At 28.6% G+C, this 57,671-nt stretch carries 56 protein-coding genes and 1 riboswitch (1 of these 57 running past the window's edge); of the genes, 9 read left to right on the forward strand and 47 right to left on the reverse strand.

Annotation, left to right across the window (positions count from 1 at the left end):
• The first annotated feature begins 301 nt into the window (after window positions 1-301).
• The gene (locus K5V21_RS06745; protein ID WP_204594619.1) at window positions 302-733 is read left to right on the forward strand and encodes a hypothetical protein; all 432 of its coding nucleotides are present in this window, start codon (window positions 302-304) and stop codon (window positions 731-733) included.
• 62 nt (window positions 734-795) lie between these two features.
• On the opposite strand, the gene K5V21_RS06750 is transcribed toward K5V21_RS06745, so the two are convergent.
• From K5V21_RS06750 to K5V21_RS06860, 23 genes are all read right to left on the reverse strand, one after another.
• Window positions 796-1,587 carry an ABC transporter permease gene (locus tag K5V21_RS06750; protein ID WP_221860225.1) on the reverse strand — a complete coding sequence of 264 codons (792 nt, stop codon included), beginning with the start codon at window positions 1,585-1,587 and terminating at the stop codon, window positions 796-798.
• Window positions 1,588-1,590: 3 nt separating this feature from the next.
• Window positions 1,591-2,409 (reverse strand): ABC transporter permease, encoded by an 819-nt coding sequence (locus K5V21_RS06755; RefSeq protein WP_221860227.1) that lies wholly within the window; start codon window positions 2,407-2,409, stop codon window positions 1,591-1,593.
• A 2-nt stretch (window positions 2,410-2,411) separates the two neighbouring features.
• Complete coding sequence (locus tag K5V21_RS06760) at window positions 2,412-3,404, reverse strand: ABC transporter ATP-binding protein (RefSeq protein WP_221860229.1); 993 nt, start codon at window positions 3,402-3,404, stop codon at window positions 2,412-2,414.
• A 191-nt stretch (window positions 3,405-3,595) separates the two neighbouring features.
• Window positions 3,596-4,429, reverse strand: a complete 834-nt coding sequence (locus K5V21_RS06765; RefSeq protein WP_221860231.1) for a peptidase MA family metallohydrolase — start codon at window positions 4,427-4,429, stop codon at window positions 3,596-3,598.
• A gap of 138 nt (window positions 4,430-4,567) precedes the next feature.
• Window positions 4,568-5,269, reverse strand: coding sequence for a TVP38/TMEM64 family protein (locus K5V21_RS06770; RefSeq protein WP_245000668.1), 702 nt, complete (start codon window positions 5,267-5,269; stop codon window positions 4,568-4,570).
• Window positions 5,270-5,431: 162 nt separating this feature from the next.
• Complete coding sequence (locus tag K5V21_RS06775) at window positions 5,432-7,843, reverse strand: homocysteine S-methyltransferase family protein (RefSeq protein WP_221860233.1); 2,412 nt, start codon at window positions 7,841-7,843, stop codon at window positions 5,432-5,434.
• Complete coding sequence (locus K5V21_RS06780) at window positions 7,821-8,432, reverse strand: vitamin B12 dependent-methionine synthase activation domain-containing protein (RefSeq protein WP_245000669.1); 612 nt, start codon at window positions 8,430-8,432, stop codon at window positions 7,821-7,823. Before K5V21_RS06780 ends, K5V21_RS06775 begins: the two co-directional genes overlap by 23 nt.
• 79 nt (window positions 8,433-8,511) lie before the next feature.
• Window positions 8,512-8,967 carry an S-ribosylhomocysteine lyase gene (locus tag K5V21_RS06785; RefSeq protein ID WP_204594628.1) on the reverse strand — a complete coding sequence of 152 codons (456 nt, stop codon included), beginning with the start codon at window positions 8,965-8,967 and terminating at the stop codon, window positions 8,512-8,514.
• Between the two features lie 11 nt (window positions 8,968-8,978).
• Entirely contained in the window at window positions 8,979-9,848 is an 870-nt protein-coding gene (gene metF / locus K5V21_RS06790) for a methylenetetrahydrofolate reductase [NAD(P)H] (protein ID WP_204594629.1), read from the reverse strand.
• 84 nt (window positions 9,849-9,932) lie between these two features.
• Window positions 9,933-10,060: riboswitch (SAM riboswitch) on the reverse strand.
• A gap of 53 nt (window positions 10,061-10,113) precedes the next feature.
• Window positions 10,114-10,662 (reverse strand): GNAT family N-acetyltransferase, encoded by a 549-nt coding sequence (locus tag K5V21_RS06795; protein ID WP_221860237.1) that lies wholly within the window; start codon window positions 10,660-10,662, stop codon window positions 10,114-10,116.
• 179 nt (window positions 10,663-10,841) lie between these two features.
• Window positions 10,842-11,795 (reverse strand): MraY family glycosyltransferase, encoded by a 954-nt coding sequence (locus tag K5V21_RS06800; protein WP_221860239.1) that lies wholly within the window; start codon window positions 11,793-11,795, stop codon window positions 10,842-10,844.
• 232 nt (window positions 11,796-12,027) lie between these two features.
• Entirely contained in the window at window positions 12,028-12,669 is a 642-nt protein-coding gene (locus K5V21_RS06805; RefSeq protein ID WP_204594635.1) for a V-type ATP synthase subunit D, read from the reverse strand.
• Window positions 12,670-12,672: 3 nt separating this feature from the next.
• Complete coding sequence (locus K5V21_RS06810; RefSeq protein ID WP_204594636.1) at window positions 12,673-14,052, reverse strand: V-type ATP synthase subunit B; 1,380 nt, start codon at window positions 14,050-14,052, stop codon at window positions 12,673-12,675.
• Window positions 14,045-15,823: a V-type ATP synthase subunit A gene (locus K5V21_RS06815; RefSeq protein WP_221860715.1), complete on the reverse strand. Its 1,779-nt coding sequence runs from the start codon at window positions 15,821-15,823 to the stop codon at window positions 14,045-14,047. The genes K5V21_RS06810 and K5V21_RS06815 overlap by 8 nt, the downstream gene beginning before the upstream one ends.
• A gap of 18 nt (window positions 15,824-15,841) precedes the next feature.
• Window positions 15,842-16,153 carry a V-type ATP synthase subunit F gene (locus K5V21_RS06820; RefSeq protein WP_204594638.1) on the reverse strand — a complete coding sequence of 104 codons (312 nt, stop codon included), beginning with the start codon at window positions 16,151-16,153 and terminating at the stop codon, window positions 15,842-15,844.
• Window positions 16,146-17,147, reverse strand: a complete 1,002-nt coding sequence (locus K5V21_RS06825; protein ID WP_221860241.1) for a V-type ATP synthase subunit C — start codon at window positions 17,145-17,147, stop codon at window positions 16,146-16,148. Before K5V21_RS06825 ends, K5V21_RS06820 begins: the two co-directional genes overlap by 8 nt.
• Before the next feature lie 12 nt (window positions 17,148-17,159).
• Window positions 17,160-17,759, reverse strand: coding sequence for a V-type ATP synthase subunit E (locus K5V21_RS06830; RefSeq protein WP_221860243.1), 600 nt, complete (start codon window positions 17,757-17,759; stop codon window positions 17,160-17,162).
• Window positions 17,760-17,777: 18 nt separating this feature from the next.
• Complete coding sequence (locus K5V21_RS06835; RefSeq protein ID WP_221860245.1) at window positions 17,778-18,254, reverse strand: V-type ATP synthase subunit K; 477 nt, start codon at window positions 18,252-18,254, stop codon at window positions 17,778-17,780.
• Between the two features lie 27 nt (window positions 18,255-18,281).
• Window positions 18,282-20,231, reverse strand: a complete 1,950-nt coding sequence (locus K5V21_RS06840) for a V-type ATP synthase subunit I (protein WP_221860247.1) — start codon at window positions 20,229-20,231, stop codon at window positions 18,282-18,284.
• On the reverse strand, window positions 20,218-20,544 hold the full coding sequence (locus K5V21_RS06845) for an ATPase (RefSeq protein ID WP_221860250.1): 327 nt from the start codon (window positions 20,542-20,544) through the stop codon (window positions 20,218-20,220). The genes K5V21_RS06840 and K5V21_RS06845 overlap by 14 nt, the downstream gene beginning before the upstream one ends.
• Before the next feature lie 211 nt (window positions 20,545-20,755).
• Complete coding sequence (locus K5V21_RS06850) at window positions 20,756-22,417, reverse strand: B12-binding domain-containing radical SAM protein (RefSeq protein ID WP_221860251.1); 1,662 nt, start codon at window positions 22,415-22,417, stop codon at window positions 20,756-20,758.
• Window positions 22,418-22,437: 20 nt separating this feature from the next.
• On the reverse strand, window positions 22,438-22,935 hold the full coding sequence (locus K5V21_RS06855; RefSeq protein ID WP_221860253.1) for a hypothetical protein: 498 nt from the start codon (window positions 22,933-22,935) through the stop codon (window positions 22,438-22,440).
• A 117-nt stretch (window positions 22,936-23,052) separates the two neighbouring features.
• Window positions 23,053-24,318, reverse strand: a complete 1,266-nt coding sequence (locus tag K5V21_RS06860) for a hypothetical protein (protein ID WP_221860255.1) — start codon at window positions 24,316-24,318, stop codon at window positions 23,053-23,055.
• 157 nt (window positions 24,319-24,475) lie between these two features.
• Here K5V21_RS06860 and spoVB point away from each other — a divergent pair, with 157 nt between their 5' ends.
• Entirely contained in the window at window positions 24,476-25,969 is a 1,494-nt protein-coding gene (gene spoVB, locus K5V21_RS06865; RefSeq protein ID WP_221860257.1) for a stage V sporulation protein B, read from the forward strand.
• Between the two features lie 27 nt (window positions 25,970-25,996).
• On the opposite strand, the gene K5V21_RS06870 is transcribed toward spoVB, so the two are convergent.
• The 4 genes from K5V21_RS06870 to K5V21_RS06885 form a co-directional block, all read right to left on the reverse strand.
• Window positions 25,997-27,619 carry a putative polysaccharide biosynthesis protein gene (locus K5V21_RS06870; protein ID WP_221860259.1) on the reverse strand — a complete coding sequence of 541 codons (1,623 nt, stop codon included), beginning with the start codon at window positions 27,617-27,619 and terminating at the stop codon, window positions 25,997-25,999.
• Window positions 27,620-27,633: 14 nt separating this feature from the next.
• Complete coding sequence (locus K5V21_RS06875; RefSeq protein ID WP_221860261.1) at window positions 27,634-28,605, reverse strand: RluA family pseudouridine synthase; 972 nt, start codon at window positions 28,603-28,605, stop codon at window positions 27,634-27,636.
• A gap of 71 nt (window positions 28,606-28,676) precedes the next feature.
• Window positions 28,677-29,861: a M20 metallopeptidase family protein gene (locus tag K5V21_RS06880; RefSeq protein ID WP_221860263.1), complete on the reverse strand. Its 1,185-nt coding sequence runs from the start codon at window positions 29,859-29,861 to the stop codon at window positions 28,677-28,679.
• 130 nt (window positions 29,862-29,991) lie between these two features.
• Entirely contained in the window at window positions 29,992-32,007 is a 2,016-nt protein-coding gene (locus K5V21_RS06885; protein ID WP_221860717.1) for an ATP-dependent helicase, read from the reverse strand.
• Window positions 32,008-32,117: 110 nt separating this feature from the next.
• Between K5V21_RS06885 and K5V21_RS06890 the strand changes: the two genes are divergently transcribed.
• Window positions 32,118-33,593, forward strand: a complete 1,476-nt coding sequence (locus tag K5V21_RS06890) for a nicotinate phosphoribosyltransferase (RefSeq protein WP_221860265.1) — start codon at window positions 32,118-32,120, stop codon at window positions 33,591-33,593.
• Between the two features lie 114 nt (window positions 33,594-33,707).
• Here K5V21_RS06890 and K5V21_RS06895 read toward each other — a convergent pair whose 3' ends face one another.
• Both K5V21_RS06895 and K5V21_RS06900 read right to left on the reverse strand, forming a co-directional pair.
• A complete protein-coding gene (locus tag K5V21_RS06895; RefSeq protein WP_204594664.1) occupies window positions 33,708-33,893 on the reverse strand; it encodes a hypothetical protein in 186 nt (61 codons plus the stop codon).
• 148 nt (window positions 33,894-34,041) lie between these two features.
• Window positions 34,042-34,371, reverse strand: a complete 330-nt coding sequence (locus tag K5V21_RS06900) for a hypothetical protein (protein WP_204594666.1) — start codon at window positions 34,369-34,371, stop codon at window positions 34,042-34,044.
• Between the two features lie 367 nt (window positions 34,372-34,738).
• On the opposite strand from K5V21_RS06900, the gene K5V21_RS06905 reads away from it, so the two are divergent.
• Window positions 34,739-35,146, forward strand: coding sequence for a transcriptional regulator PerR (locus K5V21_RS06905; protein WP_204594668.1), 408 nt, complete (start codon window positions 34,739-34,741; stop codon window positions 35,144-35,146).
• A gap of 43 nt (window positions 35,147-35,189) precedes the next feature.
• Here the strand turns inward: K5V21_RS06905 and K5V21_RS06910 are convergent, their stop codons facing one another.
• Window positions 35,190-36,398 (reverse strand): extracellular solute-binding protein, encoded by a 1,209-nt coding sequence (locus tag K5V21_RS06910; protein ID WP_221860267.1) that lies wholly within the window; start codon window positions 36,396-36,398, stop codon window positions 35,190-35,192.
• 84 nt (window positions 36,399-36,482) lie between these two features.
• On the opposite strand from K5V21_RS06910, the gene K5V21_RS06915 reads away from it, so the two are divergent.
• Complete coding sequence (locus K5V21_RS06915; protein ID WP_221860269.1) at window positions 36,483-37,397, forward strand: hypothetical protein; 915 nt, start codon at window positions 36,483-36,485, stop codon at window positions 37,395-37,397.
• A gap of 137 nt (window positions 37,398-37,534) precedes the next feature.
• Here the strand turns inward: K5V21_RS06915 and K5V21_RS06920 are convergent, their stop codons facing one another.
• The 13 genes from K5V21_RS06920 to K5V21_RS06980 form a co-directional block, all read right to left on the reverse strand.
• Window positions 37,535-38,215: a hypothetical protein gene (locus tag K5V21_RS06920; RefSeq protein WP_221860271.1), complete on the reverse strand. Its 681-nt coding sequence runs from the start codon at window positions 38,213-38,215 to the stop codon at window positions 37,535-37,537.
• Between the two features lie 140 nt (window positions 38,216-38,355).
• Window positions 38,356-38,655, reverse strand: a complete 300-nt coding sequence (locus K5V21_RS06925) for a hypothetical protein (protein ID WP_245000672.1) — start codon at window positions 38,653-38,655, stop codon at window positions 38,356-38,358.
• Window positions 38,656-38,691: 36 nt separating this feature from the next.
• Complete coding sequence (locus K5V21_RS06930; protein WP_221860273.1) at window positions 38,692-39,351, reverse strand: hypothetical protein; 660 nt, start codon at window positions 39,349-39,351, stop codon at window positions 38,692-38,694.
• 174 nt (window positions 39,352-39,525) lie between these two features.
• The gene (gene yihA, locus K5V21_RS06935; protein ID WP_204594674.1) at window positions 39,526-40,122 is read right to left on the reverse strand and encodes a ribosome biogenesis GTP-binding protein YihA/YsxC; all 597 of its coding nucleotides are present in this window, start codon (window positions 40,120-40,122) and stop codon (window positions 39,526-39,528) included.
• A 15-nt stretch (window positions 40,123-40,137) separates the two neighbouring features.
• Window positions 40,138-42,447 carry an endopeptidase La gene (lon, locus tag K5V21_RS06940; RefSeq protein ID WP_221860275.1) on the reverse strand — a complete coding sequence of 770 codons (2,310 nt, stop codon included), beginning with the start codon at window positions 42,445-42,447 and terminating at the stop codon, window positions 40,138-40,140.
• A gap of 127 nt (window positions 42,448-42,574) precedes the next feature.
• Entirely contained in the window at window positions 42,575-43,873 is a 1,299-nt protein-coding gene (clpX, locus tag K5V21_RS06945; protein WP_204594676.1) for an ATP-dependent Clp protease ATP-binding subunit ClpX, read from the reverse strand.
• A gap of 32 nt (window positions 43,874-43,905) precedes the next feature.
• Window positions 43,906-44,502 carry an ATP-dependent Clp endopeptidase proteolytic subunit ClpP gene (gene clpP / locus K5V21_RS06950; RefSeq protein ID WP_204594677.1) on the reverse strand — a complete coding sequence of 199 codons (597 nt, stop codon included), beginning with the start codon at window positions 44,500-44,502 and terminating at the stop codon, window positions 43,906-43,908.
• A gap of 147 nt (window positions 44,503-44,649) precedes the next feature.
• The gene (gene tig, locus K5V21_RS06955; RefSeq protein WP_221860277.1) at window positions 44,650-45,933 is read right to left on the reverse strand and encodes a trigger factor; all 1,284 of its coding nucleotides are present in this window, start codon (window positions 45,931-45,933) and stop codon (window positions 44,650-44,652) included.
• A gap of 114 nt (window positions 45,934-46,047) precedes the next feature.
• Window positions 46,048-46,842, reverse strand: a complete 795-nt coding sequence (locus K5V21_RS06960) for a hypothetical protein (RefSeq protein WP_221860279.1) — start codon at window positions 46,840-46,842, stop codon at window positions 46,048-46,050.
• A gap of 85 nt (window positions 46,843-46,927) precedes the next feature.
• Complete coding sequence (locus tag K5V21_RS06965) at window positions 46,928-47,083, reverse strand: hypothetical protein (protein ID WP_221860281.1); 156 nt, start codon at window positions 47,081-47,083, stop codon at window positions 46,928-46,930.
• Between the two features lie 430 nt (window positions 47,084-47,513).
• On the reverse strand, window positions 47,514-48,788 hold the full coding sequence (locus K5V21_RS06970; RefSeq protein WP_221860283.1) for a murein hydrolase activator EnvC family protein: 1,275 nt from the start codon (window positions 48,786-48,788) through the stop codon (window positions 47,514-47,516).
• Between the two features lie 18 nt (window positions 48,789-48,806).
• Complete coding sequence (locus K5V21_RS06975; protein ID WP_221860285.1) at window positions 48,807-50,066, reverse strand: TcaA 3rd/4th domain-containing protein; 1,260 nt, start codon at window positions 50,064-50,066, stop codon at window positions 48,807-48,809.
• Window positions 50,067-50,233: 167 nt separating this feature from the next.
• Window positions 50,234-50,575 (reverse strand): hypothetical protein, encoded by a 342-nt coding sequence (locus K5V21_RS06980; RefSeq protein ID WP_221860287.1) that lies wholly within the window; start codon window positions 50,573-50,575, stop codon window positions 50,234-50,236.
• Between the two features lie 94 nt (window positions 50,576-50,669).
• On the opposite strand from K5V21_RS06980, the gene K5V21_RS06985 reads away from it, so the two are divergent.
• Window positions 50,670-51,443, forward strand: a complete 774-nt coding sequence (locus K5V21_RS06985) for a histidinol phosphate phosphatase (RefSeq protein ID WP_221860289.1) — start codon at window positions 50,670-50,672, stop codon at window positions 51,441-51,443.
• Window positions 51,444-51,451: 8 nt separating this feature from the next.
• On the opposite strand, the gene K5V21_RS06990 is transcribed toward K5V21_RS06985, so the two are convergent.
• A complete protein-coding gene (locus K5V21_RS06990; protein ID WP_221860291.1) occupies window positions 51,452-52,429 on the reverse strand; it encodes an aromatic acid exporter family protein in 978 nt (325 codons plus the stop codon).
• A 371-nt stretch (window positions 52,430-52,800) separates the two neighbouring features.
• Here K5V21_RS06990 and K5V21_RS06995 point away from each other — a divergent pair, with 371 nt between their 5' ends.
• Entirely contained in the window at window positions 52,801-53,331 is a 531-nt protein-coding gene (locus tag K5V21_RS06995; RefSeq protein ID WP_221860292.1) for a glycoside hydrolase family 18 protein, read from the forward strand.
• A 42-nt stretch (window positions 53,332-53,373) separates the two neighbouring features.
• Here the strand turns inward: K5V21_RS06995 and K5V21_RS07000 are convergent, their stop codons facing one another.
• Together K5V21_RS07000 and K5V21_RS07005 are read right to left on the reverse strand one after the other, a co-directional pair.
• Window positions 53,374-54,576, reverse strand: a complete 1,203-nt coding sequence (locus K5V21_RS07000) for an alanyl-tRNA editing protein (RefSeq protein WP_221860294.1) — start codon at window positions 54,574-54,576, stop codon at window positions 53,374-53,376.
• Between the two features lie 143 nt (window positions 54,577-54,719).
• A complete protein-coding gene (locus K5V21_RS07005; protein ID WP_221860295.1) occupies window positions 54,720-55,235 on the reverse strand; it encodes a nitroreductase family protein in 516 nt (171 codons plus the stop codon).
• Between the two features lie 175 nt (window positions 55,236-55,410).
• Between K5V21_RS07005 and K5V21_RS07010 the strand changes: the two genes are divergently transcribed.
• Both K5V21_RS07010 and K5V21_RS07015 read left to right on the forward strand, forming a co-directional pair.
• Window positions 55,411-55,983, forward strand: a complete 573-nt coding sequence (locus tag K5V21_RS07010; protein ID WP_221860297.1) for a sigma-70 family RNA polymerase sigma factor — start codon at window positions 55,411-55,413, stop codon at window positions 55,981-55,983.
• Window positions 55,976-57,091 (forward strand): DUF4179 domain-containing protein, encoded by a 1,116-nt coding sequence (locus tag K5V21_RS07015; RefSeq protein WP_221860299.1) that lies wholly within the window; start codon window positions 55,976-55,978, stop codon window positions 57,089-57,091. Before K5V21_RS07010 ends, K5V21_RS07015 begins: the two co-directional genes overlap by 8 nt.
• A gap of 222 nt (window positions 57,092-57,313) precedes the next feature.
• Here K5V21_RS07015 and cax read toward each other — a convergent pair whose 3' ends face one another.
• Window positions 57,314-57,671 carry the end of a calcium/proton exchanger gene (gene cax, locus K5V21_RS07020; protein ID WP_204594691.1) on the reverse strand. The gene runs 689 nt beyond the window's last position, so the window shows 358 of its 1,047 coding nt (coding positions 690-1,047); its start codon lies beyond the right edge, outside the window — the gene reads right to left on this strand; the stop codon is at window positions 57,314-57,316.

The raw sequence follows: 57,671 nt of genomic DNA on the forward strand, positions 1-57,671 counted from the left end.
ATATATAACAAATAGAATATACGTGTCAATCTCTTTTAATTTATATAATTATTATATACTCATTTTGTTATTAATTTGGTTATAAATATTTATATAAAATTTAACATTTTAACTAAATAAATCTAAAAGGTTAATTTAGTTAATAAATATTTAAATTTTGATTAATATATATACAACTTTTTAAATTTATTGATTTATAAAGTTATAATTAAATAGGATGTAAATATTCTATTAACATTAAATAAATTACTAACTTTATTATTAATCAAAAATTTAATATATTTGTATGGGGTGGGATTCTATGGGTAAGTATAAAAAATTACTAATTTTATTTTTTTTATGCATCTTATTTATTATCTGTATTGTGTTTGGGTTCAATATAATAATTAAAGAAACTAAAAAAAATAAAATTAGTCAAATATCAGAATTTATAAACATTTCTGATGAAAATAAAAAATCTGACTTACAAGAAATTGCAGAATTTACTTATGAAGAGGTTGAGGAATTAGATAATATTCAATTCCTAGAGAGTACTGTTGATAATAAAAGTAATTTAAAAATAAGTATAACTTACAAAGATAAAGCTTTAAAGTTTGATAGAGTTTTTTCATTCAAACAAATAATTAATGAAGTACTAAAAGATGATTACTCTGATATAGTTATTGTTATGTCTCAAGAGCTTCCATCAAAATCAGAAATGAGATTTGTCTATAATCACGGAAAATGGCAATAATCTTTTATGATATCATTAATGTGATTTTTATTGTATACTTTGTTTAATTTTAAAAATAGATTTTAATTACCTGCACTTTCGTATATTGATATACCTTTAAGCCAAATAAAATATGCTACTGTTATAGTTATTACTCCTACAATTAATGTCATTATTACTCCAAAGAAGAAGCTCTCTTTTCCAAGTAAATATGCACCTGGATAAAATCCAGTGAAGGCAAATGGTATTATAAAAGTTAAAAGATTCTTTATTACATTTGGATATATAGTAACTGGATACTTTGCAAATCCACTTAACTCATAAGCCATCTGTACATGCCTAAAACTTGTCTTAGTCCAAAAAGCTATTGATGCTGCTGCAAGTTTTATTCCTGTATATATAAGTGTTCCTCCAATTGTAGCTATTATAAATCCTATTATTAATATAGGCGTTATTGTAACTCCTAATTTTATTCCACTAAGTATAACTAATATAAATCCAACAACTAATTCTCCAAATCCTTCTGGTTGAAATCTTTCTGCAATTACTTGAAATAACGGATTTAATGGTCTTAACAAGTATCTATCAAACTCTCCTCTAACAATTGAATTTCCGCTAAATATCCAAAGATAATCTGTAAATATATGATCTATTCCTCTTGGAATTTGTGAAAATCCATATATAAATATAATTTCATAAAAGCTCCATCCTTTTAATGATTGAATATTATCAAATATAAGGTTTATAAATATTATTGAAGTTCCTTGAATTAGAAAGAATCCAATCATTCCATATATAAAATCCTCTTTATATTCCATTAAAGTCTTTATATATTGTTTTAGAAACTTAAAATATATTTTTAAATATCTTTTCATATACTAACCTCCTTGAATGCTCAATTTATTAATAACTTTATTCCACATTAATCTTGATAATACTTTTAGTACAAAAATCCAAAATAATTGCAGCAATAAACACTTTATTATTTCATTAGAAGGTAGTTTATTTAGATATATCATAGCTGGAGTATATATTATAGAGCTAAAAGGTAAAAAATTAAAAAGCTTTTGTATTATATCTGGAAAAAAAGACAATGGTATCAATGCACCTGAAACTAGCATGACAATAGCTTGTGCTATTTGATTAATTCCCCAAAGGCTATAAAATTTAAAAACTAGTAGTCCAAATATATAACTGTAATAAATATTTATCATAGTTCCTAAAACTATACTTAACAGAAATAAAATTATAGATGTTGATGTAATACTTAGCCCAATATTAATTCTATAAATTGTTATACCAATAGCTGCTGGCATAAATAAGAATATAAAATTAAAAATAAATTGACCAATTCCTATGAAAATAAGTCTCTTTTCATAATTTATAGGTTTTATTAAATTCATTGCAATGGATCCATCTCTAACTTCACTTGAAATAATATATCTTATATCATTTGATGTTGCAATACCAATAACAAAAGAAATCATAATATAAATAACCATATCATTTAATGTAAAGCCATTCATTATTCCATCTTGAGAACTACTATAAATAGCTTTCCATAGATAATATGTAACTATAACCATTATTACTTGTCCTATAATTCCCATAAATATATTAGCTTTATATGCAAAGTATTTTTTTATTTCACTTTTTGAAAAAGAGCTATATATTTTAAACCCTTTAATAAGATTCATCCCTATACCCCCTTTTTATATATTTTTTTAATTATATCTTCTATACTAGTCTCCTTTAATGAAAAATCTAATATATCAATTTTTTGCATTACTTTATAAATTACTTCTGATGAAGTTACTTTGTTTTTATTAAATTTAATTATCAATCTTCCATCATCTATATATTCTTCTATATCATTAATATTAAATTCTTCCTTTAAATTAAGATTAGTCTTTATATCCCCCTTTATTTGAGCTTCCAATGTAATCATATAACCAAAGCTACTTTTTATATCATTTAAACTTCCATCATATATTTTATTTCCATTATCAATAATTATAATTCTTTCACATAGCTCTTCTATATCACTTAAATCATGAGTAGTTAATATAATTGTTGTATTAAATTCTTTATTTATTTTCTTAATAGCTTCTCTAACCTTATCTTTAACTACAACATCAAGCCCAATTGTTGGTTCATCTAAATAAAGAATTTTGGGACTATGAATAAGTGATGCTGCAAGGTCTGCTCTCATTCTTTGACCAAGTGATAATGTTCTTACAGGATTATTTATAAATTCTTCTAATCCTAAAACTTCATTTAAAAATTCCATGTTCTTGTTAAATAAATTATCCTCAACAGAATAAATATCTTTAAGTATAGTAAACGTTTCCGTTAGAGGCAAATCCCACCATAGCTGAGTTCTTTGTCCAAATACTACTCCTATATCCTTTGCATTCTTTTCTCTATCTTTATAAGGAACTCTTCCATTAACTTCTATATTACCTGATGATGGAGTAAGTATTCCTGTCATCATTTTTATTGTAGTAGATTTTCCTGCTCCATTGGATCCAATATATCCAACTACCTCCCCCTCTTCTATTTCAAATGAAATATTTGATACTGCTTTTTTGATATCATATTCATTAGAAAATAATGATTTTAATGCGCCTTTAAACCCTGGATCTTTTTTTCTAATCTTAAAATCTTTAGTTAAATCTTGAACTTTAATCAATTAAACTCCCCCTTTTAGAAACGTTTCCAAAATAAAATTCCTAATACCATTTGACCTTTATCTAAAATAATACCACTATCATTCACGTTTTACAATATTGTAAGTTATTAACTTACTATTAAGCATACCCTTATTAAATTTTATAAAAATACCCTATTACATATTCATCGTAATAGAGTTATTCTTATCTTCTATACCTCTTTCAAATTATCCGTTACCTCTTCTATACTTCTGCCAACATTTTTTTCAAATGCAGTATAAAACTCCATATATTTAGAGTCATTTAATATATTCATTATTACATCTATCCCCTTCTCTTTTACAATCTCCTTAATTACTAAGTAGCTTTGTCCATAAACATTGTATCCATCATTTATCATATTAGATATTTCTTCGTTGCTATTACCTAAATTTCTAAAGTCAACTTTTTTATCTATATCAACTACATATATAAGTTCTCCCTCATTGTGAATCATTGAGGTATATTCAGCTACTCCCTCTTCAAACCATGTTGGAATATTATATTTATTTATATCATTTTCCTTGCAATAGTAATTAACTATATGATGTGCATATTCATGAATTATATTACGTCCCTTGATACTACCTTTATACATATAAATAGTATCATTTAAATATATTGCTGCAACATCATTAATATTAATTTTCAAAGCTTCCATAAACTCATCTTCGCTATTAAATATTACAATATCTACTTTATATTCACCATTTATATCAAATACTATAGATGTATCTTTCCTTGCTTGCTTTAACCATTTTTCTATAATGTCTTTATTTTCATTATTTATATTTTTTTCATAGTACTCTGATCCATTTTCTAGTTCAAGGCTTTCCATGCCCCTCGTAACCTTAATATTCACAAATTTTTTAACTACATTCTCTTCTGCAAAAGCCTTAACACTATTAATTGTTGGCAAGTTTAAGGTTACTACTCCTAAAATAATCGCAAGAACTATAAGCACAAAATTTTTTAATATATTTCTAAACTTTTTTTCCCACCCCATATGCTTAATCCCCTCTGTATATATCTCATAACAATTATATCACATAAAAGGAATTATATTACATTTAATATTTTTAAAATTATTATTTTAATAATTAACAAAAATAGTCTAAGATTCATAAATCTTAGACTATGTTAATTAACTCTCTATATTAGTTTGTTTTCTTGAATTCATTATGCGCTTAGAAGAAATAACCCCTATAACCAATATAGCTATTGGTATTAAAAACTCAATTGAAAAAGGATTAGTGAAGCTCTTTCCAAGCATTGAATAACACATAGTTTCTGGAACAACTCCTAGAAGTGATGCTAAAATGAAATCTTTATATTTTATTTTAGTAAAACCACAAGCATAACTTAATGGATCATAAGGAAGTATAGGTGGTAATCTTAATAGAAATAAAATTTTAAATCCGTTTTTTTCTATATTATTATCTAATTTAATAAATTTATTTCCTATAATCCCTTCAACAAAATCTCTCCCCAATAATCTTGAAACATAAAAAGCAATAGTTCCTGATACTAAGAAACCAGTCATTGTAAGTAAAAAACCTTTTATCGGCCCAAATAATGTTCCACCTACTATAGCTATTATATTTGTTGGAATAATTATAAAAAATGGTTTTATAGTATAAAATAACACATATACTATTGCCGAAAAAGTTCCCTTCTCCTCAATAAATATTGATATCTTTTCCATATCAATATTTTTAATTGCATCCCAATTCTTAACTAACGTAAATATACATATTGATATTAGCGCTAAAAAAACAACAAACTTTACTCTACATAAATTCTTATTTTTCCCCATGTATTTCCCCTTGCTAAAATTATTTTTCATTTATATCCCCTTGTGTATTAAACGTAACATAAAAATATATGTGTGTAAAGTAATGCAAATACTTATTAATAATTTAATTATATAATATTCAGATAATTATAAGAATTAAAAAAATAGTAGTATATATCTATTGCTATATATACTACTATCTTTATATTATTTCTAATTATTAAATACTTTTTTAGCTATTTCTACAGATTCTTTAGCATCCTTTGCATAAAAATCTGCACCCATTTTTTCTGAATAATCCGCTGTTACAACTGCTCCACCAACAAAGATTTTGCCTTTAAAGCCTGCCTTTTTTAAGGCTACAATTGTCTCTTCCATAGATACTATAGTAGTTGTCATTAATGCACTAAGCCCTACAAGTTTTATATTATTTTCTGTAGCTTCTTTTACTACTTTCTCTATTGGAACATCTTTCCCAAGGTCTAATATGTCATATCCGTAGTTTTCCAATATAACTTTAACTATATTTTTTCCTATATCATGAATATCACCTTTTACAGTAGCCAGTATAATCTTTCCTTTACTTACATCTCCTTTATCTAATTTAACTAATCTATCTTTAATTAAATCAAAAGATACCTTAACTGTTTCTGCTGCTTGTATAAGTTGTGGCAAAAATATTTCTCCTTTTTCATACTTTTCACCTACTTTATCAAGGGCTGGTATTAAATCTTCATTTACTATTTGAAGTTCTGTCTTTTCTTCTAATAATCTTTCTGTTATTTTCCTTGTACTGTTTTTCAATCCTTGAAGTATTAATTTTTCTAAAGATTCTTCATTATCATCTAGTTGTTTAGAATGATTTATATTTAAATCTATTTTTTTAGATATTAATACTCTCTCTACTTTTTTATCTCCATAAGTTTCTATATACCTTTTGGCTCCACGGTCATTATTATTTAAGACTTTAAAGGAATCTATAACGTTCATCATTCCTTCTTTATTAGGATTTATAATTGGAAGATCTAATCCAGCTCCTAAAGCTAAAGCTAGAAATGTTTCATTTATAAGCTCTCTATTTGGTAATCCAAAGGATATATTTGAGACCCCAAGAAGAGTTTTAACTCCTAACCTCTTCTTAACCATTCTTAAGGCTTTTAATGTATCCATAACTTCCTCTTGTTGAGCCGAAACAGTTAAAGCTAAGCAATCTATATATACATCCTCTTTTTTTATTCCATATTCAATGGCTCTATTAACTATTTTTTCTGCTATTTTAAATCTTGATTCAGGGTCTTTAGGTATACCATTGTTATCAAGTGTTAATCCAACTACTGCGGCTCCATATTTCTTCACTAGAGGAAGAATATTATCTAATACCTTATCCTCTCCACTTACTGAATTTACTATTGGTTTACCATTATATACTCTTAGACCTTTTTCAATTACATTCTTTTTTCCTGAATCAATTTGAAGCGGAACATCAACAATACTTTGTAACTCCTTTATTGCACTTTCCATTAATGACTCTTCATCTATCTCTGGAAGACCAACATTAACATCTAGTATTTCTGCCCCTCCTTCTATTTGTTCTATTGCTTGTCTTAATATATAATCCATATCTTTATCTATAATAGCTTTTTTAAATCTCTTTTTACCTGTTGGGTTTATTCTTTCTCCAACTACTCTTACCTCATTAATCTCTACTACTTTATAAGGTGATGCTACTGCATATTTTATTACTTCTCTTCTATTTACCTTACGTTTATATTTTGCTATTTTACTAAGTTCTTCTATAAAGCTAGGAGTTGTACCACAGCATCCGCCTATAATTGAGACTCCCATATCTACTAATTCTCTAACTGAATTTGAAAACTCTTTCTCTGTTATATCATAAACAGCTTTTCTTTCTATAATATTTGGAAGTCCTGCATTAGGTTGTACAATTACAGGTAGATTAGTATTATTAATTATATTTTTTACAATATTATTAAGTTCGCTTGGTTCAAGAGAGCAATTAACTCCAACAGCATCTACCCCTAACCCTTCTAGTGTAATTGCCATACTCTCTGGGAGGCATCCTGTAAAGGTTCTTCCATCCTTTTCAAATGTCATGGTTGCAAATATAGGAATATCGCAACTTTCCTTCGCTGCAATTATTGCAGCTTTCATCTCATACAAATCAGTCATAGTCTCAATAAGAATTATGTCTACTCCACTATCTACTCCAACTTTAATTTGTCTTTTAAAAATATTAATAGCCTTATCAAAACTTAAAGTTCCCATAGGTTCTAATAATTCTCCAATTGGACCTATATCAAGAGCAATATAGCACTCTTTATTCTCTCTTGCTTTTTTAGCTAAATCAACTCCAGATTTTATTATTTCTTCTACAGAAAATTTTGTATTTTTTAATTTAAGCTCATTTGCCCCAAATGTGTTTGTTGTTATAATCTTTGCTCCAGAATTTATATAATCTTTATGTATCTTTATTATTTCTTCTCTATGGGTTATATTAAATATTTCTGGATTTTCTCCAAGTTTTAAGCCTAAGTTTTGAAGCATTGTTCCCATAGCTCCATCAAAAACTAAAATATTATCTTTAATATACTCTCTTACATTCAAAATCTATTCCCTCTTTTCTATATACACATCTATCATAATTATTACAATTTATACAACTCTTCTTTCCCTTTTTTCCACTATATTTTTTTATACCTAAAATAGCAGTTACTGATTTCCTTGGAAATAAAACCATATGTTCTGAAACCTTGACTCCTATTCTTCTTTCACAATTTAATACATTTATAAAATCCTTTTGTATACTTAAATCTAAATCTCCATATCCTGGGCTATATCTAAATGTTAGCTCCTCACCTTCATTTACATACTTAGATTTTATCTCTTCTTCTACTAAATCACAAACTTCTTCAACACCTGTAGTTGCACAAGCATCAAATATTAATCCCTTTGTTAAGTCTACTTTTTCATAAAATCTTATCCGTCTCTCTACATCATTTCCAAGGGTCACAGCCATCAGCACACACCTATCACAGTCTTTTAACAAATTATATATATCTATTCCTTCTAAAAGCAAGTTAGTACCTATAAGTTCAATTTTATTTTCTCTTTTCTTAAGATTATACTCTTCATAAATAAATTTAGGTGTAAAGAAATCTCTACACTCTTTCTTTACACCCGAAATTTTATTCATAATATTTTTGGGCTTCTCTTGCCCTCTATATCCTAAGTATCTTAAAATTTCTGATTCCTGAAGAGTAATCTCCCTCCCACTACTCTCCATATATATTAAGTGAGAATCCTTTGCTAATTACATCTTTTGCATATTCCTTTGCTCCAAAAAGAGAAATATCTTTATAATTTCCACATTGAACTTCATTACTTGCTGGTATATCCTCTGATTTTAATAAATTTCTAAGAACTGTCTCAACTGCTGCTTTTATTTCTATAGGATCTTTATCACCCCAAGTACTTAAATAAAATCCTGTTCTACATCCCATTGGGGATATATCAATAACTCCATCTAAATTTTCTCTAATATTATAAGCTAGGTGATGCTCTAGTGCATGCATAGCTGCTGTTCCAAAAGCCTCCTTATTAGGTTGCAGGAATCTTATATCAAACTTGCTTATCTTATCACCATGTCCTCCTTCGTATACACAACATTTTCTTATAAATGGTGCCTTTACCTTAGTGTGGTCTAGTTCAAAACTTTCTACTTTTTTCATACATTTGCCTCCTAATTATTAATTGTTTTAATGACTGTCTTAATATTTTCTTTAATCCTTTTTGCAACATAAGGATTATTCATTGTATAAAGATGAATGCCCTGAGCTCCACTAGAAGCTAAATCTATAATTTGTTCAACTGCATATGCAATACCTGCTTCTTTTAAAGCTTCTGGACTATATTCATACTTATTCATTATTTTTGAGAATTTATGCGGAATTTTTGCACCGCATAATTCTGTTATTCTCTCTATCTGCCTTTTATTTATTACTGGCATAATTCCAGCTTGAATTGGAGTTTTTATTCCATTTTTATTTATCTTATCTAAGAAATCATAATAAATATTGTTATCAAAAAACAGCTGAGAAATAAAGCTTGATGTACCTGAATCTATCTTTCTTTTCATATTATCTATTTCCATATCTATTGATTTATTTTCTATATGGCCTTCTGGATAACATGCTGAAATTATATTAAATCTTTTCTTTTTTTCTATATAACTTATGAGCTCACTTGCATAATTAAAGTCTTTTCTAGAGTCACCATTATCATCACCTCTTAATGCAAGTATGTTACTAACGTCTTCAAGTTCTAGTCTCTCTGTTATCTTATCTATATCATCTTTCTTAGAAGATATGCATGTTAAATGTGCTAAAGGTTCTATATTATACACATTTTTTATAAGTGATGATATCTCTGTAGTTTTGTTATTTATTAGACTACCACCTGCCCCATAGGTTACACTAATAAAATCCGGTTTTAAATCTGAAAGCTCATTTAAAGCTCTATATATACTTTTAACTGGTGAATTATTCTTTGGAGGAAATACCTCAAAAGAAAATACTAAATTTCTTTTATGAAAAATCTCCTTAATATTCATAATGCCCCCTTATTTATATCCTAAACTTCGAAATATAAAAAAGTCCTAGGATATTACACCTAAGACTTTAATCTTAAACTCATATCCTTATCTATCTGGAATTAGCACCACATACTATAACAAATTTATATATAAAAACCCCTAATAAATTATTGTTATACATAGGTTGCTGGGTTTCATAGGGCCAGTCCCTCCACCACTCTTGATAAGTATATATTCTATTTTGTATAATTATACATTAAAAATACTTTTTTGTAAATATATTCTAATTTTTATCTTTCATATTTTCAAAATATTCTTCTTTAAATAGAGCCATCAATATCTCATCATGATATTTTCCTTCTCTATATATTTCTCTTTTAAGACGACCTTCTTCTTTAAAGCCAAGCTTTTTATAACAAGCAATTGCTCTTGGATTTAATGAAAATACGCCAAGTTTTATTTTTTCCATATTACATTCTTCAAAGATAAATTTGATAAGTACAGATAGAGCATCATATCCGTAACCTTTTCCCCAATAATCTTTATCCCCAATCATGATTCCAATTATGCAATTTCTATTTTTAATACTAGTAGAGTTTATGCTACAACCACCTATTATACATCCACTTTCTAAATCTTCAATTGCAAAATCATATGTTTGATCATTATCTCTTCTTTTCTTAACCCACTCTTCTTCTTGCCAAAGTGCTAATGGAAATGAAGTTTCAATATTTAGAAGCCTTTTTACTTCATAATCATTTATAAAGTCATTAAGTTTTGCTATATCATCTTCCTTATGTGCTCTAAGAATTACCTTCTTCCCCTTATACATAAATCTAAGCCCCCTTTTTTATTTTCTAATCATAATAACAAAATATGGTTTATGTGTCAATATACTTAATATATTATCTATAATTATTAAATATTGTTTCTATAATTTATGAATCAGTAATACACTAATAATTAAATTTTTATAAAAAAATAAGCATCATTTTTAATATGATGCTTATTTTATGGATGATTGTAAAATAATAGTACTATAGATAAGAATGAACAAACTATGCTTATTCCAACTATAAACTGCACTATTTGTGGTTTTGTTAATCCTTTTTCTTCTAATCTAAAATGCATCTGACTTCTATCTGCCTGATACACTGGTTTTCCTTCATTAAACCTTTTAAATATAACAAATAAGTTATCAAATATAGGTACTGCTAGTGCTAATATTGGTAACAATAAGCTAAGTACAGTAGCTTGCTTAAAGGCACCATCTAATGCAATGATACTTAAAATAAATCCTAAAAAATTTGCACCTGAGTCTCCCATAAATACCTTTGCAGGATATCTATTGAATAATAAGAATCCTCCAATTGCCCCAGCAAGTATGATTGAAGTAGATGCTGAGTAACTTTGTCCTAAAATAATTGCTGCAATGAAGAATGTACCTGAAGAAACTAAAGAAATTCCTCCTGCAAGTCCATCCATTCCGTCTGACCAATTTATTACTGTCGTAACTCCAAATATCCAAGTAATACTCAAAACAAACTGTAAAAAAGTATTAAGAGCTACATAATCCCCTGTAAACGGATTAGTAAAGCCTTTAAATGCGACACCAGCATTAAATATTAATACTGCTGCTAATATTTGAATTATCAGTCTTGGAAGTATTGGAAATTCTTTTCCAACTGATTTATAGAAATCATCTATTAATCCTATACATACTATTAATAAAGATCCAATGAAGATCCATATACTTTCAGAATTACTTTCACTTCCAACGAAATAATATACTATAAAGAATCCTATAAACATTGCAAGTCCACCGCATAGTGGTGTTACTTTTTTGTGCTTCTTTCTTTGTGTAGGTTTATCAGTAAAACCAATTTTATGCGATAATTTCATTAATATCGGCATTAAAATTACAACCAATATGAAAGAAATCATAAACTCTATAAAATAATCCATATATTCCTTCTCCTAAATTAGGTTAGATTGTTAATTCTATGTAAAAAAAATTATAACCTATAAGAATTATACTATTAATGTAGGTTATTATCAATTATATTACGATAATTTTAATTTACTTTTAATTCTTTACCAAAATCTTGATTTTAAACACTTTTTACATAAACTAATTTATTTTTTAAACTCAAAAATAAATACACCTTAGAAAACCTAAGGTGTATTTTAGAATTAATTATCCTCTTTGCTCTATCATACTCTTGACTTTCATAAGTCTAGTTAAAGCACTTCTTTCATTTTCATCAAGTTTCATTCTTATGTACTTGATTGTCTCTTGAAGTTGAGGAATTGTCATATATTCTAGAGCATTAACTCTTCTTCTTGTTTTCTCTATTTCATCTGCCATAAGCTGACATGACTTTTCTACTTCTGCAAGTTCCAAAAGCTTAGGTAATATTCCATAAAGCTTTGTTATTGCATCATCAAGTTCTGATGATGTATTTGCAAATCCATATGGGAAGATACTACCTTCGTCACCTTCAAGCTGTCTTTTAAAGTTCATAACTGGAACATTAACACTCATTATGTTTTTGTTTCCAACATCTACAGAAATGCTTTCTTTTGGATAAGCAATTGCCTCTTCTAAGAACTCTGAACTCATTACGGCTCTAGCCATAACGAAATCCTTTAATGATCCTTCAAGTTGCCCTTCAACATCTTTTCTTAGATTATTGTTATACTTAACAAGATTAATGAATTGTCTCATTAACTCATCTTGCTTATCTTTTAAAAGCTTATGACCTCTAGTAGCTGTTGTTAATCTCTTTTTCAGCTTTGTGAGCTCCATTCTAGTAGGATTCACATTTAATCTAGCCATAGCCTATTCTTCCTCTCTTGGCATATATTTTTCAAGGTACTCATCTCTAATTCTCTTAAGCTCTGTTCTAGGAAGTAGTGCTAATAACTTCCAACCTAAATCTAGAGTTTCAGTGATTGTTCTATTTGCTTCAAATCCTTGTGAAACATATTCATTTTCAAAAGCTTCTGCAAATTTAGCAAATGCTTTATCAGTATCTGAAAGAGCTGATTCTCCTAAGATTGCTGATAATTCTTTTGCTTGCTTACCTTGAGCATATGCTGAGAATAATTGGTTCATTGTGTCAGCATGGTCTTCTCTTGTCTTTCCTTTACCTATACCTTTATCTTTAAGTCTTGAAAGTGATGGTAAAACATCTATTGGAGGCATAATACCCTTCTTATAAAGTTCTCTTGAAAGTATTATTTGTCCTTCTGTTATATATCCAGTTAAATCTGGAATTGGATGTGTCTTATCCTCTTCAGGCATTGTAAGTATTGGAATTTGAGTTATTGATCCCTCTTTACCTCTAAGTCTTCCTGCTCTTTCATATAATGTTGAAAGGTCAGTATATAGGTATCCTGGATATCCTCTTCTACCTGGAACTTCTTTTCTAGCAGCTGAAACTTCTCTTAGAGCTTCTGCATAGTTTGTGATATCTGTCATTATAACAAGAACGTGCATTCCCTTTTCGTATGCTAAATATTCAGCTGTAGTTAATGCCATTCTTGGAGTAGCTATTCTTTCGATAGCTGGGTCAGATGCAAGATTCATAAATAGAACTGATCTATCTATTGCACCTGTTGATTTAAATTCATCAACGAAGAATTGAGCTTCTTCGAAAGTGATACCAATAGCTGCAAATACAACAGCGAATTTTGAATCAGAATTTAAAACTTTCGCTTGTCTTGCGATTTGTGCTGCAAGTTCAGCATGTGGAAGTCCTGATGCTGAAAATACTGGAAGCTTTTGTCCTCTAACTAGAGTATTAAGTCCATCTATTGCTGATATTCCTGTTTGAATGAATTCTGATGGATAATCTCTAGCCACTGGATTTATAGCTTCTCCGTTTATATCAAGTCTTTTTTCTGGTATTATCTTTGGACCATTATCTATTGGTCTTCCCATACCATCAAAGACTCTTCCAAGCATATCTTCTGAAACCCCAAGTTCAAGAGGTCTTCCTAAGAATTTTGCTTTAGTTCCTTTTAAGTTAATTCCTGAAGAACCTTCGAAGATCTGTACCATAGCTTTTGAACCATTAACTTCTAGTACCTTACCTCTTCTTTTTTCTCCATTTTGTAATTCTATTTCTACTAGTTCATCGTACTTAACACCTTCAACACCTTCAACAGCCATTAAAGGTCCTACTACTTCTGTAACTGTTCTATATTCCTTAGGCATCTAGAACCCCTCCTTCGCTGATTAATTTGTTCATATCAGATGTTAAATCAACTCCGATTTGATCAATCTTAGCCATATCTTCTTCAGATATATACTTAGCCCTAGCTATTCTGTCTCTTATTACGCTCATACCTAAAATCTTATCTAAGTATACTCCAGCTTCTAAAGCTCTATCAGCTTCATGCTTGAATTGAAGTATAAGTTTTAACATTTTATGTTGCTTTTCTAATGAAGTATATGTATCAACTTCATGGAAAGCATTTTGTTGAAGATAATCTTCTCTTATTGATTTTGCAACTTCAAGTTTTAATCTATCGCCTTCTGAAAGTGCATCTATACCAACAAGTCTTACGATTTCTTGTAAGTTAGCTTCTTCTTGTAATAAAGCCATAGCTTCTACTCTAAGTTCTGACCAGTCACCTGCTACTTCTTCATCCATCCATTTACCGATTCTATCTGCATATAATGAATATGAGTTTAACCAGTTAATTGATGGGAAGTGTCTTTGATATGCAAGTTGTGCATCTAGTCCCCAGAAAACTTTAACTATTCTTAAAGTTGATTGAGTAACTGGTTCTGAGATATCTCCTCCTGGAGGTGATACTGCACCGATTGCTGTAACTGCGCCTTCTCTTCCTTCTTTTCCAAGACAAACAACTTTACCAGCTCTTTCATAGTAATCTGCAAGTCTTGAGCCTAAGTATGCTGGGTAACCTTCGTCACCAGGCATTTCTTCAAGTCTACCTGACATTTCTCTTAAAGCTTCTGCCCATCTTGATGTAGAGTCAGCCATGATAGCTACTGAATATCCCATATCTCTGAAGTACTCAGCTATTGTAATTCCTGTATATATAGATGCTTCTCTAGCTGCAACTGGCATGTTTGATGTATTAGCTATAAGAACTGTTCTCTTCATTAAGCTTTCACCAGTCTTTGGATCCTTAAGTTCTGGGAACTCATTAAGAACGTCTGTCATTTCATTTCCACGCTCTCCACATCCAACGTAAACAACTATTTCTGCATCTCCCCATTTAGCTACTTGGTGTTGTACTACTGTCTTACCAGCTCCGAATGGTCCTGGTACTGCAGCTGCTCCACCTTTAACAACTGGGAAGAATGTATCTATAACTCTTTGACCTGTTGTAAGAGGTGCTACTGGGTTTAACTTATTTGCATAAGGTCTTCCCTTTCTTACTGGCCATTTTTGCATCATTTTAACTTCTTTGTCTCCATCTTTAGTTTCAACTATGCAAACTATATCTTCTACAGTGAAATTTCCACTCTTTATATCTTTTATTTTACCTGATACCTTGAAAGGAACCATTATTTTATGAACTACTACTGGTGTTTCTTGAACTGTTCCAATAACATCTCCAGCTTCAACTTCATCTCCTACTTTAACTGTAGGAACGAATTCCCAAACCTTTTCTCTATCTAATGATTTAACAGAAACCCCTTTAGTTAAGAAATTTGATCCTGCTGCTTTCATGAAAGCATCAAGAGGTCTTTGTATTCCATCAAACATTGATTCAATAAGTCCTGGTCCAAGTTCAACACTTAGTGGTTCTCCAGTTGTAACAACTGGGTCTCCAGGTCCTATTCCTGAAGTTTCTTCATATACCTGTATAGATGCCTTATCGTCTCTCATTTCAATGATTTCTCCGATAAGACCTTTTTCTCCAACTTTACATACGTCAAATATGTTAGCTTCATCCATTCCTTCAGCAACTACTAAAGGTCCTGAAACTTTAATTATTCTTCCGGTCTTCACCATACAAAACCTGCCTTCCTATAAGATATTAACGCCAACAGCTTTTTCTACATTATCGCTGATTCTTTGCATTCCTATATTTAATGATCCTTGATTACTTGGAATTAATATTACAGCTGGAAGTGTAGCTCTATTGTATCTTTCAATAGTTTCTTCTATTTCCTTTGCAACTTGTTCTGTTACAAATATAACTGCGTAATCTTGCATTGCTAATCTATCTACAGTTTTTCTAGCTTCATCAGCTTCTACAACTGGAAATACATCAATTCCTAAAGCTTTAAAAGCTAAAACTGAATCTTTATCTCCAACTACACCGATCTTCTTATACATAAATATCACGCAGCCTTTCTCTGATTACTTCCCCTGAAATATTATTGAGTTTACCAACCATTATAATTCTAATTACTTTGATTTCTGTTTCTTTTGCATAAACGTAAGCTAATATAGGTTCAACTCCAAAAGGAATGAACTTAGCTTCCTTCATCATATCCATAATATAATTATCAACTAACTTTTCTAAAAGGCTTGCTGAATCAGTTTTTGTGTAATCTTCAATACCAATTTTTATAACCTCATTATAATTAGTAAAAGCTAATTTATTAGATATGTTTTCTGGAGCATCATTTATTAAAGCTACTAACGTATCCTCATCTATTGCTCCTCCATTTATGATAACTTCTTGCAGAAAATCTCTATTCTTATTTTGCTTCTTAACTCTTAATAAAGTCTTTAAGTTTGTTAAATCAATTAAAGCACTAACATACTTATCAACGAATCTATCATCTAGTTCTCTAGCAATTTCTCTCATCTCTTCAAACATTGCATTATCTAAAATAATATCAATTTGTTGCGGGTCTTTTGTACCTTCAAAAACTTCCTTAGTCTTTTCTATACCATTTCTCATGGCAGAAGGTAAATCAGCCATATTATTATTATCAATATTATGCTTTAATAGTGAAAGATTAATTTTTCCAACAGGAATTAACATATCACTTAGATCTTTATTTAGGAATATTCCTTTTAAAAGCACTTTAATGTTATGATAGTCATATTTTATACTCATTAAATCTATTAAAGATTTTGATGGTGACGCATCATACATAAGTTCATATACTCTTTTAAGCTCTTTTGAAAGTACTTCTTCATAATCTTCAGCTCTTTTAACACCTGTCATTACATTGGCATACTCAGATTCTTGAAGCACTTTTAGTGCTTCATTTGCAGAATCTCCATCAATCATTCTATCGATTTTAGCTTTATCAAGGAGTCTTGTTTCTAGTACTCTAAGTCTTGGTATAACTTGAGTAAATTCCATTGAATCCATTTACTCTCCTCCTTAATTAAATAAAACATTTGCTACTTCAAATTCTAATTCATCTCTTGATGAGTTAACTAGGTCTTCGAAAGTATTGTTTATTTCTATGCCATCCTTTTCTAAGATAAATCCACCTTTGAAGTTTCTTACTTCATTACTTACAGTAAGTTCTCCCTTTTTACCTTTTGACTTTAATTCACTATTTATTTGAACAAGTAGTGTTCCGTCTAGTACTGATTTACCTTTTTCATTTAAAATAATTTTTTCATCCCCAGCTATATCTGAGCTTAATATCATATCTTTAATGAACTTTTTCATGTCATTATCAGACATTTTACATAATTCTTCTATACTTTGCTCAAAAACTGAATCTATTACAGATTGTTTCGCTGCAAGTTTTTCATTTCTTGCCTTAAGTTCTGCACTTGAAACAATTCTTTCATGTCTTGTTTTAGCTTCCATCTTTGCTTTTTCTACCATTACTTCTTCTTCTGATTTAGCAATAGCTTCCTTTTTAGCAATTATCTTAGCCTTTTCTTCATTTGCAGCCTTAAGAATACTGTCCTTTCTCTCTTCCGCATCTTTTAAGATTTTAGAAGTAAGATTATTTACGTTTGACATAACTTCACTTCCTCAATATTAAAACTTAAATACTAATAAAATTGAAACAACGAATCCTAATAATGCATAAGTTTCAACCATCGCTGCAAAGATAATACCTTTTGTAGTTTGTTCTGGTTTTTTAGCTAATATTTGAACACCAGCTGCAGCTGTCTTACCTTGAGCTATACCTGACCATAATCCTGCTATAGCAACTGGTAAACATGCAAGTAATAAGTATAAACCATTTTGGAATGTCATATCAGGTGTAACTTTTAAGAAAACTAATAACCCAATAACGAAACCATATAAACCTTGTGTACCTGGTAATAATTGAAGTACTAACGCCTTACCAAACTTTTCTGGTTGTTCTGTCATTAATGAAGCTGCTGATTGACCAACTAGTCCAACCCCTTTAGCAGAACCTATTCCTGATAAACCTACTGCTAATGCAACACCTAAAGTCGCAAATACAAATCCTCCATTTTGTGTAAAAAACTCTATCCAAGTATTCATTTTAAAATCCTCCTATTTACTGTAAAATTAAATTTCTTTTTTAATATCAATATATTTGTCTAATGTTTTAAATGGCTTAAATGGCTTTCCGCCACCTTCATAGAATTTTGAGAAGTACTCAACATATTCTAATCTACATGTGTGAACATATGCACCTAATAATGATAATCCTAAATTAAATAATTGTCCTAGGATAAATATTACTGGTCCAAATATGAAGAACGCTACACCTGGGAACATACCTATAATAAGGTTAAGTGCACCAGCTATTGATCCTCCTGCAAGTCCTAAAGCCATAAGTCTTGTATAAGAAACTAGGTCTCCGATATATCCTGTTATTCCATATAAAGAATATAATCCTTCTCCTAGTTTACCACCAACTGATTTCATATGTCTTCCTTGTGTAACAACTATTAGTACCATACCAATAATCATACACCACATACCTATTGTTTTTACAATACCATTTCCAGCAAATGATCCAAATCCAAATACACCTATTGAAACTAATGTAATAACCCATGATCCTACATCACAGAAAGCATCAAATGGTCTACCATTTCTTATAAGTACATAAGCTTTTATTCCTAGTCCAAAGAAGATTTGGATTACCCCAAATGCAACTGACATAATAAGAATTGTTGTTACATCTTTATTTGTATCTATAAGAGCTGGTAATGGAAGTAAATCTCCAAAGAAAGCCCCATATATAAATCCAAATAAAATTGTTGGGAAGCTTAAATAGAAGAAGAACTTAGCAAATTGTCTTTGTCCTTTATCTAACTTAAGTACCTTTAATGCAACTATTGAACCAATAAGTACTAGTAATCCATAACCAACATCTGCAACCATCATTCCAAAGAATATTAAGAAGAATGGTGTTAGAAGTGGTGTTGGGTCAATTTCATCGTATTTTGGCATACTATACATTTCAGTTATGTTTTCAAATGACTTGTTTAAATCATTGTTTTGTAATCTTATAGGAACATCATCTATCTCTTCGCTCTTTACATCTTCAAATCCAAGATAGTAATCTTCTCCTAGCGTATCCTTAACGATTTTCTTAAAGTCCTCGTTATCTGATATCGCTATCCATCCTTGAATTAAGCTTACTTTATCTGTTTTTAAGAAATGAGTTTTAACAGTCTTTCTTTGATAAACATTTGAATAATATTCAAACGCTAACTCTAAAGTTTTAGCCTCTTCTTCAAGTATTGATAATTCTTCTTTGATGAAGAATTTTTCTGATTCTATTTTCTCAATTCTGTCCATGCTTTCATGGATGATTCTTATTGGAGTATCTTTTTGTTCAGTTTTAAATCCACTAAATCCAAAACCTCTTAAAATATCCTCAACTTGATCCTTATTATCCTTATAAGCTAAAACTAATAAGAAAATATCATCACTATTTACTGATATTGTTTCTACATAATAATCAGATAAACTAGACATTAGTTCATTCTCATATTGTTTAGAAACACTTCCTAAGAAATAAGGTGTCTTAATACTCTTTAACTCCTCAAAAGATACGTCTAATCCTTCTAAAGGTTTTAGAGATTCTATAACCCCTTCTAGCTTAGTCTTTTCATTTTCTAGATTTGCAAGATGAACTTCCTTCTCTTTAAGCTTTTCATATAAATCTTGCCAGTTACTTTTATTAACTGATTCTTTTAATTCATTTAAAGTTAAAGTTCTTTTACCTTCACGCATTGCTTTTAATCCTGATTTTTGAGGTACGTAAGTCCTTAAAAAGTCTAGGGCAAATCTAGCTTTTGATAATTCTTCTTCACATTTTGCAAACTCTGAATCAATATTATCTTTAAATAACTCTTTTAATTCTTTGTTATCTTCAAGGTAGTCTTCGTTTTGAAGATTTATGAATTCTACTTCAGAAAATCCTTGCAACTTTTCTAAAAGAGCATCTTTCTTTGATTCAAAGGCAAGCAAAGTGAATTTATTCATCTTAACTATTGCCATGAATCTTCACAATCCTCTCAATCACTAATTTTACAGCATTATTTCTCTTATCTTCTTTCATGTCATAGATATCTTGGGCATCTTGCTTTCCCTTTAATAAAATAGGTTCAGCTTCTTTATTACCAGCTTCAACAGCATCATTCATTATACTATTGCACTTGTCTTTAGCTCCTCCTATAACTTTATTATAGTTCTCACTAGCCTCTATGGTAGCCTTTTGAACGATATCCTTTGCCTCTGCATTTGCAGCTTTAACCATTTCTTCTGCTTCAGCTTCTGCTTTTTTGATTTCTTTTATTGCTTCTAATGCCAAAATCTCACCACCTTTTCGCTTAAATGTGTAATAATATATGAATTAATACTTAATATAGTATTAATTACTTTTTAATTTATAATTCTAATTATACACTTTTTAAGGATAATTTCAATAAATTTCTTCACTTTTATACATTAAAATATTAATCAAGTGTGAATAATATAAATTGCTATTAAACATGTATACTTTTTCACGACTTTTTATTTACTTATTTGTCTAAAAATATAAAGTTTTTACTATTATTTAATAGTGCGTATTTATTTTCGTATACTACGCCTCCACTTTCTATAAACTTAAGTATATCAACACTAAATTTCTCTACACTATACTCTCTAAAGGAATACTCATCTCTCAAGGAATCCTTTATTTCTTTTTCTTCCTCTTTTGAAAGATCAGCCTTTATATAATCTGGAATTCCCCTTCTCTTATTATGTAATAAATACTCATATCTTATTACCTCTTTAAGTAGACCATTATCTTCCTTTAATATTTCTTCATTAAAATCTAAAAATAATTTATAATATTCATTATTTCCTATACTCCTATCAAAGTATCCTTTTTTATCATAAAACACAGCTAATTCATGAAAAAACTTAAAAGGTTCTGTAAACTTAGGGTAAAAATAGTTTAGTATATTATTGAACTTTTGGCTATTATAATATTTATCTACCATATGTTCAACTTTCTTTAAATCTATTAATTCAAAATAACTTATTTTATCTGTACTTAATATTTCATATGGAGGATATGGTGAATATTTCATATCATAGTTCTTACTTTCTTCTCTCATAGATGAACCTTTAAGTAACTTTAAAAATCCTAATTGAATTTCTTCTGGCTTAATTGAGTGGACGTCATTAAAGGACTTCTTGAAAGAATCATAATCCTCTCCTGGAAGTCCTGCAATTAGATCAAGGTGCTGTTTTATATTTCTTATAGATAATAACTCTACTACTTTTTCTTTTATATCACTAAAGTTAACAAATCTATTTATATTAGAAAGCACTTCATCATTTGTTGTTTGCACTCCAACCTCAAATTGGAATCTTCCTTCTGGGGTATTTCTTAAAAGTTCTATCTCTTCTTTTTTTAGAATATCTGCTGAAATCTCAAAATGGAATTGTGTCTCTGTATCACTCTCTATTAAGAATTTCCATATTTCCATAGAGAATTTATGATTACAGTTAAATGTTCTATCTACGAATTTGACTAATTTAACTTTTTTATCAATAAAATATTTAAGCTCCTTAAGCACTCTTTCAGTTTTATGGAATCTAACTCCATGAACAGTTGATGATAAACAATATTTACAATTAAATGGACATCCTCTTGAAGCTTCATAATATACAATTTTATTATCTAAGTCTTCATCTTCTTCATAAGGAAATACTAATTCATCCATAGACATAAGAGGTCTACTACCATTAAATTTAACCTCTCCACTTTCCTTATATACTAAGCCTCTAATTGTATTTATTTCTCTTTTACCTAATTTGTACTCTATAAATTCCCTGAAGGTTTTTTCGCCTTCACCTTCTATTATATAGTCTCCAACACTTTCTCTTAAGAAAACCATACTATCATATGATACCTCAGGACCTCCATAAAGTATTTCAATATTTTTGTCTACTCTCTTTATTAATTCTGAAAGTCTTTGTATCATCTCTACATTCCAGATATAAGTTGAGAGTGCTACTACATCAGGCTCTTCTTTGATTATTTCTTCTAAGATCCTCTCTTCTCTATCATTAATTGAAAATTCTCTTATTTTGCACTCACAAGGCATATCCTTTGTAAATGCTTTTAAGTATCTAACAGCTAGATTACTATGAATAAATTTTGAGTTTATAGCTGTAAGTAATATTTTCATATACGTCTTCCTCTCTAAAGTTATATTTTTATTCCTCTAATGAAATAAATATCTTCCCAAACTTTAGTTTCTTCTATTTTGAAAGTTTTTTCAAGGATTTTTTTTGTTTCTTCAAAACTTGAAGACGAAAATAGATTATTGTTTTTTATTCTGTACTCTCTTATATCTCCTTTTGGTAATAGTACCTTAAGTTTACTATCTACTAACTCTCCTATATTTTTATTTATATCCCATATATATATACTTCCATCTTTCTCTAAATAATCTGATATTTCATTAATTAGTTTCTCTCTTTTATTTATATTCCATAAGGAGTTTAAATTAAAGAAAAAAGTGCATGCATCATATTTACTATTCTGTAACATACTTTCCTCTTCTTTTTCAACATAATCTACTGCAATCTCACTTTTAGCTTCTTCCGAAATACTATTAATAATTCCTAAGCTTTCACAGGCGACATCTAATATGTTTCCTTCAATCTTAATATCTTCAAAATTTAAAACTAATGTTTTTCTCAAGGTTATCCTCCCCCTAAATATATTATATTTATATATTACCATTTATTTACATAAGCATAAAGAAAAAAGTGATTAGTATTGTAACCTAACTAATCACTCATTAATTTTTTATTTAAATTACTTTTTTCTTTTAATTTTACTAATTATTATAACAAGAGCTACTATCATTATTGTTAAAGAAAATATAGCAACTCCATAAGGTATACTTCCCCCTATTATATTTTCATTCTTTATTAATCTATATACGCAGCCTTTACCGCTATCCAAAAGAATACAGTCATTCTCCCTAAATACTATATCCTCTATTTTGCTATCCTCTTCAAGTTCCAATATTTTAGATAAAATCTTTTTATCATCTAATGAATAAATACTTTTTTCCTTATAATCATAAAAAATTATAGAATCTTTGTCTAATAATTTACCTTCTTTATCTACAGCTAATTTTCCTAATGAATTAACTGAGCTATGCTGGTAGCTAGGTGTTTGTCCTATTTTTTCTGGTGGATTTTTTATTAAAGGTTCTATTATTTTATCATTTGTAAATCTTGGAGATGTAATAGGATCCCCTCCGCTAAAATCTGGCCATCCATACCAAAGGCCTTCAGTTATCTTATATATATAATCTGTATCTCTAATTGCTCCCCGCTCTCCACTTTCTTCTATACCACCAACTGTAGCTAAAATTTCACCTCTACTATTTATATCATATCCTTTTATACTCTTTATTCCCGATGCAAATAGACTATACTTGCCAGTATTTATGTCAAATTCAATTATAGATGCAGTTCCTATCTCTTCCCCTGATATCTTTTCTCCGCTACTACTCTTTACTCCATAATCTTTAAAAGCTCCTGTATTTTCTTTTCCGTAATTAACTCCATTTAGCTCTAAATTTATAGGAGATATGTCCTTTTCTTCTCCTTCTTTTGCAACTCCTGCATTTGTCCTAGATCCTATAGAAATTAAAATTGAATTATTTTTAACTAATAAGTTCCTATACATATTCTCTCCATATGGTAATCCACTTTTTAAAATTTCACTTTCACCATTAGAATCTATAAGTATAAAATTTTCATTAGATAATAGATATATATTTCCATCTTTATATACCATATCTTGTATGTTTAAATCAGAGTCTTTATATACTTTATCTATTTTATTTTTTTTATTAATTTTTACAATTTCATTTTTTAAAGATATATAAACATCTGAACTTTCTCCAATTACTAGAGCTGTAGCACCCTCACACCCCTTAATCAATAAATTACTATCTATACCTTCTTTAATAATGTTAAGTCCATATCTATTTGAATAAGCATATATACCAAGGGATATACCAACTATAAAAATTGAGCAAATAAAAAATTTAAAGAATCTCTTCATATATTCCTCCATCTACTAACCTTATACTTGATTTATATTTTACTAATGCTTAGTAATATTCCTATTATTTTAATTTATAGTTTTTATTAAATAGATTGTATAATTTATACTTTTCTTGAATATGCTTTACTGTAGTTTAAAGGGGTGAACATTTATTTTGGCTAATGATAATTTTTTTAGAAATTCTTTCATACTAACAGCTTCTAATATAACTACAGGTTTATTAGGGTTTGCATTCTCCATATACTTATCGAAGATTTTAGGAGCAGAGGGCATTGGTCTTTATAATCTTATCATGCCTATTTATAATCTCTTCATTTGTCTTATGACAGCTGGAGTTGTAGCTGCTCTATCTAAGGTATCAGCAGTTTATTATGAGCGCAGGGAAACAAATAATCTTACTAAAACAATAAATACAGTTGCTCTTTTCAATATTATATGGGCTCTTTTAATAGGAGTTTTTGTATTTTCCCTTGCACCTTTGATTGGAAAATATGGAGTAAATGATGTTAGAACTATAAACGCAATTAAGGTTACTTGTCCAGCAATGGTATTTATTTCACTTAGTAATATTTTAAAGGGATATTTTTTAGGTGTATCTAAAATTAAAGTACCAGCTCTTGTGGATATATTTGAGAAAGGTATGAGAATAATAACTATTACGCTTTTAGTATATGCTTTTAGTACAGAAAACTTAACTACACTTGTAACTTTAGCATATGTCTCTTTAGCAATTGGAGAACTTCAAAGCTTAATATTATTGTTCTTTTATTACAGAAGATGTGTTTCTAAATTACCTAGATCAAGTGCTCCAGCAGATGGTAGAGCTCAACTACTTTTCAATGTTTTAGTTATATCACTTCCATTATGTATTAATGGTTTTCTTAATAATATTTTTTCTACTTTATCAACTTTAATTGTGCCAAGAAGGCTTATAGCCGCAGGATTTACCTATTCTGAGGCATTATCACTAATAGGTAAATATACAGGTATGGCAATTACGTTAATTGGTATACCTCTTATAGTTGTTGGGTCTATAAACTCTCTTCTTATACCTGACTTATCCCAATCTTTAAGTAGAGGTGATAATTACTTTGCATCTATACGAATACGGAAAGTTATGAAAATAGCTTTTTTACTTGGACTATCAACAACAGTAATTTGCTCCTTGATTCCATATGAACTAGGTAATTTATTTTATGGTAGAGATGATCTTGGTGGTTATATATTTATGGCATCATTATCAGCACCTATATTCTTTACCTCTTCAACTATGTTTGGAATCTTAAATGGATTAAATAAGCAAGGTATTATCGTTAGAAATTCTCTTATAATAGCATTTATTGATTTAATATGCTTATTTATATTTACATCTATTCCAAGTATAAATATTTACGGATATAGTCTAACTTTATTTATAACATCTTCAATATGTTTACTTATTAACTTATATGAAGTGAAGAAGGAGATTAATGTGGATATCTCTTTGATTAATGTGATAATTTTTATATTATTATCTATATTAACCTTCTTAGTTTTAAACATATTTATAAAGAAGTTCTTATTCCCACTTGGTACAGCTGAAATACTATTAGTTGTATTAATAACATTTCTTATTTTTATTTATTATTCAAAATTTGGAGAAACATAAAAAAGTGTAGGGAATCCCCTACACTTTCTACATTAATTTCTTTCTTATAAATCTTGGAAGCATTGTATATATTCTTGGTGATAGTGCTTCTATATCTAATTTTCTTATTCCACCCAAAGAAACCATTATATATAGATATACTAATCCACCTATTCCAACTAATAATATTGTATAAATTACTGTGTATAAATACATAACAATTTTTGAAGTTCCAATAAATCCACCTATAATTAATATAGGTTGTTTTAAAATAAGTATAACAATAGCCATACATACTGATGCAATTATTGGTTTAACACAATTCCTTATAAGTGGCACTTTGTATCTGATACTTCTTGTAAGTATCCTATGATTTATAATTACCGGTACAAAGAAACTTAAGAAGTTACCAACTAAAACACCTAATATATTTATTGATGGAATTCCAACTAAGATATAGTTTGCAATTATCTTAATTACAATACCTATTGCAAATGACATAATCATTGGATAGAACTGACTTATTCCTTGAAGTATTACACTCTGCACCTGAGCAATTGCTGTAAATACCAATATAAATGATCCATACTCCATAATATAGGCCCCTTTATCACTTTGATAAAGTAATGTATATATATCAGTATTTAAAACTGCAAGTCCTATAGCTGCTGGAACAGTTATTGCAAATGTAACTCTAAATGCAAAGTTTGCACTTCTTCTTATTGATTTTCTATCCTTTAAAGCCGATGCTCTTGAAACTGCTGGTAGTACTATTGTAGTAAGTGCAGTAACTATAATAAGTGGAACTCCTATTAAAACTTTATAGTTATATAAAAGTCCATAAAGTGAGTCTGATTGTGTTTGCGTGAATCCAGCATGTATTAACCTACGACTGACATTCATCATATCAACCATACCACCAAAATTTTGTATACCTGCACTTAGCGTTATTGGAAATCCATATCTAATTAATTTTCTTAGTATAGTTTTTGAAGTAATTCTCTTTCCTGTCTTTGGCGAATTATATGCTACTTCTTCAAATTTTTTCTTATCATATATATACACAAGATAAAATATGGCAACTATAGCTCCAAGAGAAGTACCAACAGTTCCTCCAGCAGCTCCCATTTGTATAGTTATATGATAAAGAAGAAATGCAAATAATAAACTTGTAAATACGTTTAGCAATTGTTCTAGCACTTGTGATACTGCTATTCCAGTCATTTCATTTTTCCCTTGGAAATAACCTCTATACGCTGATAATATAGCAGTTAGAAAAATACTTGGTGCTAAAAACATTATTGCAAAAGTAGAGTTTTCTATTTCGCCTACCTTAGCAATTGGATAAGCTAAAAGTAATAATATTATTGTAAGCGCTCCACCAATTAATCCATAAACTTTTCTTGAAATTTTTAAAGCCTTAACCGCATCTCTCTCATTCCCTAATGCCCTGAGTTCAGCTACAACCTTCGCTACTGCTGGTTGGCATCCCATGCTTGTTATTGCATAAACAAACATGAAAATGTCATAACTTCTCGAATACATCCCTACGCCTTCTACACCAATAATTCTATTTAATAACGGAACATAAAAAGCTGATAGGACTTTTGCAAATATTCCAGCAAGAGATAGTATCATAAACCCTTTAGTAGATGATGATTCTTCCCTCATTTTTAATCCCCTATCTATAATCTGATTTTAAATGTATCATGCTTAATTTTTTTGAATATAGGTGGCAATGCTACTGTTATAACTTTATTCTTCAAGTAATCAAGCTTTCCATCTACATTTTTAAAGTTTAGCTTATATGCATATAAAAATTGATAATCTAATCCATACTTATTTAAGAAATATGAATTTAACTTTTTATCCCCATATTTACTATCACCTATTATAGGATTTCCTATATGTGCAAGGTGTGCTCTAATTTGATGGCTTCTTCCTGTTATTAAATCAATTTCTATAAATGAGAAAGCTCCATCACTTTGAATAGTTTTAACTTCCATAGAAATTTCTTTTGAATCTTTTACTTTTTTATCGTATATTCTTGATATATTAGCTTCTTCGTTCTTTAATATGTACCCTGTATAAAGACCATCCTTTATTCTTCCTTTAATTAGAGCGTTGTAGTATTTTTTAATTCTACCTTCTCTAATTATTTCATTAAGTTCTCTTAAACCTTCAAAATTCTTACCAAAGACAACTATACCTGACGTATTTCTATCAAGTCTATTACATGGAGCTGGAGTAAATGTTACTTCCTTCTCTGGAAGATAATCACCCTTTTCATTTAAATATGATAAAACATAATCAGTAAGTGTAGGTATCTTCTTATTGCTGTCAGGATGTACTAACACTCCTGGCCACTTTTCAACAACAACCATATTGTTATCTTCGTAGGCTACTTTTAATCCACTTGGATCAACCTTTACAAAGTTCTCCTTCTTTTCTGTCATCTTTTGACTTTGTATATATCTAACTTCAACTACATCATTTACTTCTAATGTATATTTTTCCTTTTGTTTCTTTCCATTTACTCTTATATCACCTTTTCTTAAGGCCTTAAAAATTGCACTTAATGGAACATCTTTAAGCAATTTTCTTAAGAATTTATCTAATCTTTGTCCCGCTTCATTAGCACCTATTTCTATTCTCACTATATAATCACTCCTAATTAATAAAACTCTTTCGTGAATCTTTTTCTACATTGTTATAGATTAATATTTATTTACTCTATTGTCAAATAATTAAATGCTGCTTCACATTGAATTGCAACACCTAAAGGTATAGCATCCTCGTCTATATCAAATAAACTGCTATGTGCAGATCTGAAAGTTCCTTTACTTTGGTTTGCAGTTCCTAAAAAATAAAAAGCTGCATCTCTTTCCATTGCAAAGTATGCAAAGCTTTCAACTCCCATACTTGGAGCCTTTTGTTCTACTACATTTTCACTTCCAAGAATCTTTATAGCTGCATCTTTAACTATATCCACACACTCATCATTATTTATAAGGCATGGATAGCTCTCTTCAATTATTACTTCTGCGCTTCCTCTTCCTGTCTTAGCAATGCCTTCTGATACCTCACAAAGTCTTTCACAAACGAACTTTCTATCCTCTGGGGTCATAGTTCTTATAATCCCTGTAATTTCTGCTTCTCCTGGAATTATATTTTGAGCTGTTCCTGCATGAAAACTCCCAACTGTTATAACTGATGGATTAACAGGAGAGATTTCTCTACTTACTATAGTTTGTAATGTTGATACTATATTAGCCCCTATTACAATTGGATCTACTGTAGTGTTAGGTGATGCTCCATGACCACCACTTCCTATTACCTTAATTTTATAAGGATTTGAAGCCGCATTTACAACGCCCTTTTTTATTTTAATTTTTCCACATTCTAAATCTTCAGTAACGTGAAGACCAAATACCTTATCTACTCTTGGGTTTTCAAGTACACCTTCCTCTATCATTACACTTGCACCACCAGTTGTTTCTTCTGCTGGTTCAAATAATAATTTAACATTTCCACTGAATAAGTGTTTATTTTCATTTAATAATTTAGCTACTCCTAAAAGTATTGTAGTATGTGCATCATGTCCACAAGCATGCATTTTTCCCGGAACCTTTGAGCTATATTCACATACCTTCTTATCTTGTATTGGTAGCGCATCCATATCCCCTCTTAATGCTACAGTCTTAACTGCTCCCTCTTTTGTTCCTTTTATAAGTCCACATACTCCAGTTCCAGCAACTTCTCTATATTCTATACCTTCATTTTTTAAGAAGTCCTTTATTAATGTAGAAGTTCTAACTTCTTCAAATCCTACTTCTGGGTGCATGTGTATATCTCTTCTAATGGCTATTAAATCTTCTTTTATTTTATTTGCTTCATCTCTAAAATTAATCATTCATATTCCTCCTATATCTTCATAACTTATCTATACATTTCTCTTATTTACATCTTATTTTAAAATTCAACATATTAAGTATACCATCTTCTTAGTAATTTAGATGAAATTTATTTTAAATATTCACTTATCATTCTATGATCATTATTAAGTTTCGTTCTAAAAGAACTTTTATAGAAAAAGTTCTGCTTATTCCATCTTGAAATAATATCTTTACTCTATCACCTGAGCACTCATCTATAATTCCTGGTTCTCTTCTTCCATTATGATAAACAGTGGTTCCTCTTTTAAATTCATGTGAAATTTCTTCTTCACTTTTAAATTCCGTTTCTTTTATAAATCTAGATGTCTCTTTAAATTTACCCCCTTTTGTTTTTGGTGATGATATATATAAATTATCTATAGCTCGTGTTATACCAACATAGAATAATCTTCTTTCCTCTTCTATATTTTCTTCCCCAGCAGATACATGTGGAATTGTATCCTCATTACAGTTTACAAGGAATACATTTTTAAATTCCATTCCCTTAACTCTATGTATAGTACTTAAAAGAACTCTATCTTCATCTGTTTTATTTCTAGAGTTTTCAATTTCTTCTTTTACAGTATCTATGTGAGAGAAAAATTCAGGTATTGTCTTAAACCCGCTTGCTGATATTTTAAACTCTTCAAGTATTTCTTCTAAATCATCGATACTTTGATTGAATTTCTCACAGTAAGCTTTTAAATGATCTAAATACCCTAAATCACTTACTATAAATTGTATTGCACTGCTTAATGATAATTTAGATAAATAATGTATATCTTTTTTAAGGTCATCTAATTTCTTTATTTGAAATGGCGGAATATCTTTTTTTTCCATTAATATATCAAAAGGAGTTTTATGTTCTCTAAAGCCCCTTACATATTCTAAATTATTTTTGCTTACATATCTAAATGGCTTATTTATAATTTTTATAAATGCTCCTCTATCATAAGGATCTATTGATAACTTTAAATAGGTTAAAATATCTTTACATATAAAATGCTCAAAAAAATTATATTCTTTATCTAATAATGTAAATGGTATTCTCTTTCTAGTAAATACATCTATAAAAGTCATAGCTTCCATATTAGTTCTATAAAGAATTATATTATCTCTATAAGAATATCCTTCATTTTTTATAAGTGACTTTATATCATCTACAATCCCCTCTCCTTGTATCTTCTCATCATAAGGAGTAGAAACCTTTATAATACCACTCTCTTCTTTATTCGCTATTATTTCTTTCTTATTTCTTTCTTTGTTATATTCTATAACATTTTTAGCTCCATCTATTATATTATTTGAACTTCTATAATTTTTTGAAAGAAAGTATTTCTTACCACCCTTAAATATATCATTAAATATAACCATATATTCAGGCTTAGAACCTCTAAATGAGTATATGCACTGGTCTTCATCTCCAACTGCAAAAAGTGAATTCTCTTCATCTTCATTCATCATCTTTAAAAATTCGATTTGAAGCTCATCACAATCTTGAAACTCATCTACTAATATATATCTAAATAAACCTCTATATCCCTTTCTAAGTCCTTTATTTTCTTTTAATATTTCTAATACTTTTAAAGCTAAGTCATCAAAATCCCAAAGATTATTATCTTCTTTATATTGATTATAGATATTTAAACAATCTTCAAATATCTCTTTAGTTATAGACGGTTTAAAGTCTTCTAAACTTATTCTTGAATTTTTAAATAATGATATGTTATTTATTACTTCTTTTATTTTATCTTCATTTATATCATCAAAATATTTTTTCAAAACTGCTTCAACTAATCTATGTGCCTTATAAGATTCTATTATATTTATTTCATGCCCTTCTCTAAGTAACATTTTATAAAATAGGCCATGGAATGTACCAAAGAATGGTGAATAATTTGTTTTAAAAGCTTTTATATATCTATCTTTCATATTAAGTGCTGCCGCTTTTGTAAAAGTTATAACAATTATATTTTTATTATACACTTTAAGGTCATTTACAAGATGATTTATTCTATTTATTATAACTGTAGTTTTTCCAGAACCAGGAGCTGCAACAACTAATATATTTCTTTCTTTTGCATTAACTGCTTCTTTTTGAAATGAATCTAATTGCAATAAAATTCCCTCCTTCTTTCTTGATTATTGCCACATCTTATAGGGAATAACTATATTGTAATAATTCTATTTAAGTTGTACAATAGTTTTAAGTATTTTTTTAGAGGAGTTGACTTATGGACAATATAACAACTTTTAACGTTAAAGATGATAGAAATCTAACTATGTTAGTTGATTTCTATGAATTAACTATGGGAAATGGTTATTTTGAAAAGGATATCCAAGATAAAATTGCTTATTTTGATATGTATTTCAGAAGAGTACCAGATGGCGGCGGATATTGTATTATGGCTGGAGTAGAACAAATAGTACAATACTTAAGCTCATTAAAATTTACAGATGATGACATAGCTTACCTAAAATCTAAGAATATATTTTCTGAAGGCTTTTTAGAATACCTTAAGAGTTTCAAATTTACCTGTGATGTTTGGGCAGTACCTGAAGGAAATCCAGTATTCCCAAATCAACCTCTAGTTACTGTTAGAGGACCTGTTGTTCAAGCTCAATTTATTGAAACAATGATTCTATTAACTGTAAATCATCAAACTCTTATAGCTACAAAAGCAAATAGAATTTGTAGAGCTGCTGATGGAAGAACTGTTATGGAATTTGGATCAAGACGTGCTCAAGGATATGATGGTGCAATCTATGGAGCAAGAGCTGCTATGATTGGAGGTTGCCATGCAACTGCATGTACAATTGCAGATCAACGTTTCGATATTCCTGCAATTGGAACTATGGCTCATAGTTGGATTCAATTATTTGATACAGAATATGAAGCCTTTAAAACATGGGCAGAGGTTTATCCTGATAATTGTCTACTTTTAATTGACACATATAATGTTTTAAAATCTGGTTTACCTAATGCTATAAAAGTATTTGATGAAGTACTAAAACCACAAGGTAAAAGACCAACAGGTATAAGAATAGATTCAGGTGATATAACATATTTAACTAAGCAATGCAGAAAACTTTTAGATGAAGCAGGGTATAGTGATTGTAAAATAGTAGTTTCTAACTCCCTTGATGAACACATTATTAGAGATGTACTAAATCAAGGTGCTTGCATAGATTCATTTGGTGTGGGTGAAAGACTTATAACTGCAAAATCAGAACCAGTTTTTGGAGGCGTTTATAAATTAGTTGCTGTTGAAAAGGAAGGAAAGATAATTCCTAAAATAAAGATAAGTGAAAACAATGAGAAAATCACTAATCCTGGATTTAAAAAGACAGTAAGAATTTTTGACAAAACTACTCACAAAGCAATAGCAGATTTAATAATGCTTCATGATGAAGTTATAGACGAAAATCGTCCATTAACAATTTTCCATCCAATACATACTTGGAAAAAGAAAATAATTAAGAATTATTATTTAAAAGATTTAATGGTTAAAATATTTGATAAGGGAACTTTAGTATATGATTCCCCATCAGTTATGGATATTAGAGAATATGCTATTTTAGAAAGTGAAAAACTTTGGCCTGAAGTTTTAAGATTTGAAAATCCCCATAACTACTATGTTGATTTATCTGATAAGCTTTGGTCACTAAAACAAACTTTATTACATTCAACAACAAATTATTATTCATAGATAAATAATTGAATATTATAATGAAAATTTTTAGTATTTTAAGTTATAAAATAAAGCAACATTGATATTTTAATGTCAATGTTGCTTTATTACTTTTAATTACGTTTCAATATCTTAAATAAATTCATCCTCACCTTGGAACTCATTAGCATCTATTAAATCACTAAATTTTAAATTCGTTCCATCTAGATATTCTTTGAATATGCATTCCTCTTCCTTACCCAGATCTTGATTCATAGGACATTCAGTATTACAACCTATATTTTCCTCTTCTGATGACCAAAACGGACACTTTCTCATACTTCTCCCCACCTTGTAAACGAATCCACATTTTATACCACTTCATTATATAATATCATCAAAGAAAAATAAAGTCTTTTCTTACATTTTTTTAAAATTTTGTAAATAAAATAATAGCCACACGATTTCTCGTGTGGCTATTATTTTCTTATCTTAAGCATCCAGTATTTTTTCCCACTGAAATATCAATTATTTCATTTTGGAATGCTTTTAATAAGGCTTTTTCAAGAACTTTTTGTTGATCAAAATTCTCTATATTTTTGCATATAGCAAATACCTTATTAGTCTCACCATTTATATTTCTATATGTAAGAGTAACATTCGGTTTATCATATTCTACATTTAATATTTTAATACCCCATGATATTTGTGCAAAATCATTATCGATATTTAACTTAGTTAACTCTTTTAATTTCTCTTTTTCTTCTGTAGGATCATTTACTATTAATAATTCATCTCCAACTTTATATTTAGCCATAACACTTCCTCCTTTTAATTCTCTTTTCAGTAATATCTTAGCACTTTAAAATATTACTTTCAACTAATTATTACCTTTAAACAATAAATTAACTTCTTATTAAATAATTTAAAAAATAAAAAAAAGATAGAACAGATTTAACTGTTCTATATAAAATGAAATGAACACGGAATTTGTTAATCAATTAACAACTTTGTTTATATTTTAACATTGTTTTCTTTATATAGCAAGGAAAATTTTTTAAAATTGTTAGAAAATTTAATTAATATCTATTATCTACAAATTATAGTAATTTATTAACAATCGTTGACTTTATATATTTAAAAAGATATAATATGATTATTATCAAGTTAAGGAGTGTATAGGTATGGATAATATTACTGCTATTTTCAAAGAAAAAAAGCTTAAATTAACACCTCAAAGACTTGCTGTTTATAAATATTTGATGAGTACAAAAGAGCATCCATCAGCCGAAGTTATATATAAAGCTATTCAAACTGACTTCCCTACAATGAGCTTAGCTACTGTTTATAAAGCATTAAAAACTTTAGTTGAAGTTGGTTTAATACAAGAATTAAACGTTGGTGAAGGAAACTTTAGATATGATGGAAATATAGACTCACATCCACATATACAATGTATAAATTGTGGAAGAGTTGATGATTTATTAAATCTTTCTTTTGATCACTTAAATTCAGAGGTAGAAAAAAACTCAGAATATAAGATTTTATCTAATCAAACTTATTTTTACGGTCTTTGTAAGGATTGTCAATAAAATTTTATTAAAAGCAAATCTATTATAGATTTGCTTTTATTTTTTATTTTCCTAATACTCTATCCCATTCCTTCCCATCATATTGCCCACTAAGAATTTTTTTACATTCTTTATCTATTTTCTTAATATTCTCATTTGATATTATATTAATATAAAACATATTTATTTCATTGGCTACCCTGATTCCATTACCCATCTTCCTTTGTACACCTTTTAAATTACTATCCGCTTCTCTATTTCCTGTAACACAATTTTTTTTACTTAATTCTCTAAAAGGATTTGATTCAATAAGGAATCTAAAAAAATCATCTACAGAATCCGTCTTTAAGCTACCAATAACCGAGCATAATGTAGCATCCATCCCAACAGTGGTGCTTATATTTTTATTTTCTATAGGCATCTTATCTATTAAACCTATTCCCTTTTTATTTGTTATATCTTCTGATGATAATGTTGTTGTTAAAAGGACTGGTATTTTCCCTTCATTAAATTCCTTAATAACAGCTTCATCACTTTCAATAAACATATCTTCCCTTATTACATTCTTATTATATAAATCATGCAATATATCAAAAATCTTTTGACCATTTTCTATATAATTAATCTTTTCTGAAAGATTACTTGCTTTATCTACCTTATACAAGTCATAAGATATTGTATCATTAGCAACTAAACAACTCAAGAGAACTTCTTTACTATATTGACTCTTTATATAAGTAGGTATTTTTATATTCTTCTCTCTTAACTTAGTTAATATTTCTATATAACTATTTTCTTGTATTTCTATTTCCTTACTTTTTAAGGCCTCTTCATTATATATAAGATCTATTGAATATGGAGTAATTCCAATACCATAATATTTTTCTTCATCCATTCCATATAAATTATTTATGGGGAAAAATTTTTCTTTTATTTTCTTTTCCTTAAATAAATAACTTAAATCTCTTAAATAATTTTTATTTTTATAATCAATAAAATTATATCTATCTAATAGTACTAAGGAAGAATCCTTTTTTTCATTTATATTTTTTTCTATTTCTTCAATATCATTTACAGGAATAATATTAATTTTAGTTCCCTTCTCCTCTTCATATTTCTTTATTAAATCAGTTATACAATTTATTGATTTTACATTTTGAGCATTATAGTACAGATTTACGCTATCCACCTCTTCATTTTTTTTATTACCACAAGCTGTTAATAATGAACTTAAACATAGTAAAATCAGCATTAAGCTTAATTTTTTTTTCAAATTTTACACCTCCTTTATTATAGTTTGCCTAGTTAATCATTAAATTATATATATTTCATATACTTTATTGAGGAGGTTTATACCATGAAAAATAAAATTACTAAAAACTCTATTATATTAATTTTTATTTCTTTAATTATTATAATCTTATCTATAATGTATATAATCTATATTATGGATAAGCCAGTAATACAAGTAAATTCTCCTATTATTATAGATAGTGATGCAAATATTGATTTAACTGGAGATGGAATATCTGAAAATATAAAAATATTAGAATCTAATAATCATAGTGACATTCAAATAACTACTCTTAAAGAGACTATTTTATTAAGCTCATTAATTTCGGACAAGCATTTATCAGATTATAGTAATTCTTATAATATGAATGTTTTTATATTAAACATATCAAGGGATAATAAACCTGAAATATTAATTCAAGGATATAAAAAAGATCTACCTATAGCATACTTATTCGCATATGAATCAGATAAGTTCGTATTAAAACTTTCTTCAAATGATTCAATTGTAGGTTTAATAGATTCAAATATGAATAGAACACCACAAATACAATTTTTTGATAAATCTAACCCAAAATCATCTTTTAAAAATTTCATGCTTATAAATAATAATTTTGTAGATATAAGTAAAAACTCAGAAATAGTAACTGACTATGATAAAATTTTAAAATTTATTAATTTAGTTACACTAGATTATGAGGTTACAGACTATCCTGATATATTCTATAAATATATTGATAACTCTATTCTGTCAAAGATATGGCAACTTAATAAAGATGAATTTACGTATTCTTTTAAGAATTCATTCTTCTATGATAATAAAGTTGATAATAATGGTTTAATTGAAAATATTAGATGGAATATAGTATTTGAAAGAATTAACAAAATATCATCTAAAAAAAATGAAATATTCTTTGAATTAGATTTCTCTAGAGAGAATGGCACAAGTTTCAATATATCTAATATTGAAATAAAATAAAAGGCCGCTAATTGCGGCCTAAAAGGGGGATGGGGGGGGGAGCTATATTAAATTTATAATTCAATATAGCCTGTAGGAGAATACTTTCTCCGGTACAATTATATTATTAACCCTATCCCATATTTTTATACAAATTTTTAATCTAAATCTCCTTTTTTATATAATCCTATTATTTTATCAACGAATTCCACTCTTTCACTAGATACAGAATTTCTTAGTGCAAGTAGCATATCCATATTAGGATCCCCCGTATTATACTTATTTTTATTTCTAGCTCTGTTATTGTTTCCATTGTTATTTCTATTGTTATTACCATTATTGTTATTGCCATTAAAATTATTCATTCTAGTAAGTTGATTTAATATAGCCATAGGATTCATATTACCTAGTGGTCCCATTTGTCCCATCCCATTATTCATATCATTACCATTGTTCATTCCATTTCCGTTATTCATATCATTACCATTGTTCATTCCATTTCCGTTATTCATGGTATTGCCATTGTTCATTCCATTTCCATTGTTCATATTCATTGCAATATTATTTAATATTTCCATAGGATTCATTCCATTTCCATTATTATTGCCATTATTATCTCCATTACTATTCATTGAATTTAAAGGTGGAAATGAACTCAAATCTATTCCTTCCTTTTCCATAGATGACATTATGTTCTTTAATTTATCCTGATCTATATTCCCCAGCATATTCATAAGTTGATTTGGATCTATTCCAAATGGATTATTCGCTAAATTATTAAATAGAGATTGCTGATTCTCATATGAATCATTTTTACTTTTATGTCTCTTTTTTGCCATTTCAACCCCTCCCAAAGGACTGTTCTAGTTATATTGTATGTAATAATGTGCATATTTGTTATTATTTTTGCGCATTTTTTTGGAGGGCTAAAAGCCCTCCAACAATCACCAATTATATACAATTGATTAATTTGTTTATATTAGAATCTTCCGCTGCCGCCGCAGCCACATAATAATACTATTATTATTATTATCCACCAGATTCCAAATCCGCCGAATCCGCCGCATCCATTATTACAGCCATCATCTCCGCATCCACATCTATTATTTCCAAATCCGCCGCAGAAGATTAATAAAATTATTATCCACCACCAGCCGCCAAATCCGCCATCACAGCCGCAGCCTCCATATCCACCACCATATCCACCATAAGGTGCAGGTGCTTGAGCATAAGGTGAAACTACAACAGTTCTATCGCAACAACATTTTTTGTGTGACATATTAAATTCCTCCTATATCTTTCTCTTTTAATTTAATTAACAATTTCCAAATCCACATCCGTTATTTCCACAGCCACATCCGTTATTTCCGAAGCCACCGCAGAATATTAGTAAAATTATTATTAACCACCAGATGCCTCCACCACCAAAGCCACATCCGCCATCAAAGCCACCGTAGCCATATCCTGGAGCTGAAGCTGGATAATTGCCATATCCACCTAGTCCATCCATACATTCTGGTACATAGACTGTTTGTTTACATTTCTTAAATTTAGGTTTTTCGCAACAACAACAACAACAGCAATCATTATATCCCATATCATATCCTCCGTATCCGCCGCTATTTCTGCCTCTTCCGCAGCAGCAGCATAATATTATAATTAATAAAAACCAAGAATTGTTTCCACATCCGCCGAAGCCACCGAATCCGCAGTTTCCACCACATCCACAGTCACAATTGTTATTATCGAATCCAAAATCACAATCATTGAAGTTGCAATCATCATTGAAATTGCAATCATCATTGAAGTCGCAATCATCGAAATTACAATCATCATTGAAGTTGCAATCATCGAAATCACAACTATTATTGCGATCGCATCTTTCATCGAAATCATGATCTTTTCTTTCGAAATCACAATCGTCGTCGCACTCGGAACAATCATTGAATCCATTTAGGATATCATTAATTTCCATATGCTTCTTCCTGACCTCCTTAAATTTGATTTTATTTAGTTTTTATACTATATACTATTCTTCCCTAAATAATTTGACACTAAATTTTGAAATTAGTCTAAAGTTCTACAAAAGAAAATAAGGTTCTAGTAAAAGTTTATATAACTTTTACTAGAACCTTATATTAATATGATTTTATTCAGTATCTTGTGCTAAATCTCCAAAAAGATTGTCAATTAGCTGTTCGCTACCTTTTTTATTTAATGATGAGAAGAAATAAAGTTTATCTTCTTTTGTAAGCTTTAATGTTTCTCTTATTATCTTTTCACTTTTTCTTAAGCTATTATTTGATAATTTATCACTCTTTGTTGCAACTACTGTTACATCATATCCATAGTGTTTTATCCATTCATGCATCATTACATCATCTGCAGTTGGTTTATGTCTTGAGTCAACTAGAAGAACAACTCTCTTTAACTCTTCTCTTCCATTTAAGTATCTTTCAATAGTTTGACCCCAGCTTGCTTTTTCAGTTTTTGATACTTTTGCATATCCGTATCCTGGTAAATCAACAAGATAGAAATCATTATTGATTAAAAAGAAATTTATAAGCCTTGTTTTTCCTGGTGTCTGACTCACTTTTGCTAATTTTTTTCTATTTGTAAGAGCATTTATTATTGAACTCTTACCAACATTTGATCTTCCAACAAATGCTATTTCCACTCTATCATCAGTTGGATACTGTTCTTTTTTAACTGCTGATATAATAAATTCTGATTGCTTTATCCTCATAGGTATCATCTCCAATTACTGCATTATTGCATTATTTAATACCGTATCAATTTGTTCTGCCACTATTATCTTTAAGCCTTTTTTAATTGAAGCTGGTATCTTATCTACATCTTTTTCATTATCCTTTGGAATAATTATAGTATCAATTCCAGCTCTAACAGCTGCAAGTGACTTTTCCTTAAGCCCTCCGATTGGTAATACTCTTCCTGTTAGAGTTACTTCTCCAGTCATAGCAACATTATGCTTAACCTTTTTATTTGATAAGGCTGATACTAATGCTGTAACCATAGTAACTCCTGCTGAAGGACCGTCTTTTGGAACAGCTCCTTCTGGAACATGTATATGGATATCCTTATTTTTATAAAAATCTAAATCAATTCCATACTTAGAAGCATTAGCTCTTACATAGGTAAATGCGGCCTTTGCAGATTCTTGCATTACATCTCCGAGCTGTCCTGTTAATTGGAGCTTACCGCTACCTTCCATAACCATTGCTTCTACAGGTAATGTATCTCCACCATAAGCAGTCCATGCCATTCCAGTAACCACTCCTATTTTATCTTCTTTATCTACTCTATCATAGCTAAATGCCTTTTTACCTAATAGACTTTCCACTTTTTTAGAATTTATACTCATACTATCTTTATTCTTTTTAAGCATTTCGGTTATAGATTTTCTAATTAATGAAGCTATAACTCTAGTTAAGCTTCTTACTCCTGATTCAAGAGTATAGCCTTCAATAACCTCTCTAATTGAAGAATCACTTATTTTTATCTTATCGTCTTCAATATTGTGTTCTTTTAAAGCCTTAGGTATTAAATATCTTTTAGCTATTTGGAACTTTTCTTCATAAGTATAACCTGATACCTCTATAACTTCCATTCTGTCAAGTAATGGTCTAGGTATTGTATCCAAACTATTTGCTGTAGCTATAAAGAACACATTAGATAAATCCATTGGAAGTTCTAGATAGTTATCTCTAAAATTAAAATTCTGCTCACTATCTAATACTTCAAGTAATGCATCTGATGGATCACCTTTGTAATTTGAACTGATTTTATCAATTTCATCAAATAATATAAGAGGATTATTTGTCTTAGTTTCTTTCAATGCGTAGGCTATTCTACCTGGTATTGCTCCAACGTAAGTCTTTCTATGTCCTCTTATTTCTGATTCATCTTTCATACCACCTAAAGCTATTCTAGAGTACTTTCTATTCATAGCTTCAGCTATTGACTTTGCAATAGATGTCTTACCAACTCCTGGTGGTCCAACTAAACAAAGTATTGGGCCCTTCATGCTCTTACTCATTTGCTTTACCGCTAAATATTCTATAATTCTTTCTTTAACATCATCTAAACCATAATGTTCTTTTTGAAGAACTTCTTCTGCACTTTTTATATTTATAGTATCTTCACTACTCTTATTCCAAGGCATGTCCACTATCCAGTCTAAATATGTCTTTATAACAGCTTCTTCAGAACTTGATGCTCCAGCTCCTCTTAATCTATTAAGCTCATATTCTGCTTTTTCCTTAACTTCTCCTTGAAGATTCGCTTCTTTAATTCTCTCTTCATACTTAGTTATTTCACGCTTTGATTCATCATCTTCCCCAAGCTCTTCTTGTATAACCTTTAGTTGCTCTCTTAAGAAATATTCCTTTTGACTTTTATCAGTCTTCTCTTTAACTCTATCTGCTATTTTCTTTTGAATCTTTATAATTTGAATCTCTTCTTCAATCATTTCTAGAAGTCTTTCAAGTCTCTTCTTTAAATCTATTGTTTCTAATAATTCTTGTCTATAATCTTCTCTTGTAACAGCCACAGAACTTACCATATCTATAAACTCGTGTATTTTATCATCAAGTTCTACAGCCTTAATAATATCTTTTGAACTCTCTCCTGTGAGCTTCATAAACTTTATAAATGTTTCCTTTAAAGATTTTATGTAAGCTTCTATTTCAATATTATCTATTTTTTCTTCTTTAATTCTCTCTAATTCAACTTCTAAATAAACCTTCTTTGCCTGATATTTTTTTATTTTAGCTCTTTCTTTACCTTCAACTAAAACTCTTATTACATCATCAGGTAATTTAATTATCTGTTTTATATCACATATCGTTCCAAATTTACTTATATCGCTTTTTTTTGGATCATCTATCTCTACACTTTTTTGTGGCGCTAAAAAAATCTTTTCTCCATTTTGCATTGCAGCCTCTATAGCTGCTTTTGATTTTTCTCTTCCAACATCAAAATGAGTAACCATATTCGGGAAAATAGTTATCCCTCTTAGAGGAATTAAAGGAAGAATATTTTCGTTTGTCATACCTGTCTTCCTCCAATCTTCATCATTATTTTTATTAGACCTAATAAGTATACCATAACCATAACTTTTTTCAATAATTGTAATCCTATAAATAAAAAAACACTCTTTATTAGAGAGTGTTTTCTATTTATGCTGTTTCCATATCTTCTTTATTCTTTGATGATTTATCAACAAGCATAGGTCTTACTTCACCTTCTGGTAACCTATGAACCTCAGGTTTTTCACCTTTTTTGATGGTATCTTCCGTTATAACTACTTTTGTAATTCTTTCATCTGAAGGAATTTCAAACATTATATCCATCATCATTTCTTCTATTATAGCTCTTAACCCTCTAGCACCTGTGCTTCTACTAATAGCTTCTTCAGCTATTGTATCTAATGCTTTATCTGTAAATTCAAGATTTACATTATCAAGTTCAAATAGCTTCTTATATTGCTTTACTAGAGCATTTTTAGGTTCACATAGTATTTTAACCAAAGCTTTCTTATCTAGAGATTCCAAAGTTACTAATATAGGTAATCTTCCAACAAATTCAGGTATTAAGCCAAACTTTAAAAGATCTCCTGGCATAATCTCTTTGAATACTACTCCTAAATCTTTTTCTTGCTTTGATTGAATTTCTGCTCCAAAACCAATTGAACTTTTTCTTGTTCTCTTTTCAATTATTTTATCTATTCCATCAAAAGCTCCACCACAAATAAATAATATATTTGAAGTATTTATTTGTAATAATTCTTGATGAGGATGTTTTCTTCCACCTTGTGGTGGTACTGAAGCAGTTGTTCCTTCTAATATTTTAAGAAGTGCTTGTTGAACACCTTCTCCTGAAACATCTCTTGTAATTGATGGATTTTCTGACTTTCTTGCAATCTTATCTATCTCATCTATATAAATAATACCTTTTTCTGCTTTTTCTATATCAAAATCAGCATTTTGTATTAATTTTAATAAGATGTTTTCTACATCTTCTCCAACATATCCAGCTTCTGTTAATGTCGTTGCATCTGCAATTGCAAATGGAACATTAAGAACTTTAGCTAATGTTTGAGCAAGTAATGTTTTACCTGAACCTGTTGGTCCAAGTAGTAATATATTACTCTTTTGTAATTCTATATCATCATTTGAGACTTTCTTAGTATTTATTCTCTTATAATGATTGTATACTGCAACAGCTAATGATTTTTTAGCTCCTTCTTGACCTATTACATATGAATCAAGATATTCTTTAATTTCTTGTGGTTTAGGTAAATCTTGAGAAACTACATCACTAGTTTCTTCAAATTCATCTTCTATAATTTCTGAGCATAATTCGATACATTCATCACATATATAGACTCCCGGACCAGCTATTAATCTTTTAACTTGATCTTGATTCTTGCCACAGAAAGAACATTTTAACTGTTTCTTTTCTTCGTATTTAGCCATATTTTCACCTCGCTAAGGACAAATCCTAATTATTATGCATTTTCGATTTCATTCTTAGTAATAACTTTATCAACTAATCCATATTCCATAGCTTCGTCTGCTTCTAAGAAGTAATCTCTTTCAACATCAACTTTTATTTTATCTAAAGGTTGATTTGTGTTTTCACTTAGTATTTGATTTAATTTATCTTTTATTCTTAAAATTCTCTTTGCATGTATATCAAAATCAGTTGCTTGACCTTGGAATCCACCTAAAGGTTGGTGTATCATAATCTCAGCATTTGGAAGAGCATATCTCTTTCCCTTTGCTCCTGATGAAAGTAAGAAAGATCCCATTGATGCAGCTAATCCAATACATATAGTACAAACGTCTGGTTTGATATATTGCATTGTATCATATATAGCCATACCAGCTGTAATTGATCCTCCTGGACTATTTATATAAATATATATATCCTTATCTGGATCTTCACTTTCTAAGAATAAAAGTTGAGCAACTACTAAATTTGAAGTCGCATCATTTATTTCACCATTAATCATTATTATTCTATCTTTTAATAATCTAGAGAAGATATCATAACTTCTTTCTCCTCTATTTGTTTGTTCAACAACCATTGGAACTAAGCTCATTACTGTTCCCTCCTTTTTAATGTAACTTTAAATAAAATTATACCTCAAGATTTATCTTTTGTTAATCTTTTTATTTGAAATAATTGCCAGAAAAACATTTTCTGGCAATTATCTAATCGTTACATCTATTAACTTTTAATATATCAATTATTTACAGTTATCTTCTAATAACTTAATTGTCTTTCCAACAACGATATCTTTTTCAATCATGTGCTTTTGAGTTTGAACTAGCATTTCAGCCATTTTTTCGAATTCATCTCCAGCATACATCTTAGCTATTTCAGTAGCTTTTTCTTTAATTTCTTCTTCAGTAGCTTCGATTTTTTCAGCCTTTGCTATAGCTTCTAATACTAAGTCAGCCTTAACTTTCTTATCAGCATTTTCTTTCATGTATGATCTCATTTTTTCTTCTGTGTTTCCAGTAAATTGCATGTATTGTTCTAATGATAATCCTTGTTGGCTTAATCTTGCTTCAAGGTCTTTAACCATGTTATCAATTTCTTTTTCAACCATTACTGCTGGAATGTCCATTTTTGAATTTTCAATAACTGCTGTTATTAATTCATCTTCAAATTCTCTTTCAAATGAAGATTTCTTAGTTTCTTCTATTTTACCAGTTATATCAGCTTTTAATTCAGCTAATGTATCAAATTCTGATACTTCTTTAGCAAATTCATCATCTAAAGCTGGCATTTCTTTAACTTTTATTTCTTTAACTTTAACTTCAAAAGTAGCTTCTTTTCCATTTAAGTCTTCTTTTCCGTAATTTTCTGGGAATTTAACTTTAACTTCTTTTTCTTCATCAGTGCTTAATCCTATTAATTGATCTTCAAAGTTATCAATAAATGATCCTGAACCGATTTCTAATGAATAATCATGTCCTTCTCCACCTTCAAAAGCAACTCCGTCGATGAATCCTTTGAAATCTATAACAGCGATGTCGCCTTTTTCAATTGATCCTTCTTCCTTAGTTTCTACTCTTGCGTTTTGAGATTGCATGTTCTTTAATTGACCTTCAACTTCAGCATCTTCTACTTTAACTTCTTTTCTCTTAACTGATAATCCCTTGTATTCTCCAAGTTCAATTTCTGGATATACAGTAACTTCTGCTGTATAAACTAAATCTTTTCCTTCTCCAACTTCTAATACATCTATGCTTGGGAAATCAACTGGCTTTAAGTTGTTTTCTTCAACTAATGTTGGGTATGTTTCACTTACTACTGTGTTTATAGCATCTTCAAATAACACTTCTATACCGTAGTGCTTTTTAACCATTGCCATTGGTACTTTACCTTTTCTGAACCCAGGTATATTAAAATTCTTCTTATTTTTGTTGTAAGCTTTATTTAAAGCAGCAGTGAATTTTTCTGCCTCTACTCTCACTTCAAATTTAACAACATTAGCTTCTATCTTTTCCATTTTAGCTTCCATTTTTGTTCTTCCTCCTAAAATAGTTCTTTATTCTCGTTTATTAACTACGTTATTATAACATAGATTTCTACACATTTTCAAATGCTTTGTGTTATATAGCAAATTTGGTATATCTTACTTTACAATACTTCCCTTATTATTAATTATATATTCATTTTTATCTACCTTAACTTCTATCCCTTTTTTAGGAACAACTTTACCTATAGTAATATCTTTACCAGATATACTTCTTACTAACGTATTATTTTTACTCTTTATATTGTATATCCATAAATATTCCTTATTAGCTGCTGTCCCAAAGTATGGTAAATTACTTCCATAAGCTATATTATCATCATCTATGAACTTAGCTTGATCATGCCAGACATAATCCTTGTCCTTTTTGATTATAGTATCTTTAGGAAATTTACCTCCCTTTGTAGATACATATTCTTTTCTTGTTATATCTGTAACTTTTCCATCTATATCTATTAGTTTAATATTTTGATCTTTATCTAATATTAGTAACAATTGTTTATTAGGTGATATATCATAGCTAGCCCCTTCTATTTTTTCCATGCCAACGAATTCTTTCTTGTCATCAACTATTTTATATTCACATTTAGCTACAATGTCTCCATCAAGCTTCGCTTCTATATAAGTCTTCTTTGGAGGTTCCGGCTTAACTTCCGGTTCCTTAACTTCTGGCACTTTAGATTCTTCTACTGGTTTTTTTATGTCTGGATTATCACTATCAACCCATGCTTGTAATTTATTTCTTACATTAGAAAAATCCATATTTTCTATTTTAAATTTATATATAAGCAATCCAGCAATAATTGCTACCAAGCCAACTATTATTATAATTCTAAGCCTTCTTCGCTTCATCTTCTTTTCATAATCTTTACTAAAAATACTTGGTTTAGCCAAAATATTTACCTCCTAAATTTACTAATAATAAATATAGTATACAATATTTATTTAATTAAAATAATAACTTTTTCTTATATTTTAATTACTTTTTTACTTTAGCCTTGCTTTTACAACGACAATTGCACACTTTAATTCCTAAAGATTTCTTCTCATCATCTGTAAGTTTAGCCACATTATCTGAATACTCTTCATATTCTGGAGCATCTTTTAAAAAAGTCTTCTTTTCTAGTCTTAACATAACTACTCTCCTTTATTAAATTATTAACACTATGTGTGGTATTTTATCCTAACAAAAATTTGTAATTTTCTAAATTATATTTTAGCACAAATCCGATAATATAATACTCTTTATATAAATATTTTTATTTTTCTCCTTTTTTCAACATTTTTAAACATTCTTTTAACTATTGATTAACAAAGAGTAAATTAATCCTTTACCTATTGGAATTTATTTTAAATTTTAGTATAATTACATTAACGGATAAATAAAAATTAATTAAAGCCCATACCACTCTATTAGCAAACGCTATAGAGTTTAAATAAACCCCACAAAATGTTCATTTATTCCCTTTCTTAAATGAACATAACCCTTTAACCTGTGCTATTTTAGTGCAGGTTTTTTATTTTATATAATAATATAACCGCTAAAAACTTAAGCGGTTATATTATTACAAGTATCTCATAGGATCTGTATGATTACCATTAATTCTTATTTCAAAATGCAAATGTGCCCCTGTACTCATCCCAGTACTTCCAACTTTAGCTATAACTTGTCCACCAGAAACCTTCTGTCCAGCAGAAACTAAAAGTTCACTTGAATGTGCATATAAAGTTTGCTTCCCATTCCCATGATCTATTATTACAGTCTTTCCATACCCACTCATCCATCCAGCTGTAACAACTGTTCCACTTTTTGATGCTTTTATAGGTGCTCCATGAGATGCTCCATAATCTACCCCTGTATGGAAGCCATTAGCACCTGTTACTGGATGCACTCTTGGCCCATAAGAACTAGTTATTGGTCCTACTGTAGGAACCATGAATCCACTTTCATTTGGCTTATTATTATTACTTAAATCAGAATTACTATTATTGTTATTATTACTCCCGCTATTATTATTATTTATTTCATTAAATATCTTGTTTATTTCATTTTGAAGTTCCGCATTGTAACTTAATAGATCCTCAATTTTGCTTTTCACGTTCTTCTCTTCTGATGATAATTTATTTATTTTAATCTCTTTTTCATGTTCTAAACTTTTCAGCTTATTAACCTCTGCTTCATGCTTGTCCTTCTCCACTTTAGACTTTTGCTTCAATTCTTCTTGCTCTTTTTTTGCATTTTGCACTTTAATCTTCTTATTATTAAGGGTTTCCTTTTTTTCTTCTAATTCTTTATGTAGTTCTTTTATTTCTTTTAGAAGCTCATTATCTGTCTTTATTATCTTATTTACATTAAATATATTTGAAAATAACTCTCCAATACTTTTACTTGAAAAAATCATATATAAATATTGAGATTGAAAATTTGCTTTATAATAACTTCTAAGTCTATTTTCTAATAATTCTTCTGTATTTTTAGCTTCTTCTTCGTTTTGTACTATTTCTTTCTCATTTGTAGATATTTCTGTGTTGATTTTATCTACTTCCTTATTCAATCTCTGTACTTCATTTTCGTATTTTTTCAGTGTATTTTCTGACTTTGTAAGCTGAAGGCTTTTCTCTTCTATCTCCTTCATAAGGGAATCAAGTTCGCTTTCCTGTTCTTTTTTCTTTTCTTTTATATTATTCTTTTCTTTTTCTAAATCACTAATTTTTTCTTTATTACTCTCAATCTTTTCTTTATTAGAATTATTAGCCGCATATACATTAAAATTATCAATTGGAGTTAATACAGTTACCATAGTTATAATTATCGTCAGTGATATTACCTTCTTTTTCATGCCCCATTCCCCTTTCATTTATAACGAAAAGTTCTCTACATCATCGACAGTCCACTTATTATTCTTATATATAAGCTTAGTTAAGAACTTCTTGCTATTTTCTTTTCTTCCTAATCCAAACAATACTTTGCTAGTATCATACTTTACCTCACAAACTATAGTTGCTTTATACTCTCCATTTTTATATTGAAAATTACTCTTTTCTTTATCAATATCTAAAGATTTCATTTCATAATTATTTTTTAGTATGAAATACTGCTTCTCTATAACTGAATATATCTTATCTCTTGCTTCGTTCGTCGCTCCTTCTATAGCCTCCTTATCTTCACTATTTAAAGCTTCAAATACACTTTTATAAAAAGTATTTAAAGATGTATTTATTTCATTCCACAGTGCATCATTCTCTATATCTAGTTTTAAAGATATATTTGGTGTTTGAAGCACTTCACTTTCTTTTCCCTTTACAAGCCCCCAAGGAAATTCCTTCTGAATTGAAAGCTTTATACTACCATCAGTTGGCATTGGTCCTATATTTCTAAAATCTTCACACTTTATCCCACTATCCTTACCATTTATAAATACATTAGCATCTCCAAATTTACTATCTACAGTTACCATAATCCCGTCTAGCTTAAGCTCTACAGTCTCATCCTTCATTAAGGATATGTCTTCTTCTTTTTTGATTTTCCCATATTCATTAGCTATTGATCCACTAATCTTATATTTACCTGGTATAAGGTTATTTAATGTATCTCCTGAATTTACTTTTTCTTTTTCGTTTAAATATATATTGGCATCTTTAAAGTTACTTACAATTTTAAGATTAAAAGTCTTTAAATTTACATAATAATTATCACCAAATATACCTTTTTCATTTACTAATTCAAAAATAGCCTTTTTATTATCTTCCTTTAGTCCATCAATTACACTATTAACCTGTGAATCTTGTCCTTTATAATAAGCTATTAATGTGATTAGATCCTTCTTCTTTAGTTTTTTATCATTAACTCTTATAACATCTTGAAGTTTAGATGCACTTCCATCCTCAAGACCTATCTCTAATTTTTTAAGGAGTTGCTCTTTTGTAGTTCTAATATTTCCTACAAAATATCCAGATAACAAAAATATTACAATACCAATTAAAATAATTATCTTGAGATTCTTTTTAAGAAATTCTCTATAAGTATCTTTGTTTAATTTTCTTATTTCATCACTTTTATTAACTAAGATATCCTTTGTTTTCTTAATAAATCTATCTAATTTTTCTTTAATCGCCATTTTTCACCTCAACCTTTAAATATATAATAATAAATTATTTGCCATAAAATCAATATTTTATTAACCTAATTCTTTATTTTTTTAATCATTTATTGTTAAACTTAATATTTTAGTAATAATTTAGGGCGTTATATAAACATTTTCGTCTATATAACGCCCTATTTTCACTATTCTAAAATATCTATAATCCACTTTCCGCAATCAACACATTTATATACTCTTATAACAAATAAATCTAATGTTTCTTTACTTAATACATTTTCAAACTTTTCTTTTTCTTCTTTTGTTATAAACTCGTCTTCTCCATTTATATATCCATGAATTTCAATATAATAATTATCTTTACTTACTTTACAGCATTCATTAATTTCAACACAGCTAATTCTTTCATAATCTAATTGATTCGCTAAATCTTGTATTATAGGAATTATATCTTCATACTCTTCAATTTCATCTAAGAAATCTTCTTCATAAAATGACATATCTTTTATTTTAAATAACTCTTTCATAATCATTCCTCCATATATAGGTTATTATCCTTATAATTTATAATACTATGCTATAATATAAAAAAGCAATTTATTATTTTGATGGAGGTTATTTATGATTTTCGATTGTCATATGCATACAGAGTTTTCTTCAGATAGTAAAATGAAGATAGAAGATGTAATAGAAAAAGGTAACCAATTAAATATAGGCACTATAATAACAGAACATATGGATTATAATTATCCTAAAAAAGATTTATTTAAAGTTGATTGTAGTGAATTTTTTAATAGATATTCTAAATACAGAAGCGATAATTTATTACTAGGTATAGAAATTGGACTTTCACATACTATAGTTGATAAAAATAATATCATATCTAATTCATATCCTTTTGATTTTATTTTAGGTTCAATACATTCAATAAATGATATTGATATCTTCATAAATTCAAAAAATACCACTTTATCAAAACAAGAATATTTATCTGAGTATTTTGAAGAGATAATAAAAGACATAAGTGAATTTGATAATTTTGATTCACTATCTCACATTGATTATCCTTGCAGATATTTAAAATATGCTGATAATGAAATATATTTATCTGAGTTCTCAGATTATCTTGATAAAATATTTAGTATACTACTAAAAAAGGGCAAGGTCATAGAAGTAAATACTAGACGTCTTGGTGATGAAAAGGCAATTGAATCACTTATACCTATTTATAAAAGATATAAGGACCTAGGTGGGAAATACGTAACTATTGGATCTGATGCTCATTCTAAAGAAGGCATAGGATTACATATTGATGCTGCAAAATATATCATAAAAGAGGCTGACCTTACTCCTGTATATTTTAAAGAAAGAAAAATGCATATTATCAATATATAAAAATAAAGCTAAGATAATCTCTTAGCTTTATTTTTATATATTTTTCTAAATTCTTTCTTTGTTAATAAAAACTCTTCCAAATCATTCAAAAATTGAAATAACATTGCTCTATTTTCAAACTCTTCTCTAGTTTTTGGAAGAGGCATATCCTTATAACTTGCTCTCAATTTAGTTAATTCATAAAGAAGTTCTATACAATCATTATCAGCATATATATTAGTTGCTATATTTTCTGTAAAAGTAGCCATTATTAATGTTTGATCATAGGTTATTGAAAATCTTGAAAAATGTGAAGTCATTCTCTTTATTGCATCTAGCTGCTTCACTCTCATTTCTATATAATCTATGTAATAAAGCTCATCTTTAAATAAATAATTATTATTTATTTGATAAGCTAGTGCTCTAGTCTCTTCTATAACCTTCTCTACCTCAATAAGTCTTTTTCTTTCATTTACTGGAACAGCTTTTGTAATTAAGCTCTTTGACATATCAAAAATTATATTTCTATACTGATTCTCAATAAACTCCTTATTTATATTAAATTTATCATCAAGAGATGGCATATATAGATTGAATAATGATGCTATACCTATACCTATAAAAGTTAGAGCCTCTTCATTAACTATCCAACTCAAGTTTATATCACTACTAACTAAAAGGTGAGTTGATAAAACGGCTCCAACCACCATTCCTTCTTCTAATTTGAACCTCTTAGTTATAGGAATAAATATAAGTAAGAAAAGTCCAAATACTAAAGAGTTATTTCCAAGTAATACATATAGTAAATATGATAATAATACAGCTATAGTAGCTGCTATTACTCTTCTTCCACCAACTAATAATGCTTCCTTTTTTGTGTCTTGTATACTAAGTATTGCAATTATTCCAGCAGTTACTCCAAATTTTAAACCAAATCCTTCCGCTATAAATATTGCAATAGTTGCAGACACTGCCATTTTAAATGTATTTCTTTTTAAAAATTCCATGTTTATCACCTTAAATTACTTTCCTTAAGTATATAATAATAAATTTTACTGACTTTTTCTATTTAAATATTATTTAACAATCTTTCTTATATTTTAATATAATTTTTTAACCTATAAATCGATTACTTATTATTAGTTTGATTCTATTATTACTATATAAATCACTAATCCTAAGTTTATGTATAAGTTATTTATAGTATGGTCCATGTAATAATTGATAAAACATTTAATAAAATTCAAAAAATTGGGGAGGATTTATTTATGAGAGAAAAATATGTAATCGCTTATTTAAGAGATTCAGGCCTTAAAGATATTACAAAGAAAGATGCACTAAAACTTACTCATATAAATATTATACTGATGCAACTGAAATGAATAAGGCACATAATTATTTAGATTATGTCCAACTTATGACTTATGATTTAAGAGATGGCTTTCAAATTTTAACTGGTCACCATACTAATTTATATAATTCAACTGGAGATATCTTTAGAATATCCACTGATTCATCAGTTAAATTATTTATTGAATCTGGTGTTCCTAAGGAAAAGTTAGTAATAGGTTCAGCCTTCTATGCAAGAGCTTGGAGATATGTTCCAAACTTTAATAACGGATTATTCCAAATGGCAAAAACAGTTGGTCTCTTTGGTGGAAATTACGATGTGTTAAAGAGTAATTTTATAAACAAAAATGGATTTAAAAGATATTGGGATAACGAAGCAAAAGCACCTTACCTATTTAATGGATGTGATTTTTTATCCTATGATGATGAAGAATCTTTAGAGCATAAATGTAATTACCTAAAGAGGAATAACCTATTAGGAATGATGTTTTGGCATTATTCTGCTGATAGTACAGGAACACTCCTTAACAAGATTTATGAGGAACTTATAAAAATATAAGACTTATCTATAAATATAGATAAGTCTTATATTTTTTTTATCTTATTCTAATGAATTCTTTACTTTTTTGAAAGCATAATCAAGAAGAGAGTCAAGATTATTATTATTCTTTCCTCCACCTTGAGCTAATATTTTACTTCCGCCTCCTCTTCCATCAATTAAACTAATTGAATCCTTAAGAAGATTGTTCATTTCTGCATTTTTTATATCCTTTGATGCTGCAAATATTAAGTTCACTCTATCCTCATTTTTTACTGCCATTAAAGCTATTACTTTCCCCATTTCAGTAAGCTTACTTGCAAGCTTACTTACATATTTAACATCTTCATTATCATATATTTCTCTAATCACTGATACATCAGATACCTTATCAGCATTTTCTATAAGTTCTTTACTCTTATATTCTGATATTTCTATTGTAAGTTCCTTATTCTTGCTATTTGCAGTTTTTAATTCATTATTCAAGTTATTTATACTATTTATAGCTTCATCTTCGCTACAGCTTAAGAATCTACATATTTTCCTTGAAAATTCATCCTTTTTAAAGCTATCATTAATAGCTCTATTGCCAGCTAAATACTCTATTCTAGTATTCCCTTTATGCTTTTCATATCTTCCAAGCTTTATAGATTGAAGTTCTATAGTTCTACTTGGATGAACACCACAACAAGCATTTATATCTAAATCTTCTATTTTTACAATTCTTATTTTTTCATTTGTCTTCGGAAGATCACGTCTAAGTCCCATCTTCTTAAGTTCTCTTTTTTCTGGAAATAAAAATTCTACATTTAAATTTTCATTTATAACTTTATTTGCATACTTTTCAGCTTCTCTTATTTGTTCTTCTGTAATTTCCCCTACTATATCTATAGTACTTATTTCTTTTCCTAGGTGTATACCTGCAGTATTATGATTAAATAATTTAAAGAAGCATCCTGAAAGTGTATGTTGTGCTAAATGCTGTTGCATATAATCAAATCTTCTTTCCCAATCTATATTACACTTTACTTTATGTATTTTTATAGGCTTTCTAGATACAACATGATATACCTTTCCAGCTTCTTCATATACATCTAAAACTTCATGTTCTCCTATGAATCCTAAATCACAAGGCTGACCTCCCCCACCTGGGAAGAATGCAGTTTTATCTAGAATTACATGAAATCTATCATCTTTTTCAATTATCTCCTCTATCTCTGCTGTAAATTCTTTTATGTATTGATCTATATAATATAACTTTTCCAAATTATACACGTCCTTTCATAATTACTACCCTTAGTATATCATTTATACAATTTAAATTTAACATTCAAGTTTAAACGTAAATATTAAAATGGCTATACTAAATATTATTAGTATAGCCATTCATTTTATATTAAATATTAATCTTAAAACTTACCATAATGAACTTTTTCATGATTTAACTTTGAATCATCATAAGCAGTTTTTTCTTCATCTTTATATCCTATAGTCAATATAGTTAATACTCCATAACTTTCTGGTAACCCTAAGACATTTCTTACAGCTTCTTCTGAATCTCCGTTTTCGCTTTGTCTATTTCTTATTTGTATCCAGCATGATCCCAGACCTAATTTCTGAACTTCTAATTGAATTAATGTTGATGCTATTGAAGCATCTTCAATCCATACATTACTTCCTTCTGTATCTGCAACAACTATAATTGCAAGTGGTGCAGTCTTTAATCCAAGTGTTCCTTTAGCTTTACACTCTTCTAATTTTAGTAATGTTTCTTTGTCATCAACTAATATAAACTCAACTGGTTTCTTATTCATTGATGATGGTGCAAGTAGCGCAGCTTTAAGTATTTTATCTATCTTTTCTTTTTCGATTTTTTGTTCTTTATACTTTCTTATACTTCTTCTTTCTCTTAGTATTTCTAACATTGAAATCATCCTTTCAGATTATATTTTTATTATTATATCACCTAATTACTAGATAAAATACTTTATTTAATATAATTAACTAGTTAGTTTAATTTTATATTTTTTTGAAACTTTTTGGTATAGTATAAAGACTAATATATGAAACATCGATGTTATTAATTATGGAGGACAACTTATGATTGAAACTATAAGAATTAAAAATCTAATTTCAAACCCTGAACTCACCTCGGAAGAATTAATTATAAAAAAGGCTATAAAAGGTGATAAACTTTCTTATGAAAAATTAATTAAAAATAATAAAGAATACTTATACAAGCTTGCCTTTTTGTATGTAAAAAATGAGCAAGATGCATTAGATATACTTCAAGAAACTGTATATAAAGGCTTCTTAAACATAAAGAAATTAAAAAATATTCAATTTTTTAATACATGGATATCAAGAATATTAATTAATACCTCAATAGATTTTATTAAAAAAAGAGAAAGAACCACCACTTTAATTACCGATAATTCAGTTTATATTGAAAGTAATATATCTAAAATTGAATCAAATATTGATTTGTACAATGCAATTGATTTATTAAAACCTAAATATAAAACAGTTATAATCTTGAAATATTTTGAAGATATGAAAATAGATGAAATATCAGAAGTTCTAGATATACCTCAAAATACAGTAAAAACCTATTTAAAGAGAGGTCGTGAATTACTATCTAGAATTTTAAAGGAGGATTATTTAAATGAATAATCAATTTGATAATATTAAATTACCAAATAATATAGATGAAGTTATACAACTAGGCATCGAGAAAGCTTGTACTACTAAAAAGAGTAAAATTAAAAAATTCAAATTTAAAGTAGCTTCTTTTCTATTAATTAGTACTACTGCAATTACTATATTAGGTATAAAAAATCCAGCTTTTGCATCAAACATACCACTTATTGGCGGCATATTTGAAAAACTTCAAGATAAGATTAATTTCTCAGGAAATTATAAGGATTATTCTAGCAATATTAATGAAATATCTCATAGTAACGGTACTTCTGTAACTATATCTGAAGCTCTTTGTGATGGTGAATCTCTTTATATAACATATAAAATCGAAAGTAAAAAACCATTTAAATACACGACTTCTGATGAAAGTTTAATAAATTATATAGACAATTCTAATATTGGAATTAAAGAAAATGAATTGATGCAAATTTTAGAGGAGGGTACAATTAAAACTAACTTTTCTAACATTGAAATCCCAACTGCTACATCTGGTATACAAGGTAATTATTTAGATAAAAATACATTCATAGGTGCTGCAAAATATGATATTTCAAAGTTAAATACAACAATACCAAAAGATTTTAAATTAAATATAAATCTTAAAGCTTTAAGTATCCCTTCAACCCTTTATGAACCAGCTAAGGATATTGTTGTTAATAAAGATCAAGTATTAAGGGGAAATTGGAAGTTTAATATACCTATATCTACTGACAATTCACTAGTAAAAATAATAAATATAAATAAGAGAAATAACTATGGTTCTAGTTTGGATAGTCTTTCAATCACTCCGTTTGAAATTAAGTTACAAGGCAAAACTGAAAAGATCCCACCTACAAAAGCTGGCGAAAAAATCCATCAATATGGAATAAATATCAAAGATGATAAATATTCTCTTGTATCATCAAGTTCACAAACCTTCAAGGATGGTACCTATTCAGTTATTTTAGAAAGAAAAAATATTAATTCAAAATCTTTAACATTATCTTTATTTGAAGAAATATTAGGTGCTCCAGATGAAAATGGAAATATAAGCATAATAGATGAAAAAACTTTATTCACCGCTAAAGTTAACATTAATTAATATAAAATATCTTTTATAGACATTTCTATTTAACTATACTTTTAAATTTAACATAATAAAGATTTATACAATATAGACTTTCAAATAATCTATTTCATTAAAAATCACGTGTATCTTCACAAGGAAAATCACGTGATTTTTATATTTTTATCTAAGTTATATATCTAAATTTAATAATTGTTTAACTTTAACTATCTACTCTATATTAATAAAATTAAACTTCTACACTACAAAAAAGGCAGCAGCTATAATTATATATACAGCTAATAATTGTACTCCTTCAAGCCAATTTGATTCACCATCACTTGCAACTTTATTTGCAATTATGACTGAAACAATTAAAGCAACAAGCTCAAAAACATTAAATACAATACTCATCGGAGTGAACAAAAGACTTAAAAAAATTAGAACTGGTGCAACAAATAAAATTATTTGGAGACTTGATCCAAGTGCTATTTCTACGGCAACATCCATTTTATTTTTAAGTGCCATAACAACAGCAGTACTATGCTCTGCTGCATTTCCAATTATCGGTATTAAAATTATACCTACAAAGAATTCACTTAATCCAAGTGATTGT

Source organism: Clostridium sardiniense, assembly GCF_019753795.1.
Taxonomy (GTDB): domain Bacteria; phylum Bacillota; class Clostridia; order Clostridiales; family Clostridiaceae; genus Clostridium; species Clostridium sardiniense.

Coding starts and splice junctions, on each gene's coding strand:
- K5V21_RS06745 (WP_204594619.1), top strand. CDS start 302: ATGGGTAAGTATAAAAAATTACTAATTTTATTTTTTTTATGCATCTTA.
- K5V21_RS06750 (WP_221860225.1), bottom strand. CDS start 1,587: ATGAAAAGATATTTAAAAATATATTTTAAGTTTCTAAAACAATATATA.
- K5V21_RS06755 (WP_221860227.1), bottom strand. CDS start 2,409: ATGAATCTTATTAAAGGGTTTAAAATATATAGCTCTTTTTCAAAAAGT.
- K5V21_RS06765 (WP_221860231.1), bottom strand. CDS start 4,429: ATGGGGTGGGAAAAAAAGTTTAGAAATATATTAAAAAATTTTGTGCTT.
- K5V21_RS06770 (WP_245000668.1), bottom strand. CDS start 5,269: ATGAAAAATAATTTTAGCAAGGGGAAATACATGGGGAAAAATAAGAAT.
- K5V21_RS06780 (WP_245000669.1), bottom strand. CDS start 8,432: ATGAATAAAATTTCGGGTGTAAAGAAAGAGTGTAGAGATTTCTTTACA.
- K5V21_RS06785 (WP_204594628.1), bottom strand. CDS start 8,967: ATGAAAAAAGTAGAAAGTTTTGAACTAGACCACACTAAGGTAAAGGCA.
- metF (WP_204594629.1), bottom strand. CDS start 9,848: ATGAATATTAAGGAGATTTTTCATAAAAGAAATTTAGTATTTTCTTTT.
- K5V21_RS06795 (WP_221860237.1), bottom strand. CDS start 10,662: ATGTATAAGGGGAAGAAGGTAATTCTTAGAGCACATAAGGAAGATGAT.
- K5V21_RS06800 (WP_221860239.1), bottom strand. CDS start 11,795: ATGGATTATTTTATAGAGTTTATGATTTCTTTCATATTGGTTGTAATT.
- K5V21_RS06805 (WP_204594635.1), bottom strand. CDS start 12,669: ATGGCTAGATTAAATGTGAATCCTACTAGAATGGAGCTCACAAAGCTG.
- K5V21_RS06810 (WP_204594636.1), bottom strand. CDS start 14,052: ATGCCTAAGGAATATAGAACAGTTACAGAAGTAGTAGGACCTTTAATG.
- K5V21_RS06820 (WP_204594638.1), bottom strand. CDS start 16,153: ATGTATAAGAAGATCGGTGTAGTTGGAGATAAAGATTCAGTTTTAGCT.
- K5V21_RS06825 (WP_221860241.1), bottom strand. CDS start 17,147: ATGGATTCAATGGAATTTACTCAAGTTATACCAAGACTTAGAGTACTA.
- K5V21_RS06830 (WP_221860243.1), bottom strand. CDS start 17,759: ATGTCAAACGTAAATAATCTTACTTCTAAAATCTTAAAAGATGCGGAA.
- K5V21_RS06835 (WP_221860245.1), bottom strand. CDS start 18,254: ATGAATACTTGGATAGAGTTTTTTACACAAAATGGAGGATTTGTATTT.
- K5V21_RS06840 (WP_221860247.1), bottom strand. CDS start 20,231: ATGGCAATAGTTAAGATGAATAAATTCACTTTGCTTGCCTTTGAATCA.
- K5V21_RS06850 (WP_221860251.1), bottom strand. CDS start 22,417: ATGAAAATATTACTTACAGCTATAAACTCAAAATTTATTCATAGTAAT.
- K5V21_RS06860 (WP_221860255.1), bottom strand. CDS start 24,318: ATGAAGAGATTCTTTAAATTTTTTATTTGCTCAATTTTTATAGTTGGT.
- K5V21_RS06870 (WP_221860259.1), bottom strand. CDS start 27,619: ATGAGGGAAGAATCATCATCTACTAAAGGGTTTATGATACTATCTCTT.
- K5V21_RS06880 (WP_221860263.1), bottom strand. CDS start 29,861: ATGATTAATTTTAGAGATGAAGCAAATAAAATAAAAGAAGATTTAATA.
- K5V21_RS06890 (WP_221860265.1), top strand. CDS start 32,118: ATGGACAATATAACAACTTTTAACGTTAAAGATGATAGAAATCTAACT.
- K5V21_RS06895 (WP_204594664.1), bottom strand. CDS start 33,893: ATGAGAAAGTGTCCGTTTTGGTCATCAGAAGAGGAAAATATAGGTTGT.
- K5V21_RS06900 (WP_204594666.1), bottom strand. CDS start 34,371: ATGGCTAAATATAAAGTTGGAGATGAATTATTAATAGTAAATGATCCT.
- K5V21_RS06905 (WP_204594668.1), top strand. CDS start 34,739: ATGGATAATATTACTGCTATTTTCAAAGAAAAAAAGCTTAAATTAACA.
- K5V21_RS06915 (WP_221860269.1), top strand. CDS start 36,483: ATGAAAAATAAAATTACTAAAAACTCTATTATATTAATTTTTATTTCT.
- K5V21_RS06920 (WP_221860271.1), bottom strand. CDS start 38,215: ATGGCAAAAAAGAGACATAAAAGTAAAAATGATTCATATGAGAATCAG.
- K5V21_RS06925 (WP_245000672.1), bottom strand. CDS start 38,655: ATGTCACACAAAAAATGTTGTTGCGATAGAACTGTTGTAGTTTCACCT.
- K5V21_RS06930 (WP_221860273.1), bottom strand. CDS start 39,351: ATGGAAATTAATGATATCCTAAATGGATTCAATGATTGTTCCGAGTGC.
- yihA (WP_204594674.1), bottom strand. CDS start 40,122: ATGAGGATAAAGCAATCAGAATTTATTATATCAGCAGTTAAAAAAGAA.
- lon (WP_221860275.1), bottom strand. CDS start 42,447: ATGACAAACGAAAATATTCTTCCTTTAATTCCTCTAAGAGGGATAACT.
- clpX (WP_204594676.1), bottom strand. CDS start 43,873: ATGGCTAAATACGAAGAAAAGAAACAGTTAAAATGTTCTTTCTGTGGC.
- clpP (WP_204594677.1), bottom strand. CDS start 44,502: ATGAGCTTAGTTCCAATGGTTGTTGAACAAACAAATAGAGGAGAAAGA.
- tig (WP_221860277.1), bottom strand. CDS start 45,933: ATGGAAGCTAAAATGGAAAAGATAGAAGCTAATGTTGTTAAATTTGAA.
- K5V21_RS06965 (WP_221860281.1), bottom strand. CDS start 47,083: ATGTTAAGACTAGAAAAGAAGACTTTTTTAAAAGATGCTCCAGAATAT.
- K5V21_RS06970 (WP_221860283.1), bottom strand. CDS start 48,788: ATGAAAAAGAAGGTAATATCACTGACGATAATTATAACTATGGTAACT.
- K5V21_RS06975 (WP_221860285.1), bottom strand. CDS start 50,066: ATGGCGATTAAAGAAAAATTAGATAGATTTATTAAGAAAACAAAGGAT.
- K5V21_RS06980 (WP_221860287.1), bottom strand. CDS start 50,575: ATGAAAGAGTTATTTAAAATAAAAGATATGTCATTTTATGAAGAAGAT.
- K5V21_RS06985 (WP_221860289.1), top strand. CDS start 50,670: ATGATTTTCGATTGTCATATGCATACAGAGTTTTCTTCAGATAGTAAA.
- K5V21_RS06990 (WP_221860291.1), bottom strand. CDS start 52,429: ATGGAATTTTTAAAAAGAAATACATTTAAAATGGCAGTGTCTGCAACT.
- K5V21_RS06995 (WP_221860292.1), top strand. CDS start 52,801: ATGAATAAGGCACATAATTATTTAGATTATGTCCAACTTATGACTTAT.
- K5V21_RS07005 (WP_221860295.1), bottom strand. CDS start 55,235: ATGTTAGAAATACTAAGAGAAAGAAGAAGTATAAGAAAGTATAAAGAA.
- K5V21_RS07010 (WP_221860297.1), top strand. CDS start 55,411: ATGATTGAAACTATAAGAATTAAAAATCTAATTTCAAACCCTGAACTC.
- K5V21_RS07015 (WP_221860299.1), top strand. CDS start 55,976: ATGAATAATCAATTTGATAATATTAAATTACCAAATAATATAGATGAA.